The sequence below is a fragment of the Nocardia mexicana NBRC 108244 genome, assembly GCF_001613165.1.
GTDB classification, from domain to species: domain Bacteria; phylum Actinomycetota; class Actinomycetes; order Mycobacteriales; family Mycobacteriaceae; genus Nocardia; species Nocardia mexicana.
On record NZ_BDBV01000057.1, the window covers coordinates 57,672 to 98,340 of the forward strand.

At 68.2% G+C, this 40,669-nt stretch carries 43 protein-coding genes and 1 tRNA gene (1 of these 44 running past the window's edge); 28 read left to right on the forward strand and 16 right to left on the reverse strand.

What is annotated here, in order from left to right; genetic code table 11:
- Nucleotides 1–1,107 carry the final stretch of an FAD-binding and (Fe-S)-binding domain-containing protein gene (locus NM1_RS23645; protein ID WP_068023756.1) on the forward strand. The gene continues 1,866 nt to the left of window position 1, outside the view, so 1,107 of the gene's 2,973 nt are visible here — the last part of the coding sequence; the start codon falls outside the window, past its left edge; its stop codon occupies nucleotides 1,105–1,107.
- On the opposite strand, the gene NM1_RS23650 is transcribed toward NM1_RS23645, so the two are convergent.
- Both NM1_RS23650 and NM1_RS23655 read right to left on the reverse strand, forming a co-directional pair.
- Entirely contained in the window at nucleotides 1,070–1,621 is a 552-nt protein-coding gene (locus tag NM1_RS23650) for a dihydrofolate reductase family protein (RefSeq protein ID WP_068023757.1), read from the reverse strand. The genes NM1_RS23645 and NM1_RS23650 overlap by 38 nt on opposite strands.
- Before the next feature lie 29 nt (nucleotides 1,622–1,650).
- On the reverse strand, nucleotides 1,651–3,024 hold the full coding sequence (locus tag NM1_RS23655; protein WP_068023758.1) for an aminotransferase-like domain-containing protein: 1,374 nt from the start codon (nucleotides 3,022–3,024) through the stop codon (nucleotides 1,651–1,653).
- A gap of 111 nt (nucleotides 3,025–3,135) precedes the next feature.
- On the opposite strand from NM1_RS23655, the gene NM1_RS23660 reads away from it, so the two are divergent.
- The 9 genes from NM1_RS23660 to NM1_RS23700 all read left to right on the forward strand — a co-directional run bounded on the left by NM1_RS23660 (nucleotide 3,136) and on the right by NM1_RS23700 (nucleotide 12,936).
- The gene (locus tag NM1_RS23660; protein ID WP_068023760.1) at nucleotides 3,136–3,984 is read left to right on the forward strand and encodes a nitrilase-related carbon-nitrogen hydrolase; all 849 of its coding nucleotides are present in this window, start codon (nucleotides 3,136–3,138) and stop codon (nucleotides 3,982–3,984) included.
- 27 nt (nucleotides 3,985–4,011) lie between these two features.
- Nucleotides 4,012–5,433: a dihydropyrimidinase gene (gene hydA, locus NM1_RS23665; RefSeq protein ID WP_068023762.1), complete on the forward strand. Its 1,422-nt coding sequence runs from the start codon at nucleotides 4,012–4,014 to the stop codon at nucleotides 5,431–5,433.
- A 9-nt stretch (nucleotides 5,434–5,442) separates the two neighbouring features.
- Entirely contained in the window at nucleotides 5,443–6,468 is a 1,026-nt protein-coding gene (locus tag NM1_RS23670; RefSeq protein ID WP_068023764.1) for a TIGR03842 family LLM class F420-dependent oxidoreductase, read from the forward strand.
- Nucleotides 6,469–6,493: 25 nt separating this feature from the next.
- Nucleotides 6,494–7,804 carry an aspartate aminotransferase family protein gene (locus NM1_RS23675; protein ID WP_068023769.1) on the forward strand — a complete coding sequence of 437 codons (1,311 nt, stop codon included), beginning with the start codon at nucleotides 6,494–6,496 and terminating at the stop codon, nucleotides 7,802–7,804.
- A 32-nt stretch (nucleotides 7,805–7,836) separates the two neighbouring features.
- Nucleotides 7,837–9,342 (forward strand): CoA-acylating methylmalonate-semialdehyde dehydrogenase, encoded by a 1,506-nt coding sequence (locus tag NM1_RS23680; RefSeq protein ID WP_068023771.1) that lies wholly within the window; start codon nucleotides 7,837–7,839, stop codon nucleotides 9,340–9,342.
- Nucleotides 9,343–9,358: 16 nt separating this feature from the next.
- Entirely contained in the window at nucleotides 9,359–10,807 is a 1,449-nt protein-coding gene (locus tag NM1_RS23685; protein ID WP_068023774.1) for an NCS1 family nucleobase:cation symporter-1, read from the forward strand.
- Nucleotides 10,808–10,873: 66 nt separating this feature from the next.
- Complete coding sequence (locus NM1_RS23690) at nucleotides 10,874–11,839, forward strand: helix-turn-helix domain-containing protein (protein WP_068023780.1); 966 nt, start codon at nucleotides 10,874–10,876, stop codon at nucleotides 11,837–11,839.
- Between the two features lie 145 nt (nucleotides 11,840–11,984).
- Nucleotides 11,985–12,395 (forward strand): pyridoxamine 5'-phosphate oxidase family protein, encoded by a 411-nt coding sequence (locus NM1_RS23695; RefSeq protein WP_068023782.1) that lies wholly within the window; start codon nucleotides 11,985–11,987, stop codon nucleotides 12,393–12,395.
- Between the two features lie 193 nt (nucleotides 12,396–12,588).
- Nucleotides 12,589–12,936: a hypothetical protein gene (locus NM1_RS23700; protein ID WP_068023784.1), complete on the forward strand. Its 348-nt coding sequence runs from the start codon at nucleotides 12,589–12,591 to the stop codon at nucleotides 12,934–12,936.
- 18 nt (nucleotides 12,937–12,954) lie between these two features.
- Here NM1_RS23700 and NM1_RS23705 read toward each other — a convergent pair whose 3' ends face one another.
- Nucleotides 12,955–13,443, reverse strand: coding sequence for an SSI family serine proteinase inhibitor (locus NM1_RS23705; protein ID WP_169814319.1), 489 nt, complete (start codon nucleotides 13,441–13,443; stop codon nucleotides 12,955–12,957).
- 195 nt (nucleotides 13,444–13,638) lie between these two features.
- Here NM1_RS23705 and NM1_RS23710 point away from each other — a divergent pair, with 195 nt between their 5' ends.
- Entirely contained in the window at nucleotides 13,639–14,376 is a 738-nt protein-coding gene (locus NM1_RS23710; protein ID WP_084519960.1) for an SDR family oxidoreductase, read from the forward strand.
- A 6-nt stretch (nucleotides 14,377–14,382) separates the two neighbouring features.
- Here the strand turns inward: NM1_RS23710 and NM1_RS23715 are convergent, their stop codons facing one another.
- Entirely contained in the window at nucleotides 14,383–15,561 is a 1,179-nt protein-coding gene (locus tag NM1_RS23715; protein ID WP_068023786.1) for an epoxide hydrolase family protein, read from the reverse strand.
- A 102-nt stretch (nucleotides 15,562–15,663) separates the two neighbouring features.
- Between NM1_RS23715 and NM1_RS23720 the strand changes: the two genes are divergently transcribed.
- A complete protein-coding gene (locus NM1_RS23720; protein ID WP_068023790.1) occupies nucleotides 15,664–16,239 on the forward strand; it encodes a CGNR zinc finger domain-containing protein in 576 nt (191 codons plus the stop codon).
- 33 nt (nucleotides 16,240–16,272) lie between these two features.
- Here the strand turns inward: NM1_RS23720 and NM1_RS23725 are convergent, their stop codons facing one another.
- The 3 genes from NM1_RS23725 to NM1_RS23735 all read right to left on the reverse strand — a co-directional run bounded on the left by NM1_RS23725 (nucleotide 16,273) and on the right by NM1_RS23735 (nucleotide 18,478).
- Nucleotides 16,273–16,647 (reverse strand): hypothetical protein, encoded by a 375-nt coding sequence (locus tag NM1_RS23725; RefSeq protein WP_068023793.1) that lies wholly within the window; start codon nucleotides 16,645–16,647, stop codon nucleotides 16,273–16,275.
- Nucleotides 16,648–16,754: 107 nt separating this feature from the next.
- Nucleotides 16,755–17,495: a phosphotransferase family protein gene (locus tag NM1_RS23730; RefSeq protein ID WP_246010815.1), complete on the reverse strand. Its 741-nt coding sequence runs from the start codon at nucleotides 17,493–17,495 to the stop codon at nucleotides 16,755–16,757.
- Between the two features lie 59 nt (nucleotides 17,496–17,554).
- Nucleotides 17,555–18,478 carry an NmrA/HSCARG family protein gene (locus tag NM1_RS23735; protein WP_068023805.1) on the reverse strand — a complete coding sequence of 308 codons (924 nt, stop codon included), beginning with the start codon at nucleotides 18,476–18,478 and terminating at the stop codon, nucleotides 17,555–17,557.
- A 101-nt stretch (nucleotides 18,479–18,579) separates the two neighbouring features.
- Here NM1_RS23735 and NM1_RS23740 point away from each other — a divergent pair, with 101 nt between their 5' ends.
- Complete coding sequence (locus NM1_RS23740) at nucleotides 18,580–19,140, forward strand: TetR/AcrR family transcriptional regulator (RefSeq protein WP_068023811.1); 561 nt, start codon at nucleotides 18,580–18,582, stop codon at nucleotides 19,138–19,140.
- Nucleotides 19,141–19,144: 4 nt separating this feature from the next.
- Here the strand turns inward: NM1_RS23740 and NM1_RS23745 are convergent, their stop codons facing one another.
- Nucleotides 19,145–19,813, reverse strand: a complete 669-nt coding sequence (locus NM1_RS23745; protein WP_068023812.1) for a DNA alkylation repair protein — start codon at nucleotides 19,811–19,813, stop codon at nucleotides 19,145–19,147.
- A gap of 187 nt (nucleotides 19,814–20,000) precedes the next feature.
- Between NM1_RS23745 and NM1_RS23750 the strand changes: the two genes are divergently transcribed.
- The 3 genes from NM1_RS23750 to NM1_RS23760 all read left to right on the forward strand — a co-directional run bounded on the left by NM1_RS23750 (nucleotide 20,001) and on the right by NM1_RS23760 (nucleotide 22,782).
- The gene (locus NM1_RS23750) at nucleotides 20,001–20,810 is read left to right on the forward strand and encodes an alpha/beta fold hydrolase (RefSeq protein ID WP_068023815.1); all 810 of its coding nucleotides are present in this window, start codon (nucleotides 20,001–20,003) and stop codon (nucleotides 20,808–20,810) included.
- Between the two features lie 2 nt (nucleotides 20,811–20,812).
- A complete protein-coding gene (locus NM1_RS23755; protein WP_068023817.1) occupies nucleotides 20,813–21,586 on the forward strand; it encodes a MerR family transcriptional regulator in 774 nt (257 codons plus the stop codon).
- Between the two features lie 257 nt (nucleotides 21,587–21,843).
- On the forward strand, nucleotides 21,844–22,782 hold the full coding sequence (locus NM1_RS23760; RefSeq protein WP_068023820.1) for an SDR family NAD(P)-dependent oxidoreductase: 939 nt from the start codon (nucleotides 21,844–21,846) through the stop codon (nucleotides 22,780–22,782).
- Nucleotides 22,783–22,797: 15 nt separating this feature from the next.
- Here NM1_RS23760 and NM1_RS23765 read toward each other — a convergent pair whose 3' ends face one another.
- Entirely contained in the window at nucleotides 22,798–23,445 is a 648-nt protein-coding gene (locus NM1_RS23765; RefSeq protein WP_068023822.1) for a TetR/AcrR family transcriptional regulator, read from the reverse strand.
- Between the two features lie 142 nt (nucleotides 23,446–23,587).
- On the opposite strand from NM1_RS23765, the gene NM1_RS23770 reads away from it, so the two are divergent.
- Nucleotides 23,588–23,962, forward strand: a complete 375-nt coding sequence (locus NM1_RS23770; RefSeq protein WP_068023824.1) for a nitroreductase family deazaflavin-dependent oxidoreductase — start codon at nucleotides 23,588–23,590, stop codon at nucleotides 23,960–23,962.
- 170 nt (nucleotides 23,963–24,132) lie between these two features.
- Here NM1_RS23770 and NM1_RS23775 read toward each other — a convergent pair whose 3' ends face one another.
- The gene (locus NM1_RS23775) at nucleotides 24,133–24,867 is read right to left on the reverse strand and encodes an ankyrin repeat domain-containing protein (RefSeq protein WP_068023825.1); all 735 of its coding nucleotides are present in this window, start codon (nucleotides 24,865–24,867) and stop codon (nucleotides 24,133–24,135) included.
- A 169-nt stretch (nucleotides 24,868–25,036) separates the two neighbouring features.
- Nucleotides 25,037–25,597, reverse strand: coding sequence for a GlcG/HbpS family heme-binding protein (locus tag NM1_RS23780; RefSeq protein WP_068023885.1), 561 nt, complete (start codon nucleotides 25,595–25,597; stop codon nucleotides 25,037–25,039).
- Nucleotides 25,598–25,776: 179 nt separating this feature from the next.
- Here NM1_RS23780 and NM1_RS23785 point away from each other — a divergent pair, with 179 nt between their 5' ends.
- A complete protein-coding gene (locus tag NM1_RS23785) occupies nucleotides 25,777–26,979 on the forward strand; it encodes a sensor histidine kinase (protein ID WP_174556907.1) in 1,203 nt (400 codons plus the stop codon).
- Nucleotides 26,976–27,608 carry a response regulator gene (locus NM1_RS23790; RefSeq protein ID WP_068023828.1) on the forward strand — a complete coding sequence of 211 codons (633 nt, stop codon included), beginning with the start codon at nucleotides 26,976–26,978 and terminating at the stop codon, nucleotides 27,606–27,608. Before NM1_RS23785 ends, NM1_RS23790 begins: the two co-directional genes overlap by 4 nt.
- 12 nt (nucleotides 27,609–27,620) lie before the next feature.
- On the opposite strand, the gene arsM is transcribed toward NM1_RS23790, so the two are convergent.
- Nucleotides 27,621–28,460 carry an arsenite methyltransferase gene (gene arsM / locus NM1_RS23795; protein ID WP_068023831.1) on the reverse strand — a complete coding sequence of 280 codons (840 nt, stop codon included), beginning with the start codon at nucleotides 28,458–28,460 and terminating at the stop codon, nucleotides 27,621–27,623.
- Nucleotides 28,461–28,571: 111 nt separating this feature from the next.
- Between arsM and NM1_RS23800 the strand changes: the two genes are divergently transcribed.
- The 3 genes from NM1_RS23800 (at nucleotide 28,572) to NM1_RS23810 (ending at nucleotide 30,783) form a co-directional block, all read left to right on the forward strand.
- On the forward strand, nucleotides 28,572–28,943 hold the full coding sequence (locus tag NM1_RS23800; RefSeq protein WP_068023834.1) for an ArsR/SmtB family transcription factor: 372 nt from the start codon (nucleotides 28,572–28,574) through the stop codon (nucleotides 28,941–28,943).
- Nucleotides 28,944–29,123: 180 nt separating this feature from the next.
- The gene (locus tag NM1_RS23805) at nucleotides 29,124–30,164 is read left to right on the forward strand and encodes an NAD(P)-dependent alcohol dehydrogenase (protein ID WP_068023837.1); all 1,041 of its coding nucleotides are present in this window, start codon (nucleotides 29,124–29,126) and stop codon (nucleotides 30,162–30,164) included.
- Nucleotides 30,165–30,495: 331 nt separating this feature from the next.
- Nucleotides 30,496–30,783, forward strand: a complete 288-nt coding sequence (locus NM1_RS23810) for a hypothetical protein (protein WP_068023838.1) — start codon at nucleotides 30,496–30,498, stop codon at nucleotides 30,781–30,783.
- A 19-nt stretch (nucleotides 30,784–30,802) separates the two neighbouring features.
- Here NM1_RS23810 and NM1_RS23815 read toward each other — a convergent pair whose 3' ends face one another.
- Entirely contained in the window at nucleotides 30,803–32,035 is a 1,233-nt protein-coding gene (locus tag NM1_RS23815) for a cytochrome P450 family protein (RefSeq protein WP_068023841.1), read from the reverse strand.
- A 12-nt stretch (nucleotides 32,036–32,047) separates the two neighbouring features.
- Nucleotides 32,048–33,004, reverse strand: coding sequence for an AraC family transcriptional regulator (locus NM1_RS23820; RefSeq protein WP_084519961.1), 957 nt, complete (start codon nucleotides 33,002–33,004; stop codon nucleotides 32,048–32,050).
- A 257-nt stretch (nucleotides 33,005–33,261) separates the two neighbouring features.
- Here NM1_RS23820 and NM1_RS23825 point away from each other — a divergent pair, with 257 nt between their 5' ends.
- Nucleotides 33,262–33,798, forward strand: coding sequence for a hypothetical protein (locus NM1_RS23825; RefSeq protein ID WP_068023847.1), 537 nt, complete (start codon nucleotides 33,262–33,264; stop codon nucleotides 33,796–33,798).
- A gap of 39 nt (nucleotides 33,799–33,837) precedes the next feature.
- Here the strand turns inward: NM1_RS23825 and NM1_RS23830 are convergent, their stop codons facing one another.
- Nucleotides 33,838–34,536 (reverse strand): DUF8020 domain-containing protein, encoded by a 699-nt coding sequence (locus NM1_RS23830; protein ID WP_068023850.1) that lies wholly within the window; start codon nucleotides 34,534–34,536, stop codon nucleotides 33,838–33,840.
- A 154-nt stretch (nucleotides 34,537–34,690) separates the two neighbouring features.
- Between NM1_RS23830 and NM1_RS23835 the strand changes: the two genes are divergently transcribed.
- The 3 genes from NM1_RS23835 to NM1_RS23845 all read left to right on the forward strand — a co-directional run bounded on the left by NM1_RS23835 (nucleotide 34,691) and on the right by NM1_RS23845 (nucleotide 37,577).
- Entirely contained in the window at nucleotides 34,691–35,929 is a 1,239-nt protein-coding gene (locus NM1_RS23835) for an FAD-dependent monooxygenase (protein ID WP_068023853.1), read from the forward strand.
- A gap of 47 nt (nucleotides 35,930–35,976) precedes the next feature.
- A complete protein-coding gene (locus NM1_RS23840) occupies nucleotides 35,977–36,609 on the forward strand; it encodes a TetR/AcrR family transcriptional regulator (RefSeq protein ID WP_068023858.1) in 633 nt (210 codons plus the stop codon).
- Nucleotides 36,610–36,698: 89 nt separating this feature from the next.
- Nucleotides 36,699–37,577: an LLM class flavin-dependent oxidoreductase gene (locus NM1_RS23845; protein WP_068023861.1), complete on the forward strand. Its 879-nt coding sequence runs from the start codon at nucleotides 36,699–36,701 to the stop codon at nucleotides 37,575–37,577.
- Nucleotides 37,578–37,789: 212 nt separating this feature from the next.
- Here NM1_RS23845 and NM1_RS23850 read toward each other — a convergent pair.
- A tRNA-Arg gene (locus tag NM1_RS23850) sits at nucleotides 37,790–37,863 on the reverse strand.
- Between the two features lie 253 nt (nucleotides 37,864–38,116).
- Here NM1_RS23850 and NM1_RS23855 point away from each other — a divergent pair.
- Both NM1_RS23855 and NM1_RS23860 read left to right on the forward strand, forming a co-directional pair.
- Nucleotides 38,117–40,090 carry a bifunctional copper resistance protein CopD/cytochrome c oxidase assembly protein gene (locus tag NM1_RS23855; protein WP_246010840.1) on the forward strand — a complete coding sequence of 658 codons (1,974 nt, stop codon included), beginning with the start codon at nucleotides 38,117–38,119 and terminating at the stop codon, nucleotides 40,088–40,090.
- A partial coding sequence (locus NM1_RS23860; protein ID WP_157123996.1) for a pyridoxal-phosphate dependent enzyme occupies nucleotides 40,087–40,669 on the forward strand: 583 nt, incomplete at its 3' end. The genes NM1_RS23855 and NM1_RS23860, both read left to right, overlap by 4 nt.

The window sequence follows — 40,669 nt, forward strand, 5'->3', positions numbered from 1 at the left end:
CTGTGCCTGATGTGCAAGGCCTGCAAGAGCGAATGCCCGATGAGTGTGGACATGGCCTCACTCAAGGCCGAGACGCTCGCGCATCACCACGATATCCACGGAATTCCCTTGCGCTCCAGAGTTTTCGGCTCGATCCGGCTACTCAACCGGATCGGCTCCGCGACCGCGCCGCTGTCGAATCTGCCCGGACGGATCGGTGTGCTGCGCCGGTTCGGGGAGCGCGTCGGAGGCATCACCGCCGCCCGCCCGCTGCCGGAGTTTCGGCGGGGCAACCTGATTCGCTGGTTCCGCCGCCGACCGGTGACAGCCTCGGCAACACCGCAGGGTGGGCTCGTCTGGCTCGCCGATTCGTTCACCACGTATACGGAGCCGCATATCGGGCGGGCGGCGATCGAACTGCTGGAGCGGTCCGGATGGCAGGTGGAACTCTCGGGCGGCGGCTGCTGCGGCCGGTCGAGCATGTCCAAGGGACTACTCGACGACGCACAGCAGAAGGCCCGGCGACTGGTCGATGTGCTTGCCGCCCAAGGTGATCCGGAATCGCCGATCGTCGGCTGCGAGCCCTCGTGCCTGTTCATGCTGCGCGACGAGTACACCGCACTGCTGCCGGAGTCGTCTGCGGTGCACACGGTCGCGGGACGCGTCCGGCAACCGGAGGAACTGCTCGTCGAGGCCATCGACACCGGCCGCCTCACCCTGCGCGCGGATTCGTGGCTTGCGGGACAAAGGATCGTATTCCACGGCCACTGCCATCAGAAAGCCGAGGTGGGCACCGCCGCGACAATGGCTCTGCTGCGGCGCATTCCGGGCGCCGAGGTGGTCGAGATCGATGCGGGCTGCTGCGGGATGGCGGGCTCGTTCGGCTTCGAATCCGAGCATTACGAGACGTCCATGGCGGTCGGCGGCGACCGTCTCTTCCCGGCCCTCGCCGCCGAACCGCCCGACACCGTCGTGGCGGCCACGGGCGTCTCCTGCCGCCAGCAGATCTTTCACGGTGCGGGCCGAACCGCCTGGCACCCGATCGAACTCGTGCGTGAGGCGCTGTCGACCCGCGACGCTCGAACGGACCTCAGTCGACGAGATAGCGCTGCATCACGGCCGTGTTGAACTGCCTCGTCTCGGCCAGCCGGACGTGAATGCGCTTGTCCAGCAACGGGAACATCGGTGTGCCGCCGCCGAGTATCACGGGGCAGATGAACATCTGGTACTCGTCGATGAGTCCGTGCGGGATCAACGAGGCCGCGAGGTTCGCGCCACCGACCTCCATGACGCCGTCGCCCCCGGCCTTGAGCCTGCGCACCTCCTCGACCGCGTTCTCGCTGACCAGCGTGCTGTTCCAGTGGACCTCGGTGAGCGTCCGGGAGAAGACGTACTTCGTTTTCTCCGTCCAGAGCCCGCCGAACTCACGCTCGATGGGCGGCGCATCGGCGGCTACGTGCGGCCAGTACTCGGCCATCAGCTCGTACATGCGACGGCCGTGCAGCGAGATCTCGATCTCGCGGAAGCGGTCGTTGTGGAACTGGTGCAGTTCATCGTCCGGGTCGGTCCAGTCGATATTGCCGTCGCGGTCGTTGACATACCCGTCCAGGGACACGCCGAACGTATAGATCAGTTTCCTCATAATCGGTAGACCTCCCACACTGTCGAAATTCATCGGTCCGGGCCGTTGAGCGAAAAGTAGTCCGATTGACGCGACTGTGTGGTCGCGGCCAGGATCCGGGCCACCTCGTCGCTGCCGTCGGCGAGCGGCGCCACCGTCACCCGTACCGCCTGGGGGTGCCTGCCGCGGGTATCGGTGCAGAACGGGCCGCCGGGCGCGACGCGAATTCCGTTGGCCGCCAGGTGGACCAGCGTCGTCCGCTCGTCGGTGACCGGGACCCAGACGTTGAGCCCCTCGCCGTCGCCGACCGGTGCGCCGTGGCGGCGGAGGGCGTCGACGAAGGTCCGGCGGCGGATGCGGTACTGCTCCCGGGCATTGTCGACCGCGCGGGTGGCGGTGTCGTCGCGCAGCAGTTCGTAGAGCAGTCGCTGCAGAATCCGCGGCGTCCAACCCGGCCCCAGCATGCGCGTGGCGACGACCCGGTCGATCACCTCCTCGGGCCCGGACAGCGCCGCGATCCGCAGGTCGGGACCGTGCGATTTGGAATAGCTGCGCACATGCAGCACCTGATCCGGCAGCCACCGGCCGATGCTCAGATCCGCGGTCGGCACGATGCGCCCCGAGTGGTCGTCCTCGACGATCATGCAGCGGTGTTCGCTGCGGCGCAGGATGTCCGCCAGCTCCCGGATCCGCTCGGCGGTCATCGAGGCGCCGGTCGGATTCTGCGCCCGGGGCTGGATGATCGCGGCGGCCGGGGCCAGGTCGAGCGCCCGCTCGAACTCGTCCGGCAGCACGCCCTGCTCGTCCATGCCTACCGGAACAGGTTGCGCACCAATGGATTCCAGATAGTCCAGGAAGTGGGGAAAGGTCGGGTTCTCCACGATCACCCGATCGCCGTAGCGGACCACGGCCCGCAGTCCCCGCGCCACGGCGTCCATCGCCCCGTCGACCACGGTGAGCCCGCCCGAGCCGGTCGGCCAGTCGGCCTGCAGCAGCCGCCCGAGTTCGGGGACCACGGGAGCCTGGTGATAGTCGGTGGGTTCGGCGCTCAGCGCGACGTGCGCGAGCAGTGGCCCCAGCTCGGGCAGCAGCGCCGGATCCGGCGTGCCCAGCGACAGGTCCAGCCGGGCGTCCCCGGTGTCGGTGACCATCCGCGCGGTGCGCGCCGGGGCGGGGCGATGCTCGGAGGTGTCGGGCTCGGCGACGAAAGTGCCACTGCGACCGCGAGATACGACCAGCCCGGCCTGCGCGAGCGCCTTCCAGCCGTGACTCACCGTCGCCGGGCTCACGCCCAGCTGTCCCGACAGCTCCCGCACCGTCGGCAGCCGGTCGCCGGGGCGCAGTTCGCCGCTGCGGATCATCCGGGCGATGGCGCCGGCGATACCGGCCGGGCTCGGGTCATCGATCTGTATCGGTCTGCTCATTTCCGCCTCGGGGATCGGTGTAGCAGGTTTACACTTCCGGCACTCGCTGAAATATTCACGAAATGTTCACCATCAAGAATAACAAAATCGAGCGAGGCAGGAGATTCACTGGTGACCACGATCAAGGCAGCCATCACCCAGGCCACATGGACCGGCGACAAGGAGTCCATGCTGGCCAAGCATGAGAAGTTCGTCGAGACAGCCGCCGCCGCGGGCGTGCAGGTGATCTGCTTCCAGGAGCTGTTCTACGGGCCGTACTTCGGAAATGTTCAGGACCAGAAGTACTACGAGTACGCCGAATCCGTCCCCGGGCCGACCACCGCCCGCTTCGCCGAGCTGGCGCGCCGGCACAACATGGTGATCGTGCTGCCGGTGTACGAGGAGGAGCAGCCCGGGGTGCTGTACAACACCGCCGCGGTGATCGACGCCGACGGCAGCTATCTGGGCAAATACCGCAAGCACCACATCCCGCACCTGCCGAGCTTCTGGGAGAAGTTCTACTTCCGGCCCGGCAATCTCGGCTATCCGGTCTTCGACACCGCGGTCGGCAAGGTCGGCGTCTACATCTGCTACGACCGGCACTTCCCGGAGGGCTGGCGCGCCCTGGGACTCGGCGGCGCGGAGCTGGTGTTCAACCCGTCGGCGACGAAACCCGGCCTGTCCAACCGGCTCTGGGAGCTGGAGCAGCCCGCCGCCGCGGCGGCCAACCAGTACTTCATCGCCGCCAACAACCGAATCGGCACCGAGAGCGACGAATTCGGCGACGCGGCCGTCACCTTCTACGGCAGTTCGTATTTCGTGGATCCGCGCGGCAACTACGTCGGCGAGGTCGCCTCCACCGACACCGAGGAGCTGGTCGTCCGCGAGATCGACCTGGGCGTGGTCCGCGAGGTGCGCGGCGACTGGCAGTTCTATCGCGATCGGCGTCCGGACTCCTACGACTCCATCGTCGCCCCCTGAATCCCGCCGGAGAAGGAAATACGCAGTATGGCAACAACTTTGATCACCGGTGGCACGGTCGTCTCGGCGACCGGCAGGGGTGCCGCCGACATCCTGATCGACGGTGAGCGAATCGTCGCGCTGCTGGAGCCCGGCTCCACCGTGCTCGGCGCGAACCTGGCGGCCACGGCCGATACGGTCATCGACGCCACCGGCAAATATGTCGTCCCGGGCGGTATCGACGCGCACACCCACATGTCGATGCCGTTCGGAGGCACCACGGCCGCCGACGATTTCGAGACCGGCACCCGGGCCGCGGCCTGGGGCGGCACCACGACGATCATCGACTTCGCGGTGCAGAAGTTCGGCGAGCGCCTGCAGGACAGCCTGCAGACCTGGCACGAGATGGCCGCCGGGCAGTGCGCGATCGACTACGGCTTCCACCAGATCGTGGGCGATGTCGACAAGGCCTCGCTGCAGGCGCTGCGGGACCTGCCCGGCGAGGGCATCACCAGCTTCAAGCTGTTCATGGCCTATCCGGGCGTGTTCTACAGCGACGACGCGCAGATCCTGCGGGCCATGCAGGTCGGCGCGGACACCGGCCTGATGACGATGATGCACGCCGAGAACGGGCCCGCCATCGACGTTCTGGTGAGCCAGCTGCTCGAGCAGGGCAAGACCGATCCGTACTACCACGGCATCGCGCGGGCCTGGCAGCTCGAGGAGGAGGCGACGCACCGGGCGATCATGCTCGCCGACCTGACCGGCGCGCCACTGTATGTCGTGCACGTCTCCGCGAAACAGGCGGTGGCGCAGCTCGCTTCGGCGCGCGACCGCGGGCGCAACGTGTTCGGCGAGACCTGCCCGCAGTACCTGTACCTGTCGCTGGAGGATCAGCTCGGCGCGCCGGGTTTCGAGGGCGCAAAGTGGGTGTGCTCGACGCCGCTGCGATCCAAGCACGAGCACCACCAGGACCACATGTGGCAGGCGTTGCGCACCAACGACGTTCAGATGGTCGCCACCGACCACTGCCCCTTCTGCATGAAGGGGCAGAAGGATATGGGCGTCGGCGACTTCTCCAAGATCCCCAACGGCATCGGCTCGGTGGAACACCGCATGGACCTGATGTACCAGGGCGTGGTGGACGGCAAGATCACCCTGGAGCGCTGGGTCGAGATCACCTCCACGACTCCGGCGCGGATGTTCGGGCTGTACGGCCGCAAGGGCGTGCTCGCGCCCGGCGCCGACGCCGACGTCGTCGTCTACGACCCGGCCGGGCACACGTCCATCGGCCTGGGCAAGACCCACCACATGAACATGGACCACTCCGCCTGGGAGGGCTACGAGATCGACGGCCGCGTCGACACGGTGCTCTCGCGGGGGAAGGTCGTCGTCGGCGGGGGAGAGTATCGCGGCCGCAAGGGCGACGGGCGGTTCGTCCGCCGCGATCCCTGCCAGTACCTCATCTAGGAGACACGCATGCAATTCGGAGCGGTGCTGCAGTGCGACGCGCCCTCGGCGCGCACGGTACATCTGGCGAAACTCGCTGAGGCACACGGCTTCAGCCACGTGTGGACCTTCGACTCGCACATCCTGTGGCAGGAGCCGTATGTGCTCTACAGCCGAATCCTGAACGAGACCAAGCGGATCACGGTCGGGCCGATGGTGACCAATCCCGCGACGCGGGACTGGGCGGTGACCGCCTCCACCTACGCGACCCTGAACGAGGCGTACGGCAACCGCACCATCTGCGGGATCGGCCGGGGCGATTCGGCGGTGCGTGTCGGCGGCGGCCGGCCGACGACGCTGGCGACGCTGCGCGAATCCGTCAGGGTCATCAAGGAATTGGCCAACTCGCGGCCGGTGGAAGTCGACGGCCGCGTCCTGCAGTTCCCCTGGAGCGTCGGTTCGGCACTCGACGTCTGGGTGGCCGCCTACGGTCCGAAAGCCTTGGCACTCACCGGCGAAGTGGCGGACGGGTTCATCCTGCAGCTGGCCGATCTCGATATCGCCGAGTGGATGATCCGCACGGTCCGGGATGCGGCGGCCGCGGCGGGGCGCGATCCGAAGGCGGTGAAAATCTGTGTCGCGGCACCGATGTACGTCGGCACGGACCTGAAGCACATGCGCGACCAGTGCCGGTGGTTCGGCGGCATGGTCGGCAACCACGTCGCCGACATCGTCGCCCGCTACGGCACCGCGGGCACTATCCCGCAGGCGCTGACCGACTACATTGCCGACCGCGAGGGCTACGACTACAACCAGCACGGCCGGGCGGGAAACACCCACGCCGACTTCGTCTCCGACGACATCGTCGACCGCTTCTGCCTCCTCGGCACCCCCGAAGACCACATCGCCAAGCTCCGCCGCCTCGCCGACCTCGGCGTAGACCAGTTCGCGGGCTACCTCCAGCACGACAACAAGGAAGAGACGATGCGTGTCTACGGCGACACGATCATTCCGCAGCTCGCCGACGTCATCACCGCGACCAGGGCGACGGCATGAGTACACGCGCTCGGAGAGGAGCAGCATGACTAGCACACAGATCGATCTGGATGCGCGCGCCTATGAGCTGGACCGCGCGCATGTGTTTCATTCCTGGTCGGCGCAGGGGGCGTTGGATCCGCTGGTGATCGCGGGCGGCAGCGGGACCCGGGTGTGGGACCATGCCGGGCGCGAGTACCTGGACTTCGCCAGTCAGATGGTGAATGTCAATGTCGGACACCAGCATCCGGCTGTGACCGCGGCGATAGCGGCCCAGGCCGCGCAGCTGACCACGATCGCCCCGGCCACCGCGAACCTGGCGCGGGGCGAGGCCGCGCAGCGGATCACGGCGCTGGCGCCGGACGGTTTCGACAAGGTGTTCTTCACCAACGGCGGCGCCGACGCCAACGAGAACGCCATCCGGATGGCACGCCTGCACACCGGCCGCGACAAGGTGCTTTCGACCTACCGCTCCTACCACGGCAATACGGGCGCCGCGGTGGTCGCGACCGGCGACTGGCGCCGCATGCCGAACGAGTACGCGCGCGGGCACGTCCATTTCTTCGGGCCATACCTCTATCGCAGCGAGTTCTGGTCGGAATCGCCCGAGCAGGAGTGCGAGCGCGCCCTGCACCACCTGGAACGCGTCGTGCAATGCGAAGGGCCGCAACGGATCGCGGCGATCCTGCTGGAGAGTGTGCCGGGCACCGCGGGCATCCTGGTGCCGCCGCCGGGCTATCTTGCCGGTGTCCGCGAGATCGCCGACCGCTACGGCATCGTGCTGATCCTCGACGAGGTCATGTGCGGATTCGGGCGCACCGGCCGCTGGTTCGCCTTCGAGGGCCATGACGTCGTCCCCGACCTCATCACCTTCGCCAAGGGCGTCAACTCGGGTTATGTGCCGGTCGGCGGCGTCATCGTATCCAACTCCGTGGCAAAGACTTTCGACGACACGGTATTCCCCGGCGGCCTCACCTACAGCGGACACCCGCTGGCGTGCGCGTCGATCGTGGCCGCGCTCGACGCGATGGCGGAGGAACGTATCGTCGAGAACGCCGAGCGCATCGGGCGGGAGTCGATCGCCCCGGCGCTCACCGCCCTGGCGCGGGACTACCCGGTGATCGGCGACGTGCGCGGCGAAGGGGTGTTCTGGGCCCTCGAGCTGGTCGCCGACCGCGAGACCCGCGAACCCGTCCCGGCGGCCACGATGGCGCGAATCAAATCCGGGCTGGTGGCCCGCGGCGTGCTGCCGTTCGGGGCCGACAACCGCATTCACGTGGTGCCGCCGTGCGTGGTCACCGCCGACGAGGTGGACACCGCGATGCGCGCATTCCGCGACGTACTGACCGCACTGTGATCGAAGATGCTGTGAAGGAGAGTGAGACGACGATGACGTCGACAACCACCGACATTCTGGACCACTGGGTCGACGGCAAGCCGTGGGCGGGCGAATCCGACCGTGTCGCACCGGTTTTCGACCCTGCACTGGGCACGCAGCAGCGCGCGGTGCGCATGGCGAGCGCGGCCGATGTCGGCTCGGCGGTGGCCTCGGCCACCGCCGCCCTGCCCGCCTGGCGCGATGCCTCGGTCGCCACCCGCAGCCGCTTCCTGCTGACCTTCCGGGAACTGCTCAATGCCCGCAAGGACGAGCTGGCGCAGATCCTCACCGCCGAGCACGGCAAGGTGCTCAGCGACGCGGCCGGTGAGATCGCCCGCGGCCTCGAGGTGGTCGAATTCGCCCTGTCCATGCCGCATCTGACCAAGGGCGAGTTCAGCCAGAACGCCTCCACCGGCGTGGACGTGTATTCGGTGCGGGAACCGGTCGGGGTGGTCGGGATCATCACCCCGTTCAACTTCCCGGCGATGGTGCCGCTGTGGTTCTTCCCGATCGCGATCGCGGCCGGAAACACCGTGGTGCTCAAGCCGAGCGAGAAAGATCCGTCGGCCTCGAATTGGCTTGCGGCCCTTGCCATCGAGGCGGGGCTCCCGGCCGGTGTGCTGAATGTGGTGCACGGCGACAAGGAGGCGGTCGACGCCCTGCTGGTGCACCCGGACGTGGCCGCGATCTCGTTCGTCGGCTCGACCCCGATCGCGCGCTACGTCTACCAGACCGCCGCCGCGCACGACAAGCGCGTGCAGGCGCTGGGCGGCGCGAAGAACCACATGCTGGTGCTGCCCGACGCCGATCTGGACCTGGCCGCCGATGCGGCCGTGAACGCCGGGTTCGGCTCGGCGGGGGAGCGGTGCATGGCGGTCAGCGTGGTGCTGGCGGTCGACTCCGTCGCCGACGAACTGGTCGCGAAGATCGCCGAACGCATGGGCGGCCTGCGCACCGGCGACGGCCGCCGGGGCTGCGACATGGGTCCGCTGATCACCCGCGCGCACCGCGACACGGTGGCCGGATACCTCGACGTGGCCGCCCGCGACGGCGCCGACATCGTGGTCGACGGGCGCGCCGTGCGGCCGGATGGTGCCGCGGACGGATTCTGGCTGGGCCCCACCCTGATCGACAACGTCCCGACCGGCTCGCAGGTGTACCGCGACGAGATCTTCGGCCCCGTGCTGTCGGTGGTGCGGGTCGGCGGTTTCGAGCAGGGCGTGGAATTGATCAATGCGTCACCGTACGGCAACGGCGTCGCCATCTTCACCAATGACGGTGGCGCTGCACGACGGTTCCAACGGCAGGTGACCGTCGGGATGATCGGCGTCAACGTGCCCATTCCGGTTCCGGTGGCCTATCACAGTTTCGGCGGATGGAAGGCGTCGATCTTCGGCGATGCCAAGGCCTACGGGCCGGCGGGCTTCGCATTCTTCACCCGCGAGAAGGCCGTGACGTCGCGCTGGCTGGATCCCAGCCACGGCGGCATCAACCTCGGATTCCCGCAGAACAGTTAGAGAACAAGGAAATTCGATGACAGAAACCCAGGTCCGGGAGCCCGCGGGCACACCCGAGAATTCGGTGCTGGTCAACAACGATCTGTTGCCCACCACCAAGGAAACCGCAGTCTGGCGCACTTGGGACCTCTTCTGTCTCTGGATGACCTCGGCGCACAGCATCGGCAGTTACGGTTTCGCCGTCGGCATGCTCGCACTGGGCATGACCGGCTGGCAGACCATGTTGGCGCTGTTCGCCGGGGTGCTGCTGCTCTGGCTGGGCAGCAACCTGATCGGCGTCGCGGGACAGCGTGTGGGCGTGCCGTTCCCGGTCTTCGCCCGCGGCGCCTTCGGGGTGTTCGGCGCCAATATCCCGGCGCTGCTGCGGGCACTGGTGGCGGTGTTCTGGTACGGCATCCAAACCTACCTGGCCTCCACCGCGCTCATCGTCCTGCTGCTGCGGGTCGCGCCCGGGCTGGAGTCGTGGACGACCCCGAGCTTCCTGGGATTGTCTGCGCTGGGCTGGATTTCGTTCCTGGTGCTGTGGACGGTACAGCTGCTGATCATCAGCTACGGCATGGATATCGTGCGCCGGGCCTCGGACTTCGCGGGGCCGGTGGTGTGGATCGGCATGATCGCCCTGGCCGTCTGGATCCTCGGAAAGGCCGACTGGAGTATCGATTTCGGTGCGCGCAGCGGTGCGGCGCTGAGCGGCGGGCAGACGGTCTCGGCGTTCATCGGGGTGGCGTTCCTGATGGTGGCGTTCATGGCCGGGCCGCTCGTCAACTACGCCGACTTCGCCCGGTTCTCGCCGAGTAAGCAGGCGATCCTGCGGGGCAATGCGTGGGGAATCCCGTTCAATGAGACTGCGTTCGTGGTGATTTCGATCGTCATCTCGCTGGCGACGCTGAAGGTGTACGGCAAGATCCTGTCGGATCCGGTCGAACTGGTCGCGCACGTCGAGAGCAATACGATCGTCATCATCGCCGCGGCGCTGTTCGCGATCGCCACCGTCGGCATCAACGTGGTGCTGAACTTCGTGTCGCCGTCCTACGACATCTCCAATACCGCACCGAAATACATCTCCTTCCGCACCGGCGGCATCATCACGGCCGTCCTGTCGATCCTCGTGATGCCGTGGAAGCTGTGGGCGAACCAGGATTTCATCGTCTACTTCCTCGGCGGCGTCGGCGCGCTCATGGGCCCGGTGTTCGGCATCCTCGTCGTCGACTACTACCTGGTGCGGCGCCGGCGCACGGCGGTGTCCGAACTGTATTCCGATGTGCCGCAAGGCAGTTACTACTACAGTCGCGGATTCAATCCCCGCGCGCTGATCGCCCTGCTGATCTCGGGCGTGGTGGGTGTGGCGGTCGCACTGGTCCCGGATTCGCAGTCGGTGACCGCCCTGTCCTGGCCCGCGGGCGCCCTGCTCGGCGCGGGGATCATGTACGCCCTGAGCGCGGGCAGCCGCGAACCGGTGCGGTAACCGGGCCTACGGATAGGCGGCTGGATTTCGCGCTTCGTCCCGCGAGGCCGGTGGGAGAATCGCTGCGTGGACGGCACCCCGTCGAATACGGTCGTGGAGATCCGGTCGACACCGGAGCTTGCGCCCAAGCAGGTGTTCGAACAGTGGGAGGACGTTCTCTCCCGGTCCTACGCGCCGGTCGCGGTGGCTCGCCCGCAGCTGGATCGGTTCCACGGCCGAATCAGGCTCGCCACCTACGACGCCGTGAACGTCTCGTCGCTGTCGGCCACCGCCCAGCAGATATACCGGTCGCAACGCATGCTCGGCGCACCGGCCGACCCGGTCCTGTGGGCGGTGTTCTCCACCAACGGATTCGGACGGCTGGAGCACGCCGGGCGGACGGCCGAATACGCGCCGGGCGGACTGCTCTTCTACGACACGGTCCGGCCGCTGCGCGCACATTTCGAAGGCTCCTGGAGTATCGCCCCGGTGCAACTCCCGCTGTCCGCCGTACTGGAGCGGACCGGGCTGTCCCTCGGCCGACTGCCCACCGCCGTGCGGATACCCAGCACCGGCGCGATCGGAATCGTCGAACGGTTCTGCCGCGGGCTGCTCGAGATGCAGGATTCCGACCCGGCGGCGGCGACGATGCTGGGTGAGCATGCCATCGACCTGGTGTCCTCGGCGGTGCTGCTGGCGGCCGGGGTGAAGATGACCGAGCAGCCGGCGCAGGCGCTGGCGAGGCAGCAGGTGCTGGCATTCGTCAAGCGCCACTACACCGATCCGGACCTCGGCGTGGAGCAGATCGCGCGCGCCTGCGCGGTCTCGCGCCGCACCCTGTACCGATTGTTCGACACCGTCGACGGCGGTGTGAGCGCGGTGATCCGGCGCCGCCGCATCGCCCGTGCCCAGGCGATGCTGTGCGCGGATCCCGCGCGTTCGACCGCCTCGATCGCGGCCGCGTGCGGCTTTGCCTCCGAACGGAACTTCTACCGCCTCTTCAAGCAGGAGACCGGGACGACGCCCGGCGAGTACCGGATGGCGCACCGGTGAGATCGCCTGCGGCCGTGGCACGTTTCGTCAGCGGTTCGGCACGATCCGGCAGTGCCGTGCGGCGTCTCCGCGGCGACAGTTGAGGGGCCCCGAAGGCACCCTGCCGCGCGGCAAGGGGGACATACTCGAAAGGGGCAGCGACATCATGCCCAATCTGTCCGTCCCCCATACCCTGTCGACCGGCGAATCGCTGCGCCGGCTGGCCGATGTCGAGTTCGGTCGGCTGCTGTACACGAGGCACGCGCTGCTCACGTTGTACCCGGTGAACCACCTCGTCGATGGCGGCGTGATCGTTGTCCACGCCCATCCGGCGGTGCTCACCATCACCAGCGACCGTCAGGCCGTCGCCTACCAGGCCGACACCATCGACCACGAAACCCACGCGGGCTGGTGCGTCACCGTCCACGGGATGGCCGACGATATCGACCCCGACCGGCGCGTCCGATACCAGCACCTGCTGGGCAACTTCGGCAGCGAAATCCGCCTCCTGCTCATCGAACCCGACATCATCACCGGTATCGAATACCGAAGGCAGCCAACGGCACTGTGCGGCTGACCGTTCGCACGATCCGATCGGCGCGAACAGCGATACCCGGCCGAGTCCACCCCCGCTGACGTGGGCCCCTGGACCGCAGCCGAATCCTGTAGTGTCCTAGCTCGAAGGGCTTCGCCGCCTCCACCCACAGAATCGGACCGACCGGGTGGACCACGAAGTGATCAGAGGTCAACCAGCACAAGGCGATTCGTCGATGTCCCACAATTCGACATCTGGCAACGGCTACTTCACTCGCCCCGACGCGGAGGCACCGGGACCGCCGATACCCGGCTGGTCGGCGGACAATGTCAACGAGTTCGTGAATGCGTGTGATCGTTTGGTGCGCCACCTGTTCGACGCCGGTCTGCGGCTGCACAAACACCGCGCATATCCCGGTCCCGATCGAGCCCCGCGTGATCCCGCGCGGCCCGGCGACGCGGAGCTGTCCGCGGCGCTGGACGATCTGGACGTTCTCATCCGCGATTCCGGGGGGGCGATACTCGCCCTGGTGCGGATGTTCGGCGCCGACGAGATCGCGCACCGCGGACGGCGCCGCTGGTGAGCGCGGCACCCGGCCCGATCAGACGTCGAACACGGACTTGGTGGTCGCCCGCATGACGCACCGGTTGGAGAAGGTGCCGTAGTCGGCGAGGGGCGCGCCGTGCCAGGTGCCGCTGATGGTGGCGACGAGCGGGTCGAAGTTCTGCGGGCAGATGGCGGGATCGGGGACATCGGTCAGCGCCCGGAGATTCCCGTCCGCCGCCTCCAGCTCCGCACAGGCGAGTTGCGCCCGGGGATGGTTGCCGCCGACCTCGGGCCCACAGGTCAATGTCGCCACCCGGACACCGAGATGCGTTGCGTCCGGCGCGATCTCACGCACGGTGAGCACCAGCGCCGAGGGCACGGTCGAGTCGGTGTAAGCATGTGCCGGTGCCGCCGTCAGCGCCGATCCCACCGCGGCGATCGCGATGAACGCCGCCCTACCCGGCGATGCCCGGGCGAGCGTGTTCCGCAGGGCGCTCTTCCACATGGCGCGACGGTAGCCCGCGGAACGCGGCGTGGTCCACATGCCTCGACGGTACGGTGCGTGTCGCGGCGATTGCCAGGCGCGGCAAGGCTCACGCAGCCCGGGCGGAGGGCAGGGGGACCGATCGCTTGACTTCGAGTGCGCTCCAGATTGAAGACTGTGCTCCATGATCTCGATCGACGCACCACCCACCGCCGGGGTAACCGGAAATATGTCCACGCCGGGCGGAGGATCGTCATGATCCACGGCAAGGTTGTCGCCGTCACCGGCGCCAGCAGCGGCATCGGCGAAGCCACAGCGCGCCACCTCGCCTCCCTGGGGGCGGCCGTCGTGCTCGGTGCCCGCCGCACCGACCGGCTGGACCGGCTGGTCGCCGAGGTCGAGGCCGCCGGGGGCGAAGCGGCTGCCCTTCGCGTCGACGTCACCGATCCCGACGACCTCCGGGCGCTCGTCGCGCTGGCCGTCGAACGCTTCGGCCGCCTGGACGTCCTGGTGGGCAATGCCGGGGTCGGCAGGATCGGCCCCGTCGCCGATCTGGATGTCGACGGCTGGTCGGCAATGGTCGATGTGAACCTCAAGGGCGTTCTGCACGGGATCGCCGCGGCCCTGCCGGTATTCCGCAGCCAAGGCAGCGGCCACCTCGTCACCGTCGTCTCCACCTCGGGCCTGAAAATCGTTCCTACACAAGCGGTTTACGCCGGGACGAAGAACGCGGTGCGCACCCTCCTGGAGGGCCTGCGGCAGGAGAGCACCGACGGGATGCTGCGGACCACGTCGATCTCCCCGGGCTACGTTCGCACCGAACTCATCGACCATGCCGTAGACGATCCGGCCGCGCGCGAGCAGGCGAGACGGAACATGGCCGATCTCGGTATCGATCCCGCGGCCGTGGCCCGGGCGATCGCCTTCGTCATCGACCAACCCGACGATGTGGAAATCGGCGACCTGACAATCCGCCCGACTCGCCAGGGCTGAGCCCGTTCACCGATGAGCGGCCAGCACGGCCGCGAGACCTTCCCGCACGTCCTCGACGAAATACTCGGGGACCTCCAGCGACGGGAAATGTCCACCGGTTTCGGGAGTCCGCCATGTGACGATCTGCCGGAACCGTTCCTGGGCCCAGGGGCGCGGGCATTTCTCGATATCGTGGGGATACACACTCAGTGCCGACGGGACGTCGACCCGGAGTTCGGGGTCGAGCGAGTTGTGGCTTTCGTAGTAGATGCGGGCCGCCGATGCGCCGGTCCCCGTCAGCCAATACAGGGTGACATTGTCGAGAAGCCTGTCCCTGGAGACGGTTTCGAACGGGCTGTCTTCGGTATCCGTCCACGCGGCGAACTTGTCGAGGATCCAGGCGAGCAGCCCGACCGGTGAGTCGACGAGCGAGTAGCCGATGGTCTGCGGCCGGGCCGCCTGCTGCTTCGCGAATGCCGCGTGCAGCCCACCGGCCCAGAAATCGCTGGTTTCCTCGGTCCATGTGCGTTCGGCCGCGGTCAGCCCGTCCGTCGACAATCCGGGCGGCGCCTGCGGGGTCAAATTGTGAACGCCGAGAACGTGATCCGGGAACCTGCCGCCGAGGATCGTGGTGATCACACCTCCCCAGTCGCCGCCGTGGGCCGCGAACTTGTCGTAGCCGAGCCTGCCCATCAGTTCCACCCAGGCGGCCGCGATCTTTTCGATTCCCCATCCGGTGGTGGTCGGCTTATCGCTGTATCCGAAGCCCGGTAGCGACGGGGCCACGACGTGGAACGCCGGTGCGGCCGCATCTTTCGGATCTGCCAGCTCGTCGATTACATCGATGAATTCGGCGACGCTGCCCGGCCAGCCGTGCGTCATGAGCAGGGGAGTGGCATCCGCGCGTGCGGATCGGCGGTGCAGGAAGTGGATTCCCAGACCATCGATGGTCGTGCGGAACTGACCGATCTGATCGAGGCGCTTTTCGAACGCTCGCCAGTCGTATTCGGTGCGCCAGTAGTTCACGAGATCGACGAGATCGGCGAGCGGAACGCCCTGATCCCATCGGCGCGGGTCGGGCGCGGCGCGATAGACCGTCTCGACTTCCGGCAGCCGTGCCGCGGCCAGTCGCGCGCGCAGATCGTCGAGGTCGGCGTCGGTTGCGTGGGCTTCGAAAGCTTGCACGTCGCTCATGGGACGAGGCATGAGATCTCCTGGTCGTCGTGGAACCGGCTCAGACCGATGTGAACCGGCTAAGACGGTTCTAACATGTTCCATGCCCGACTGGCAACCAGCTAAGGTGGTTCCATGCGTGCTGAGTTTCCTGGCTTCCGCCTCGGCGCCGTGCTGGCGACGAGCTTCACGGGGACCCTGTCGGAGCGTCGCGGCAACCCCGTCGAGCGCATTCCCACGCCGCAGCGACTCGTCGACTGGCTGGCGGTGAACGGCCTCGCCGTGGACTCCTGCACTCCCGCCCAGCTCGAACTCGCCCGGAAACTGCGGGAGGCGATTCACGCCGCCGCGACGGCGGCCGCGGTCGGGGACCCGCTCCCCGAGTCCGCCGTCCAGATCATCAACGACCGCAGCATTCAGGGTCGGGCCGCAGCGGTCCTGACGCCCGAGGGCGATCGGCGATGGCGGCTCGGCTCGACGTCCTCCGTCGAAGACGCTCTCGGCGTTATCGCCGCAGACGCGGTCGACATCATCGCGGGCGAGCGAGACGGAAAACTGGCCCTGTGCGCCTCGGAAACCTGCCGGGCCGCCTTCTTCGACACCAGCCAGAGCCGCACCCGCAAATGGTGCGAGATGAACACGTGCGGAAACCGCCAGAAGAAGGCCCGCTTCAACGCCGGCCAGCGCAAGAACCCCAGCTCGGGAAAGTGATCCGCGATCGTCATTCGTCGAGCCGGGACTGTCTCACACCCGCCAGAATGCGACGTATTCGTCCGTGTTCATATACGGATAGGAGCCCCGGCACACGGCGGCGGAGGTGTCGTCCGGAGCATCCGCACGTCCTCCCCAGATGAATTCGCTGTCCGACGATAAGCTGCTCGTTTTGTAGCAGAGGTTACGGATCTGAAACTTGCCGCTGCCCTTGCATTTTCCACTGATCGAGCCGTTCTTACCGTAACGTTTGCTCGTCACGTGACAGTCGTGGGGCTTTCTGGCGTCGTCGACCTGGGAGTTGTCGATTTCGACCGGTTCCGCTTGTGCCTCGGCGCTTATCGGGAAGACGGCTACGGCCAAAGCGTATCCCGTCAGAGTCACCGCGATCTTTGTCCATTTACGCATTGCATTTCCCCCCGTTCGGTGTGTTCCTTCGGTATCCGCCGAGTCTGAGACCCGGGAGAGAACTCGGAAAGCCCCGAAAGTCTTTGCCTGCGGATTCAGGGGTCGCCTCACAGTTGGGATTTCAGCACGTCGACCTCGCCGCCCGGTGTTGTCGGGTCGAACCCGTGCTCGATGAGCCAGCGCACGCCCAGCAGGCTTCGCAGCGACCACCATGCCCGGATCACGTCGAGATCGACATCGGCGCCGTAGCCGGCGACGACGTCGGCGAGGTGCTCCTGGTGCCCGAGCGTCAAGGTGGCGAGGTCGCGCAGGCCGTCGCCCCGGCCCGCCTCGGACCAGTCGAGCACGCCGGTGACCTCGTCGCCGTCGATGAATACGTGGCCGACCTGCAGGTCACCGTGGGTGAACACCGGTGTCCACGGCCGCAGCGCGGCCTCGGCGATCCGGCGGTTGCGCGCGACCACATCGGCGGGGAGAACGCCGTTGGCCACGATCCATGCACATTCACCGTCGAGCTCCGCCGCGCTCTCCTCGGGATTCCGGCCGGGCCACGGCGGCAGCGGCGCATCGTGCAGCACCCGCACGGCGGCACCCGCCGCGGCCCACGCCGCCGCCGACGCGGTCGACGGCTCACAGAGGCGCCCGAGCGCCGCCCCCGGAAGTGTGGCGAGCGCCAGCACAGGTGGCTTGTGCCACAACACTTCCGGAGTCGGAATCGGCGCCAAAGTCATCGCCTCCACCTCGACGGCGGCACGCTCCTGATCGGCATCGACCTTCAGGAACACATCACCGACCCGCAATGTCGCGCGCTCATGATGAGCGACAACGACTTCGACTTCCTCCTCCACGCCGATCATTGTCGCGCTCCGGCCGTCACCGCTGCCACGGGTTTTCGCCCGCGCCGAGCTCAGGCGTTGGGGCCCATGTACTTTCGCGCCCAGTCCTCGAAGCTGGTCAAGGGGATGCCGAGGTCGGTGGCGTACTGGGGACGGCCGGGCTGTCCTGCCACGTTCAGCCATTCGAGCGCCACGCCCATGGCCGGCATGCCGGCAGCGAAGGCCTGTTCCTCTGTCATATCCGGTGCGGGCAGGTGCGTTCCGAGCGTGCGGGAGAGGACCTCGGCGATCTCGGTCATCGACAGGTAGTCGCTCGCCAGCTCCAGCTCGACCCCGTCGAATCGCTCGGGCGCGGTGATGGCCGCGGCGGCCGCGCGACCGATGTCGTCCACCGCGACCAGCGACAGCCGGGTCTCGGGATTGATGACACTCACCAGGCCGCCGTCGATGCCGCGCGGGAACATGTACGCCATCGACGGCAGGAAGTTCTCCATGAACGTGCCCGGCTTGAGCAGCGTCCAGTGGGGGAATCCGGCGGCGCGGACGCGGTCCTGGATCGCTGCCTTGGCACCCATGGACGCCGCCAGCGAAGCCCAGCGCCCCTCGTCCCAGCCCGGTGTTTCGGTGTGCTGACCGGCGCCGCTCACGGAGGTGTGCACGAACTGCGGCACCCCCGCGGCCTTCGCGCCCTCGACGAGATTGGTGCCCTGGGTTACCTCGCTATCGAAATCCACTCCCGCCGAGGTGAATTCGGGCATCTGCACGGAGAACACCGCGCGGGCGCCCGCGGCCGCTCGAATCACCGAATCGCGGTCTCGTAGATCCCCGGTGACCAGTTCGGCGCCGAGTGCCTCGACGGCATTGGCCCGGGTGGTCGCCGGGTCGCGCACCAGGGCCCGGACCGGAACCCCCGCCGCGAGTAGTGCGCGGGCCGTGGCACCGCCCTGCCGGCCGGTGGCGCCGGTGACCAGAACTGGTGCGGAAGGTGCGGACATGATGCTCCTCGAGTGCTCGACACGTAAACGGCGGGACCCGCCATTTATCCTCCGCTACGATATGGCGGGGCCCGCCGTTTAGCAACCCTGGAGGTGATGCCGTGCCCGAGCGTCAGCGTGCCGACGCCCGCCGCAACTACGCGCGGGTACTCGCCGTAGCGGAGGAGGAGGTTGCCGCCCACGGCGCCGCCGCGTCCCTGGAGCAGATCGCGCGCGTCGCGGGGGTCGGCTCGGCGACCGTGCGTCGCCACTTTCCGACCCGCCGCGCGCTGCTGGAAGCGGTGTCCCACAAGCGGATCGACGCACTGTGCAGTCGCGCCCGCGACCTCACCGGCGCCGAGGACAGCCGGGCCGCACTGCTGGATTGGTTGAGCGATGTCGTCGCGTACTGCGTCAGTGCCCGAGGACTGGCGGTGGCGCTGTCCTACGACAGCGCCGGGGCGGACCCGGCGCACGACAACGCTTGCTCCTCGGCCTTGGAGGAAGCGGGAAATCCCTTGCTGCACCGCGCAGTACGAGAGGGAAAGGTATCGACGAGCGCCACGGTTTCCGACTTGATCATGCTGATCGTAGGCATCACCTTCGCCACCGAGCACGCCCCGGACCCCGCCGACCATGCGGACCGGCTCTTCCAGCTGGCAGTGGCGGGACTGGGGCAGTAGGTCGTTACTTGCCCTGTCGCCGCACCATCTCTGCGATCCAGGTAGGGGCGTACGGGGAGGTGCAGCCGGGCGAGGTCGGGTAGTCCTCGAGGACCTGCAGGCGCTCGCCGATATCGATTGCGCGGGAACGGTATTCGGCGTGTTCGATGCCGATCTGTGCGAGACAGGTGTTCATCGCCCACTGCAGGCGATCCGGGGCGCCCTGCATCTCCGCCTCGATGGTGTCCAGCAGGCCCGCGAGGTCGAGACCCTCGGGCTGCTTCGCCACGCGGTCGGCGGTCAGGGCCCAGCCCGCACTCGCGACCACGGGATCCGGATCGGCGAACCAGGTGAGGCGCAGCTCTTCGGCGTGCGGGTTCTTCTTCACCACGTAGCTCAGCAGCCAGTCGTGCACCTTGGGCGTGCGCGCCTCGCGCAACATGACATCCAGCTCGTCGCGCTCGAACGCCTTCGGGCGGCAGATCAGCAGCGCCAGCAGCCGCGCGGCGGTGTCGTCGGTCGCCCAGAGTTCCCGTGCGAGGTCCTGCTGCGTCTTCAACCGCTTCGCGACCGCCCGCAGCTTGCCGAGATTCACCCCGTGATCGTCGCCGTGCTTCTCGTTCACGGCGCGTGCCTTCGGATCCTCGAGCGCGGCCAACTCGGCCAGCACCTCGCCCACCGTCGCCTGAACCACCTCAGCCTCCTGCCGTCGTATGCGAGATCCTCAGCAGACCCTATCGGGGTACAGGAGGTTCCCACCTCGACCGATCGCCCTACTCACGATGTCGCAACTCTCGCGCCGCCGTCCTTGCGACAACGCTCCAAGAAAGTTCTGGAATCGGGTTGACCCTGCCCCTAGGGCAGGTTTTTAGCGTTGAGGCATGCGAAATTCACGAAACAAACAACAGTCCTGGACCGGATACGTGTCGGTGGACGACACTCGCTTGGCCGTCACCGACACCGGTGGCGAAGGCCCCGCGGTGGTGTATCTCAACGGCGCGTACTCGAGCCAGCCGGCCTGGCGACACGTGATCACCGAATTGGGCCCCGGGTGGCGGCATATCACCTTCGACGAGCGGGCGCGCGGCCGCTCGAAGAAGTCGGCCGACTACTCCTTCGAGGGCACCATCCGAGACCTGGACGCGGTGCTGACCGCTCGGGGTGTCGAACGGGTTTTGCTGGTGGGCTGGTCCTTCGGTGCGGCGGTCGCGGTTCACTGGGCGGTGCGAAACCCGGACCGGGCGCGCGGCCTGGTCCTGGTCGACGGCGGCTATCCCTACGACTGGGTCGACGAGGCCGCCGAGGCGCAGATCCGGCAGCAGTTCCGCCGGATGCGGCTGTTCATCCCGCTGCTGGCCCGCGTCGGCATGGCCGCGCACATGACCGCCGACCAGCACGCCGAGGTCAACATAGAGATCAACCGGGTCTTCGGCGCACTCGGCAACTGCTACGACCGCCTGACGGCGCCGGTGCGGTTCGTGGTCGCCTCCGGCGCCAGTATGGGAGGCACCGAATCCGAGCTGGCCAGGATGCGCGCCACCCTGGACCCGGTACTCGACAGACGGCCGAACATCCAGGTCAGCGCGACCGCGACCGGCAACCATGTCACCATCCTGCGCAAGGACTACCGTGCCGTGGCCGACGCGGTGCGCCAAGCCGCGGACGTCGCCACGCGAACCGAAACGAGCTAGGAATGCACATCGGACTCACCACCGGTCAAGCCGCCGCCTTCGCCGACGTCACCGTGAAAACCGTCCGGCACTACCACCGTCTCGGCCTGGTGGACGAGCCCGAACGCGACGCCTCCGGATATCGCAGATACGGCTCGCAGCAACTGCTGCAACTGGTCCGAGTCCGCACCTTGGCCCGTGCCGGGGTCCCGCTCGCCGAGATCCCGGCCCTGCTGGAAGCCGACCCGGACCAGTTCGCCACCGCGATCGTCGACATCGACCAGCGACTCAGCCAGCACATCGCCGAACTCACCGCCCGCCGTGTCACCCTGCACCGGTTGGAGAACGGCGACCGGGCCCTGCTGCCCGATCGCGCCTGCGCTCTCCTGGACCGACTACGCGAACTCGACCTCGGCCCCAAGATCGTCGACGCCTACCGCGACAGCCTCATCCTGGCCAAGGCCCTTTTCCCCGACCACTTCGACGACTACCTCACCGATTTCGAAACCGCCATGGCCGACAGCGTCTACGCCGAATTGATCCGGCAATGCTGGGAGGCCGACGATTGGCACACCGACGACCCGCGGATTCCGGAACTGGCAGAACAGGTAGCCGACCACCTGCTGCGCCACCCCGAACTGACCCAATTCACCGGCAACCTCGCCGCCCCCGACGGCGCCACCCGGTACGGAGTGATCAACCACCACGGCCAGCAGCAGCCCTCCACCTCGGCCCGGCTGACTGCCCTCATCGAACAGCGTCTACGCGCCGGCGGCGTCGACATCCCCCGGCAATGAAACCCCAAGGCCCACAACTGCCGAACATTTGTCAGCACTTGGGACGTACTTCTACCCGTCCAACGTGGTTGGTGTTGCCCGTGTGATGTCAGTCAGGAGCTATCGTCGGCGACTGCGCTGGCGCTGGCGGCCATGCCAGCTCCGACCCGGTCTGCCAGTTCGCCGACCTCCGCCTCGGCAAGCACGAGATACCCGGCCTTGTCGCGTGCAAGTGGGGTGTGAGGTTGGTGCAAGGGTCGTCCTCGACCATCGAAGGCATGACATGGAATGCGGGGCGTTCGGGTGTGGGGAAGACGGTTCTGGTTACCGGGGCCGGCGCCGGGATCGGGTACTTCGTCGCCGAGCGAGTAGCGGCGAGCGGTGCGACCGTCGTGCTGGGCTGCCGCGATACCGCCAAGGCCGACCTCGCGGTGAGTGCGATCGGCGCACGGGTTCCGGGTGCTCGAGCTCGGTGGGTGCGCCTGGATCTCGCGGATCTGTCCATGCTGCCGACGGCGGTGACCGACCTCGGCGTCGATCGCCTCGACGCGGTCGTGCTCAATGCAGGGGTGCTGCTGTCCGATGCCGATCGCCGCTTCAGTCGCCAGGGCCACGAATTGATGTTCGCGACAAACCATCTCGGGCATTTCGCGCTGGTCCATCACCTGTCGCCGCTGCTGACCGCCGCCGACGGCCGCGTGATCACCGTCGGCAGCTTCGCCGCCCGGTCGGAACGGCTGGACCTGGCCGACCTGCAGTCCGTCCACGACTACCGGCCCAAACGCACCTACGCACGATCGAAGTTGGCGCAGATGCAGTTCGGTTTCGAGCTGGACCGCCGCCTGCGCGCACACGGCGCCGACACCGCGAGCGTCGTCGTCCACCCCGGCGGCGCCTTGGACGCGCTGACCCCCTCGCGTCCGCCGCTTTTCACCCGCACCACCGCGCATCGCCTGCGCGGGCTCACCGCCGGTCTTCTGCTGCACGGCAAGCAATCCGGCGCGGAATCCGCCGTCCGAGCGGTACTCGACTACGGCATAACGAGCGGACAACTCTGGGGCCCAAGGGTTTTCGGACTGCGCGGACAGCCACACCGGGAATCACCGCATACCCACATGACCGACCCTGAGACCGCGGCCGAACTGTGGTCTGCCAGTGTGGAACTCACCGGCGCCGACCCCTTCGGCCGACAATCGCCGTCCGCGCCGCGCGGATAGCCAACCGGCGGCGAGTCAACCCCGGCGGGCTTCGAGCGCGTCGAGTATCAGATCCAGGCCGTAGTCGAATTCCTCCGTGTGGTCGTAACCCGGTCGCAGGGCATGATCGACGATCATCTCCCGGAGGTGCGGGAAGCGATCCGGCGGCAGTTCTTCGAGGAGGGGGCCCGCCACGTCCTCGACGTCGGCGGGCGTCGTCATCGGCAGGTTCGCCTCCTGGAGGACGTAACCGCCGATATAGCTGTCGATGAGCGAGACGGCGTGCGCGGCCATCGGCAGCGTGAACCCGGCCTTCCGGAGCGTTCCCAGGACGGCATCGTGGTGGCGCAGCGTGGCGGGCCCGGGGTTGCGGCGAGAGTCCACGAGGCCGAGCGCCCATCGGTGCCGGGACAGGACTTTCCGCGCGGAGCAGGCGCGCGCACGGATCGCGCCGCGCCAGTCCTGCTCGCCGCCGGGTAGCTCGATGGCCGCGAACACGACATCGACCACGCCGTCGAGGATCGCGTCCTTGTTCGGCACGTGGTGGTAGAGCGACATCGCCTCCACGCCCAGCTCCTGCGCCACCCGCCGCATCGTGATCGCTTCCGCGCCACCGCGATCCGCGACCCGGACGGCGGCTTCCAGCACGCGATCTCTGCTGAGCGGTAACGGTCGTCGTGGCACTGCGACTCCTGGGCGCGAGGGTGTTGACAGGTCGGCTGAAGCCAGCCTACCTTACACATGTAAGTCAACCTTACAGTCGTAAGTCACACCGCGCTGGATCGGCGGAAACCTCCGACCAGCCGGGCGAGAGAAGGAGACCGCGATGCCGATGCCGAGATGGTGGGGGCACGTGAACAAGCGGGTGTTCAACCCGCGCGCCGTCGCGAGCGGGAAGTGGCCGGTGCTGATACACGTCGGCCGCCGATCGGGCGCGACGTACCGCACGCCGATGGACGCGCACCCCGTCGACGGTGGTTATCTGTTCGTCCCGGTGTACGGCCCGGGCGCGGACTGGGTGCAGAACGTCCTCGCGGCCGGTTCCGCGCGCCTCCGGATCGACGGCGAGGAACTGGAACTCACCGCACCCCGCCTGCTCGGGAAAACCGAAGCGCTTCAAGCCCTTTCCGACGACACCCCCCGCCCGCCCAAGCTGCTCCACATCACCCAGTACCTCCGCATGGACCGCGTGTCCGGATAGCTACCGAGCGCGAGCCGCGGCAGCATCGCCGTCACTTCGAAATCGCGCCCCATGCGAGGGTCGTCCTCGACGGCACTCTGACCGAATGCTGGTCGTGACCGAAACGCTTCCGGCGCAACGACTTCGCGACAACTCTGCCGCCGCCGTGTCCGCACCGGGAACGTCGCGAACTACCGGTCGCGGAGTAGGGCCGCTATCTCGGATTGCCCGCGCTGGACGGCGTTGTCCAGCGCGGTGGCGCCGGAGTTGTCGCGCTGGGTGGTGTCGGCGCCCGCCTGAAGCAGGGCCGCGACGACCTGCTGATAACGCTGGGAGCCGTCCCCGTAGATGACCGCCTCCTGCAGGGCGGTCAGGCCGAGGTCGTTGACGTGGTCGACATCGACCCCCGCCGTGATCAGGCGCTGCACCGTGCTCAGCGCACCGTGTTCGCTCGCCGGGATCAGCGCGGTACCGCCGTAGCGGTTGACGCTGCGGAGGTCGGCGCCGAATTGCAGTGTCAGGTCGAGGATTTCGTCCAGGCCCTCGGCCCCGGCATACAGGTATGCGGAATCCTGCAGATCGTCTTTCGCATTGACGTCCGCTCCGGCCTGCACGAGAATGCGGGCCGCCTCGGTGGCGCGGTTCTTGGTGGCGGCCACCAGCGGTGTGCGCTCATGGTCTCCGCGCGCCTCGAGATCGGCACCGCGGTCGATCAGATCCTGCACCCTGCCAACGTCATTGGCCGCCGCGGCCGCCACCAGTTGTCGTCCCAGTACAGGATCCGCAACCGGCGATGAAGCTGAAGTAGCGTCCGCCGCGGTTGTGGTGGGCGGCGGTGCCGGTTCGCTCGCGCCGGTACTGCACGCGGCCAAGGCGATTGCGGCGGCGATCAGTCCGATCGCACCGACGGGCTTCCGAAATCTCATGTACGAACCTTCTATAGGTGGGGCATGCCCCAACGGTGTTGGTGTCAGTGGCGGGCCGGGTTGCAGGCTCGCAGGTTCAGGCCGAGCCAACCGTCAACCTGTGCGCCTGCACGGTTGAGACCTGTTGTCCCGCAGCGAATCACCGGCCAGGGCGGGACCGCGGTCCGCATTACCGGCCGAGCGCGTCGACACCCGCCTTCGCGAAGGCCTCGTCCTGGTCGCCGCTCGGTGCGCCCGCGACGCCGACGCCCGCGATCGGCGCACCCTGCGCGGTGATCGGCGCGCCTCCGGCCAGGAACAGCGTGCCGGGGATGTCGGCGAGGCGGGGAGTCTTATCCAGCCGCGTGGACAGCTGCGAGGTCGGGGCGTTCCAGGAGACGGCGGTATAGGCCTTCTGCTCGGCGGATTCGAACGACTGCGGCCCGGCGCCGTCGCCGCGCAGCTGCACGATGACGTTGCCGTCGCGGTCGACCACCGCGACCGATACGCGCTGTCCGGCCTTGGTCGCGGCGTCCATGGCGCTCTGTGCCGCCTTGGTCGCGGCACCGACGGTGAGGCGCGTGGTCGACTGCAGATTCCCGTCGGCGGCCTCGACCGCGGCGGGGGCCTGGGCGGCCGGTTGCGGGGCCTGGGCCTGCACGGTCATCACACCGGCCGCGCCCGCGGCGACCACCCCGGCCCCGGCGACGCCGATCAGGGCACGCTTGCGGATGCTGAACGTCGAAGTCATGGGATTGCTCCTGTCGCTGATCAATTGCTGGAGCGGCGGTCTGCCGCGATCCATCTGCACTCCATGCTGCTGCCGCAACGGGCCCGGGCCATCGGCGCTCCGGGTCGAGCGGGCGGGAGAAGTGGTGGACGCGCGGGTCATCCGATCGGTTGACCCGCGCACGGTGCGCGGCGGGCAGAATGACGGCAAAGCCGGGGCGCACGGAGGAGGTGGTAACGGTGCTGTCGCTCGGGACTCGCGACGACGACGCTCGCCTGCTGGGCATGATCATGCACACGGCGTTCTACGTGCTGCTGTCCGCTTCGCTGCTGCGGTTCCTCATCCGCCACCACGACAAGCCGGACACACCGTGGGTCGTCGCCCTCGCCCTGGTCGTCGCGGTGCTGTACGTGGCGAGCGAGGTGCGCAGCCCCCGGCGCCTGCTGTGGTTCGCGCTGCTGGTCGCGGCGTGGGCGGTGCTCGTCGTGCTGGCGCCCAGCTTCGCCTGGTCGGCGGTGCCGCTGCTGTATACCGGCCTGCGCATTCTCTCGGTGCGGGTGGCGCTCGCGCTGGTCGTGATGCTGACCGTGCTGGTCGTGGTCACGCAGGTGCGGCTTGCGGGCTGGGCCGATCCCAATCTGGTGCTCGGCCCGCCCGCGGTCGCGGCGGTGACCGCGGCGCTGTTCGTCGGGATGCGCCGCCAGTCCGAGCGGCAGTCCGCGCTCATCGACGACCTGGTCCGTACCCGGCAGGACCTGGCGGCGACGGAGCGGCGCGAGGGCACGCTCGCGGAGCGGCAGCGGCTGGCCATGGAGATTCACGACACCCTCGCGCAGGGCCTGTCCAGTCAGCAGATGCTGCTGCAGGCCGCCGACCGGGTCTGGGGGAGCGACCCCGAGCTGGCGCGCTCGCACCTGCACTCGGCGGCCGATATCGCGGAACGGAATCTGGCGGAGGCCCGCCGATTCGTGCACGACCTGGCGCCCGCCGAACTGGCCGACGGCGGATCGCTGCCCGCGGCGCTGGCCACCCTCGCGGAACGGGAGAGCTCGCCCGACCTCGCCGTCCGGGCTCATGTGGAGGGCGCCGCCGCGGCGCTCCCGAACCGGGTGGAGGCCACCCTGCTTCGCGTCGCCCAGGGCGCCCTGGCGAACATCCGCGAGCACGCGCATGCCGCCGCGGCCACCATCACCCTGACCTACCTCGACGATCAGGTCCTGCTCGATATCGCCGACGACGGAACGGGTTTCGACCCCGACGCGATCGAGCCCGGCGCGCAGCGCGGTCACGGTCTGCCCGCGATCCGGGCCCGGGCGCGGCAACTCGGCGGGGTCTGCACGATCGAGTCCGCGCCCGGCGAGGGCACCGTCGTCTCGGTCGCGATCCCCCTGGAGGTGCGGTGAACCCTGTTGTGCGACTGCTGATTTGCGATGACCACGCGGTGGTCCGGGCGGGCCTGCTGGCGCTGCTGTCCAGCGCATCCGATATCGAGATAGTCGGGGAGGCGGCCGACGGCGAGGCCGCGGCCACCCTCGCCGCCCGGCTGCACCCCGACGTGGTGCTGATGGATCTGCAACTCGGCCCGGGCATGGACGGAGTCGAGGCGACCCGGCGCATCGCCGCCCTGCCCGCGCCGACGCCCCGGGTCCTCGTGCTCACCACCTACGACACCGACGCCGACATCACCCGCGCCATCGAGGCCGGTGCCACCGGCTATCTGCTCAAAGCCGAACGGCCGGAGGAACTTTTCACCGCCATCCACGCCGCGGCGGCCGGGCGCACCGCGCTGTCCGCCCCGGTCGCCGACCAGGTGCTGGCACACCTGCGCAACCCGACGCCCACCCTCACGGCCCGCGAGCACGACATCCTCGTCCAGCTCGCGCAGGGCCTGGGCAACCGGCAGATCGCCCGCGCCCTGCACATCAGCGAGGCGACGGTGAAGACCCACCTGGGCCGCATCTACGACAAGCTCGGCGTCGACACCCGCACGGCCGCGGTCGCCGTCGCGAAGGAGAAGCGCCTGATCACCTGAGGTGGCGGCGGCTCAGCGCTCGCCCGCGCAGCAGTCGCTCCCGCAGCACGCGTCATCCGCGACCTCGGTTGATGGCTGCCCGGAAGGCTTGACCGCCTTGATGATCGCCGAGTGCATGCCGTCGGCCACCGAGTGGGTCGCGGTGATGTCGATATCGGTGAACCCGGCCGCCTTCAGCTGCTCGCGGTACTCGGTGAACGACATCGCTCCGGCGATGCAGCCCACATAGTCGCCGCGTTCCGCCCGCTCGGCCGGGCCGAGGGCGTCGTCGGAGACGACGTCGGCGATGCCGATGCGGCCACCGGGCGCCAGGACGCGCGCCATCTCCGCGAATACCGCGGGCTTGTCGACCGACAGATTGATGACGCAGTTGGAGATCACCACGTCGATAGTGCTGGCGGGCAACGGAATCGCTTCGATCGTCCCCTTCAGGAACTCCACGTTCGACACCCCGGCCGCGGCCGCGTTCTGTCCGGCCAGGGCCAGCATCTCGTCGGTCATATCCACCCCGAACGCCTTGCCGGACGCGCCGACGCGGCGCGCGGACAGGATCACGTCGATGCCGCCGCCGGAGCCGAGGTCCAGCACCCGTTCACCCTCGCGCAGTTCCGCGACGGCGGTCGGGTTGCCGCAGCCCAGCGAGGCCGCCACGGCCTGGATCGGCAACCCGCCGCGGTCGTCCGCGCCGTACAGGCTCGCGCCGAAGGTCGGGTCGATGTCGACCGAACCTGTTGCGCTGCAGTCTGTTCCGCAACAATCCTCGGCCACTCCACCGGCCGTCACCGTCTCGGCGGCGGCCGCATACCGCGCGCGGACGGTCTCTCTCAGGTCGATCTGCTGCTGGTCGGACATTTGACCTCACACTCCTTGGCGAGCGATCCCCGGCAGAAGAGGCACCGGGCTTATATTGATGAGTATCGATGCAAGCTTGCGCCTTGATTAGGTGGATGTCAATATAGATGTGTGTCGAAACAGAATCCGCCGGTGCCGGTGTCCTCGGACTGCTGCACGACCCTCCTGTCCGCGCCGCTGGAGGCCGATGCGGCGGCCGATCTGGCGAGGATGTTCAAGGCCCTCGCGGACCCGGTCCGACTGCGGGTGCTGTCGCTGATCGCGGCCCGCGCGGGCGGGGAGGTCTGTGTCTGCGAGCTGACCCCGGCGTTCGAGCTGTCCCAGCCGACGATCTCCCACCACCTGAAAGTGCTGCGCGAGGCCGGGCTCATCGAGAGCCAGCGGCGCGGCACCTGGGTGTACTACTGGGTGATACCCGAAGCGCTGCAACGCCTTTCCCTCGCGCTGTCACCCGCAGTCCTGCAGGGTGCCGCCGCCGAGTGAAGGGGTGCGGTCGAGGCTCTACTCCCCGCTCTGGACACCTGCGGTAGCCTGAAGTTTGCTTGTCTCGGTATCGGGTTCTACGCCCGTCCCACCGTCGAGGAGGCCTCGAATGAGCAGCGCGAACGCCACTGTGGAGCAAGACTTTTCGGCATTCGGTATCCGGGGCGGGGGTGAGGTCCAGTGAAAGCCGTGCAGTATCGGGAGGTGGGGGCGGCTCCCGAGGTCGTCACCGTGCCCGACCCCGAACCGGGCCCCGGGCAGGTGCTGCTGCAGGTCACGGCGGCCGGGGTGTGTCACTCGGATATCGCGGTGATGAGCCTCCCGGCGGAGGCGATCGGATTCCCGCTGCCGCTGACCCTGGGACACGAGGGTGCGGGGACCGTGGCGGCGCTGGGATCGGGCGTCGTGGGGGTGACCGTCGGCGACGCGGTGGCGGTCTACGGCCCGTGGGGATGCGGTGTGTGCATCAAATGCGCTGAGGGCAAAGAGAATTACTGCCTGCGTGCCAAGGAGCTGAAGATCTTCCCGCCGGGCCTGGGCGCGCCGGGCGCGATGGCCCAGTACATGATCGTCGACGACGCCCGGCACCTGGTCCCGCTGGGCGGTCTCGACCCGGTGGCAAACGTCCCGCTCACCGATGCCGGGCTCACGCCGTACCACGCCATCAAGCACTCGCTGCCCAAACTGGTTCCCGGGAGCACCGCGGTGGTCATCGGGTCGGGCGGCCTCGGTCACGTCGCCATCCAGCTCCTGCGGAAGATGACCGCCGCGCGCGTGATCGCGCTCGACGTGTCGGAGGACAAGCTGAACCTGGCCCGCCAGGTCGGCGCGCACGAAGCAGTCCTGTCGGACGACCAAGCGCCGCAGCGGATCCGGGCGCTGACCGACGGCCGCGGCGCCGAGGTCGTGCTCGATTTCGTCGGCGCACCCCCGACGACGTCGATCGCGGGAGCCGCCGCCGCGATCGAGGCGGATATCACCGTGGTCGGGCTCGGCGGTGGCGCCGTCTCCGTCGGTTTCGGGACCCTGCCCTACGAGACGGCCGTGACGTCGCCGTACTGGGGCACGCGCGCCGAGCTGATCGAGGTGTTGGAGATCGCCCGCGCCGGCGGCGTCGAGGTGCATACCGAGACCTACACGATCGACGAGGCGCCACTGGCCTACGAGCGGCTACATCAGGGCAAGGTCAACGGGCGCGCGGTCATCCTGCCGAATTCGTGAGTCGCCCGCTCGCGCGTGACAGTGCACGGTGACAGACAGAGATGCGGCCCGAGGGACGGGCTGACGTCCCTCGGGCCGCACCGGACTGCGTACAGCGGGCGATCCGCGGCTTGGGCTACCGCCGATCACCGTTGAGGTGTCCCCAGGGGCACCCGGGAACGAACATGACCCTACGACAACCGAACTGGACGGCCAGACATTTCCGTCCGGCAGCAACCGATCCGTTACTTCAAACCAAACGGTCTCTAGCTGAGTAGGGGGTGTACGAAATTCGTGTTTGTTTGTCCCCATTCATGACAGTCGCCACCGGATGGCACTACCGTGAGCTCGCATGTCGACCAGGGATATCACGGTGACCGTGACCGTGGACGAAGCCGAATGGCTCAGTTTGAACGACGCCGCCGAATGCGCCGGGATGGGCATGCGCGCCTATATCGCCTGGGGCGTGCGGCTGCTCGCGGCGGAGACCCGCCCCGGCCGGACACGCGCATCCAGTGAGCTGCGCGGCCTGCAGTCCGCACGACGCAAGCCGGAAATCGACGACGAGCCCGAATCGGTCGCGTGGGCGGAAACCTTCGCCGAGCGGCTGTCCCACCGCACCGAACCGTTCCGCGACTAGCCCGCGCTCATCAATCGCGTCACGCAAAGGTGACCGGCAGCGCGGCAAGCGACCGGTGGAACGGTCCGGGACGCCACGCGGGTTTCCCGTCGGCGAGCGCGAGGCTCATATCGGGCAGCGCGTCCAGGAGCTGGTCGATGGCGTCCTGGGCGATCAGGTAGGCCAGCGAACGGGCGGGGCAGGCGTGCTGGCCGATGCCGAACGCCAGGTGCGAGCGGTTTCCGGTGCGGTCGTCGGCGCGGATCGAGGGATCGTTGTTGCAGGCGGCCATGCTGATCAGGACCGGCTGGTCGGCGGGTAGCCAGACGTCGTCGATGAGGATCGGCTGCCTGGGGTAGGTGATGCAGAAGTTGGCCAGCGGCGGGTCGTTGAACAGCACCTCGTCGAGGGCGTCGCGGGTCGACAGGTTGCCGCCGAGCACGCTGCCGCCGAAGCGGTCGTCGGCGAGGATCAGCAGCAACGTATTGGCGATCAGGTTGACCTGCAGCTCGATTCCCGCGCCGTAGAAGGCCACCAGCTGGTGGACCATCTCCTCGTCGTCGAGCCGGGCGGAGTGCCGCAGCAGCAGCGACGTGACATCGTTCCCCGGTTCGGCCTTCTTCAGGGCCACGAGTTCGCGCAGCGCGTCGTTGACCATCTGATTGCCCTTGTCGGCGTCGACCCCGTCGAACATCGCGGCCATCCCGGCGGCGACCTGGTGGCCGATCTCCGGCGGACACCCGACCATGGCGCAGCAGACCTGAAAGGTCAGCGGAAATGCGTACTGGCTCAACAGATCTGCCGTCCCCTCGGCGCGGAAGCCGTCGATCAGCGGCGCCGCCGTCTGCTCCACGACGGCGTGCAGGCCGTACAGGTCGACCCCGTCGAGACTCGAGGTGGTCGCCCCGCGATAACGCGTGAAATCGGTTCCCGCGCTGCGGCTTCCGCTGGGCCGCCACTCCATCATCGGCAGTATCGGGCAGTCGGAGGGGATATTTCGCTGCCAGCGCCGCGGGTCGGCCGGAAAGTGTTCGGGATCGTTGAGCACCTGCAGCGCGGTGCGGTAGCCGACGACCAGCGTGGCGGGCACGCCCGGCGCCAGCTCGACCGGCACCATCGACCCGAACCGTTCGCGGATCTCACGGTAGACCCGGTGCGGATCCCGGGCGAATTCCGGTGAATGCAGCGCTACGCGCGGCCCCTCGGTGTCGGTCGGCGAACCGTGGACCACGGGGCAGGCCGATGCGTATGGCGTGAATTCGGGCGTGCTCAAGCGGATTTCCGTTCATTCGTGTGCTGATCTCTCCGGTACGGCATCGCGAGCCTCGGCGTGCCGCCGCTGCCGGAACTCCCGCGGGGTCTCGCCGTAGCGAGCCTTGAACGCCGCGGAGAACCAGGTCGGCGTGAAACCCGTACGCGCGGCGATCTCGGTGATGGTCATCGCGCCCGCGCCGCCGCTGTCCAGCAGGTCCCGCGCGGCGCGCAGCGCCTCTTCCCGGCGCACGTCCCGATAGGTGGTGCCGGCCTGCTGCAGCGCGACCCGCAGTTGCCGCGGCGACCAGTTGAGTGCGTGGGCGACCGCGGGCAATCGCAGATCGGCGACCCCGATGGAGTCGCGCACGTACCGCCGCACCGCCTCCACTGTCTCGTCGAGATGTCCCTGCTGGGGGCTCGTATCGCCCAGCGCCAGCATGCACAGCAGTTCGCTGATGCGGTCGCACACGGCATTGAATTCGCGGTCGCTCAGATTCGACCGCTCGGCGCGCACACTGTGGATCATGGTCGCGACGACACGGCCGAGTCCGGAATCCATATCCAGCATGGAGCAGCGCGGGCCGTCGACCGGCACCGCGTTGTCGATCTCGGTACGGGGGAGTTGCAGTGCCAGCGCCGAGGGCCCGGGCCGCAACCGGCACACCTGATCGAGTCCCATCAGGACGGCGCGCCCGTGGGGTGCGTGCAGCACGCTGTCGTCGCGGCCGACGGTGTAGGTGCTGTGCTGCGGGACCACGAACCAGTAGAAGCTGTCGGCGGGATTGCGACGAACATGTCCGGGGGTGCGATAACACGTTCGCCCGGCCGGTTCGTCCCAGCGCAGCAGGCTGTACGCGGTGCTCTGCTGCACGATCAGGCTGGAGGTCCACTGGTCGGCGTGCTGGATCCGGTGACCCATCGGGACGAAGCTGTTGGTGAGTTCGGTCCACTGCTGGGCGTCGTTCACAGTGAACTGGTCGTACCTCATGACTACCTTTCAGCTCCGCGCTGACTGATCATCCTGCCCTGCAAGCGGTTCCGGGCACTTCCCAGCCCGGGACCGAGTGGAAAAACCTTATCCGTGCTTCGCCTGCGCCGTCGCCTCGCGCGAGCGACTTACGTCCTGCGCGCCCGGACTTGCGGTTCCGGGCAGGGATGCCGGTGCGGCTACCGCGCTGCCGGGGGTTCGTACACACTCCTCGAAGCGGGAAGCGCCGGTGCGATTTTCGAACGCGAGGTCTGCCGATGAGGATCTTCAGTAATCACTGCCGCAGGTTCGAGTACCGGGTCACCGCCGCGAGCCCGTGCGCCGTGACCCTCGCGCCGTCCGACATCGGGGTCACCCGGTCGTTCTTCGACTGCCTGCTGTTGACGGTCGCGGTGCAGCCCGGCGATCTCGCGCTCACCGGTGACGCGGTCGGCATCGTCAAACGCATTGCGGCGCGCACGGGTTCGGCCTACATCGTGATCGACGGATTCACGCAGTGGGCCGAGGCCCTCGACCGGCGCGGGCCGGCCGCCGATTTCGACGTGCTGACCGGGCTCGCCGACGCCCTGGACGTGCTGGCCGACCTGACCGAGCGGCTGGAGGAACGCGGCGAGCGGGTACACCTGATGCCGTTCGGCTGGAACAAGATCCAGCACGCCGAGGTCACCGACGGCCGCTGGGCCCGATATGTCACCGACGTCCGGCACGACACCCACCGCATCCCGTCCCGCACCCCGGCCTGGAGCCTCACCCCGCGCGTACGCATGCCCTGCGCCCGAACCCACCAGCTGTAGCTCGCCCGTGGACGGCTTCACTCCCGCCGACCGACAGGATCACTTCACCGAGAAAGGCGAAGTGACGGTCGTGAAGTATTGCGCCGCGGCCAGAATCGCCACCGGGGCGGTGACGAGTAGCTGGCCCGCGAGGGTGCCCAGGGCGCCGATGGCGATGATGCCGCCGAGGCAGCCGACCACCGCGGCGGGGACGAACGGGCCGAACATGCCGACGATGGTGGCCGCGGCGACGGTCGCACCCGCGATGCCGCCGAGCACGCACCCCACGGCACCGCCGGTGATCCCGCCGACCAGGGTGCCGATGGTGGCTCCCACGCCGATAGTGCTGGTCAGCCGGTTCCAGGCGGCCAGTTCACGGTCGTAGGGCGTCTTGAACGGGGCCTGATCCTCGTACGGCAGCGCCACGGGCTTGTAGGTGGCGTGACCGAGGTCGAACTGCGGGGTCAGGGTCGCCGTGCGGTCGTGGATCTCCGCGGCGATCGGGAATACGAAATCATCCACACGGAACGACAATTCGGCGCCGGCGAGGACCGTCCCGTCACCTGCTTCGACCTCGAGCACGCCGTGGTCGGCCACCAGTGAACCTGTGTCGGTTGTGATGATCGCGGATTTTTCCGTCGTCGAGGCCGTGTAGTGGACAACGGCGTCGTCGGCGGCGGGGGCTGCGGCTGACACACCGGATGACAACGACAGCGCCGCAGTGACCGCGGCCGCGCACACGAAGCTTCTACGTCTCATTGTCCTGGCTTTCTTTCTTCGAGTACGGAGATCACCGGATGACCAGGGAGCGGCCTCCGCCGCGCCCGCTACATATACTTGGTTAACTTACTGAGTAAGCTTATCGAGTAAGCTGTGCTGGTGGCAAGCAAACCGAGAGATGGGAAGTAGTGCAATGGCGTCTGGAACGCGCTCCTTGAAGGTCCTCGTGTGCGGCGGTGGCATCGCCGGGCAGGCGCTGGCCTACTGGCTGGTGCGAGGTGGCCACGACGTGGTCGTCGTCGAGCGTTTCCCGGAGTTGCGGGCCACGGGCGCCCAGGTCGATCTCCGAGGTCAGGGCATCGAGGCGATCGGGGCCATGGGGCTTCTGGATGCCGTGCGGGGCAAGCTCGTGGACGAGGCCGGCGTGGCTTTCGTGGATGCTCGGGGCAGGGCGAGGGCGACCATCATGGCCAACACGTCCGGTCGGGGCCGGCAGACGCTGACGTCCGAGTACGAGATCATGCGCGGAGATCTTGTGCGAATTCTGCACGACGCGACGAAGAACGATGTCGAATACGTCTTCGGGACCAGCGTGGACCGCTTCGTCCAGGCGGAGGAGAAGGTCGTCGCCTACTTCTCCGACGGCTCGTCCGGCGAGTTCGACCTGCTGGTCGGTGCCGATGGGCAAGGCTCGCGTATCCGTCGATCCATCCTGCCGGCCGACGCCGCCGAGTCGTACCGGCGGGTGGGAATCCACATGTCGTATTGGTTCGTTCCCCGCATCGCGTCGGACACCAATATCCGCGACACCTATAACGCCCCCGGCGGGCGGATGATCATGCGCAGGAGCCACAATCCGGACGAGACCCAGGTGTATTTCGTGCTGCGGGAGACATCGGAGGAAGCCTCTGCCATCCATCGAGCGCCGGTCGAGCGCCAGAAGGAATTCTGGGCCGAACGGTTTCGTGATGCAGGGTGGCAGACCGACCGGTTCCTCCGGGGCATGGAGGCAACCCCGAGCTTCTACTCCCAGGAAGTCGTGCAGGTCCGCACGAACATCTGGTCCCGGGGACGCGTGGCCCTCGTCGGAGACGCCGCCCACTGCTCCTCCCCGTACAGCGGCATGGGAGTCTCGGGCGCTCTGGTCGGCGCCTACGTCCTGGCCGGTGAGATCAACCGGCACCCCACCGACCTGTCTCGGGCGCTGGCCGACTACGACACGGCATTGCGGCCGTTCGTCGATCAGATCCAGGCCACGGTGAAACCGCGCCTGCTGCGCCTCGGTATGCCGATGAATCAGTGGGGAATCGATGCCTTGCACACCGTCTCGGGACTGGCCGCTTTCCTGCGCATCCCGGACCTGGTCGCAAGACTGTCGAAGGAGGATCGGGGTGGCACTTGGCAGCTCCCGGAAAGTCCGCAACTTACCTGATAAGTTTACTAAGTAAAGTCCACGTGTAGCGAGGGAGTGCCTGACACATGCCGAATCGAGGGGACCGCGGCGGGTCGAAGACGCGAGCGCGTATCGCCGAGGTTGCGCAGGAACTGTTCGTGGAGCGTGGCTTCGACAATGTCACGATCGCCGAGGTCGCCGCGGCCGCGGGCGTGTCCAAGGTGACGGTGTTCACGCATTTCGAACGGAAGGAAGACCTCCTGTTCGATCGCCTTCCGGACGTTGTCGAAATCGTCCGCAACGCGATCCGCGGGCGGGTCGCCGGCACCGGCGCCGTCGAGGCGCTGCGTCGGGCCGCCCTCGCGCTTGCCGAGGAGCGGCACGTGCTCTCCGGCCTCGGCGGGGAGATCGAACCGATGATGCGGACCATCACGGAGTCGCCCGCCCTGATCGCGCGGCTGCGCGCGTTCGCCGCCGAGATCGAGTCGGCGCTGACCGCCGAACTCGACGCGGACCCGGCGTTCTCCGGTGACGGCACGCTGGCCGCGGCTCTGCTCGTCGCCGCATATCGGACGGTCGCCGTCGAGACGGTACGGCGCCGGCTCGGCGGAGAGGGCCTCGCCGACCTCGCCACGACGCACTGTCGGCGCCTGAACCGGGCGTTCGATGCGGTCGAGCACGGCATCTCCGGCGATCATCGCGCCACGTCATCCGCCTGAGTGCACGAGGGCTGCGCCGCGCCCACATTGCCACGGTCAACTTACTGAGTAAGCTTATTGGGTAAGTTTACCTGGCTTCGGGAGGTTCCATGTCACAGCCACCAGCACCGGTCAGTTTCGGAATCCTGACCGCCCCGCAGTACGTCTCGTACGACGAGATCCTGGACATCTGGCTCGCCGCCGATGCGATACCCCGGATCGAGCACGCCTGGCTGTCGGATCATCTGATGACGCCAACGGGGGAGGGGCCCACCTACGAGAGCTGGACGCTGCTGTCGGCGTTGGCCGCCCAGACACACCGGCTGCAATTGGGGGTTCTGGTTACCAGCAACCGCTTCCGGCCGCCGGCCGTGCTGGCCAAGATCGCCGCGACTGTCGACATCATCTCCCGGGGGCGGCTGATTCTCGGTATCGGTGTCGGATCGCGGCCGGGTCATCCCCTGGCCGGACGTGAGTACGAAGCGCACGGTCTCGCATTCCACGACTCCCGGGATGCCGTGGACGCCCTCTCCGAAGGGCTGACTGTCATCCGTCGACTGTGGACGGAGACCGAGCCGTTCGACTTCGACGGCGCCCACATACATCTCACCGGAGCGCTGGGTGATCCCAAACCGCTGCAGCGGCCCCATCTGCCGGTCCTCGTCGGCGGACGCTCGGCCCCGGTGCTGCGCCTCGCGGCACGACACGCCGACCTGTGGAACATCGTCGGCGACGATATGGAGGTCGCGGCCGCTCGTAGCGCCTCGTTGAGCGACGCCTGCACCGAAATCGGCCGCGACCCCGCCACCATCACCCGATCGATGCTCGTCCCGCTGGGCTCCTACGACAAACCCGAGATCACGCGCGATGCGATCGGCCGGGCCATCGACGCCGGGTTCAACCACATAGTCCTCGCACTGCCGAACCCGTACCCGAAGGGTGCTGCCCAATGGGTGGCAGACGAACTCATCGCGGCCCATACAGAATGACCCGAGGCGCCAACCGGGTGGGTCGTGTTCCTGTGTGTTGAAGCAGGGCCACGCATCCATGTCGCCATCCGCAGCGCCGATCGTCAGAATGCGCCCGCGACGCCAGGGCGTGAACACACCGCCGCACTCGCCAGAGTTCCTCTGTGTTTGAGCGTCGTGCAGGCTGGGTATCTCTGAACCCGGACAGCTACGCCCAGGTCAGAGACCCTAAGTGCCCCCGGCAGGAATCGAACCTGCGACCTAGGGATTAGAAGGCCCTTGCTCTATCCAACTGAGCTACGGAGGCATTGCAGGCACCACACACCATGCCGCGTTCGCCGCACGGTGTCCAGCGAGTTCAGTATAGCGAGCGTCCAGGAGGGGTCCCGGCGGCCGACGGGCAAATCGCGGGCATGTCAGCAGCGTCACAGTGGGCGGTGTGGGGGTCGGGGCGGGGCGGTCGGGGGTTGGGGAATCGAACTAGGCTTGGCCGCATGTCGTCACCGCTGGACCCGTCCGTCGAACCTGATTCCCAGGCCGTGCGGTCGGAATCGGCGGCGATGCTCCCGGTGCTGACCACCGTCGCCATGGCGCTGGCGGCGCTCGTCGCGCCGCTGGTGGTGAGCCTGTCCGCAGCTCAGGCGCTGACGTTGCTCGGCATTCCCGATCCCGGTCCGCTGACCACCTACGGTCTGCCGGTGGTCCGCGCGATCGCCGATCTGAGCGCGGCGGTGGCGATCGGGTCGCTGCTGTTCGCGGCATTCCTCACGCCGCCGCAGCGTAGTGGACTGCTGGACGTGGGCGGGTACCGGGCGCTGCATCGGGCCGGGATCGCGGCGCTGGCGTGGGCGGGCGCGGCGCTGCTGCTGGTGCCGCTGACACTGTCGGACACCACCGGGCAACCCGTGCGCACGGTGCTGCGGCCGGAGCAGGTCTGGCATTCCATCTCTCAGGTCGAGGTCGCGGGATCCTGGCGGGCAACGGCTTTCATGGCGGTGGCGCTCGCGGTCGGATGCCGTCTCGCGCTGCGCTGGGGCTGGACGCCGCTGCTGTTCGGCTGGGCGGTGCTGTGCCTGCTGCCGGTCGCGCTGACCGGACATTCCTCGTCCGGCGGCTCCCACGACGTCGCCACCAACAGCCTGATCCTGCATCTGGTGGCGATGTCGCTGTGGGTGGGCGGGCTGTTCGCGGTGCTCGCGTACGCCGTGCGCGGCGGTGCCCACACGGGTCTGGCCGCGCGGCGGTTTTCGCTGGTCGCGACGGGCGCGTTCGCCGTCGTCGCGGTGAGCGGCGTGATCAACGCGTGGGTGCGGGTGCCGTGGGGCGACCTGTTCACCACCACCTACGGGCAGCTGGTGATCGCCAAGACCGTCGCGCTGTGCGCGCTCGGCGTGATCGGGTTCTTCCAGCGCCGCATCGCGATCCCGGCGCTGCGGGCCGATCCGCGCGATCGCGCCGCGCTGATCCGCTACGCCGGGGTGGAGGCGCTGGTCTTCGCGGCCACCGTCGGGCTCGCCGTCGGCCTGGGCCGCACGCCGCCGCCGGATCTGAAACAGATTCCGTCGCCCGCCGAGGTGGAGCTCGGATACAACCTGGCCGGGCCGCCGACGGCCGCGCGGATCCTGTTCGACTGGCGCTTCGACCTGATCTTCGGGACCCTGGCCATCGTGCTTGCTGTGCTTTATCTCGCCGGGGTGCGGCGGTTGCGCGCCCGCGGTGACACCTGGCCGGTCGGCCGGACCGCCGCGTGGCTGTGCGGTTGCGCGACACTGCTTTTCGCCACCAGTTCGGGGGTGGGCCGGTACGCGCCGGCGATGTTCAGCGTGCATATGGCCCAGCACATGCTGCTGTCGATGCTGGCGCCGATCCTGTTCGCCCTCGGCGGCCCGATCCTGCTGGCGCTGCGGGCACTGCCCGTGGCCGGGCGTGACGGCGCGCCCGGGCCGCGCGAATGGATCCTGGCCGCCGTGCACAATCCGGTGTCGCGGTTCATGACCCAGCCCGCGGTGGCGACGGCGTTCTTCGTCGTCGGCTTCTACGCGCTGTATCTGGGCGGCATCTTCGGCGCGGTGGTCGATTCGCACGGCGCGCATCTGGCGATGAACGTGCACTTCCTGCTGTCGGGCTACCTGTTCTACTGGGTGGTGCTCGGCATCGATCCCAAGCCGCGGCAGGTGCAGCCGCTGACCAAGGTCGGCATGGTGTTCGGTTCGCTGCCGTTCCACGCGTTCTTCGGTGTCGCGCTGATGAGCATGACGACCGTGCTCGGCGCCTGGTTCTACCGCTCGCTCGGCCTGAACTGGAACACCGACCTGCTCGGCGATCAGCGCACCGGCGGCGGCCTGGCCTGGGCCAGCGGCGAGATTCCGCTGGTGCTGGTGATGCTGGCGCTGCTGATCCAGTGGTCGCGCAGCGACGACCGGATGGCCAAGCGGCTGGACCGGGCCGCCGAGCGCGATCACGACGCCGATCTCGCCGCGCACAACGCCATGTACGCCGAGCTCGCGCGGCGGGACCGGGAGGTCAAGCCGTGACGGAGGCGTCCCCAACGCGAAAAGTGAAGCGGCTGTACCGGTCCGACGTGCGGACCGCCCGGCTGCGCCTGGGCCGCCGGGTCCGCGTCACGCCCGTGTTCCACACCGAGGTCACCGGTCCGCACGGACCGGTGAAGGTGACGTTCAAGCTCGAGTACCTGCAGCACGGCGGCACCTTCAAGGTGCGGGGCAGCCTGAACGCGCTGCTGGACGTCCCCGACGACGAGCGCGGCGTCGTCATCGCCTCCGGCGGGAACGCCGGTATCGCCGCGGCGCTGGCGTGCGCGGTGCAGGGGCGCGCGTGCACGGTGGTGGTGCCCGAGTCGGCGCCGCACACCAAGGTGGCCGCGATGTGGGCCTACGGCGCCGAAGTGCTGTGGCACGGAACGACTTACGCCGACGCGAAGGGATTCGCCGACGCCCTGGTAGCCGAGCGCGGGGCGCTGCAACTGCACGCCTACGACCTGCCCGCCGTGGTGGCCGGGGCCGGTGTGGTCGGGCTGGAGATCGAGCGGCAGGTGCGCGGGCGGCCGCCGGTGCTGGTCGCCGTCGGCGGCGGCGGGCTGGCCGCCGGTATCG

What these genes read in the sequence shown, in the direction of transcription:
- NM1_RS23650 (WP_068023757.1), bottom strand. Translation starts at nt 1,621, where the DNA reads ATGAGGAAACTGATCTATACGTTCGGCGTGTCCCTGGACGGGTATGTC.
- NM1_RS23655 (WP_068023758.1), bottom strand. Translation starts at nt 3,024, where the DNA reads ATGAGCAGACCGATACAGATCGATGACCCGAGCCCGGCCGGTATCGCC.
- hydA (WP_068023762.1), top strand. Translation starts at nt 4,012, where the DNA reads ATGGCAACAACTTTGATCACCGGTGGCACGGTCGTCTCGGCGACCGGC.
- NM1_RS23670 (WP_068023764.1), top strand. Translation starts at nt 5,443, where the DNA reads ATGCAATTCGGAGCGGTGCTGCAGTGCGACGCGCCCTCGGCGCGCACG.
- NM1_RS23675 (WP_068023769.1), top strand. Translation starts at nt 6,494, where the DNA reads ATGACTAGCACACAGATCGATCTGGATGCGCGCGCCTATGAGCTGGAC.
- NM1_RS23680 (WP_068023771.1), top strand. Translation starts at nt 7,837, where the DNA reads ATGACGTCGACAACCACCGACATTCTGGACCACTGGGTCGACGGCAAG.
- NM1_RS23685 (WP_068023774.1), top strand. Translation starts at nt 9,359, where the DNA reads ATGACAGAAACCCAGGTCCGGGAGCCCGCGGGCACACCCGAGAATTCG.
- NM1_RS23695 (WP_068023782.1), top strand. Translation starts at nt 11,985, where the DNA reads ATGCCCAATCTGTCCGTCCCCCATACCCTGTCGACCGGCGAATCGCTG.
- NM1_RS23700 (WP_068023784.1), top strand. Translation starts at nt 12,589, where the DNA reads ATGTCCCACAATTCGACATCTGGCAACGGCTACTTCACTCGCCCCGAC.
- NM1_RS23705 (WP_169814319.1), bottom strand. Translation starts at nt 13,443, where the DNA reads ATGTGGACCACGCCGCGTTCCGCGGGCTACCGTCGCGCCATGTGGAAG.
- NM1_RS23710 (WP_084519960.1), top strand. Translation starts at nt 13,639, where the DNA reads ATGATCCACGGCAAGGTTGTCGCCGTCACCGGCGCCAGCAGCGGCATC.
- NM1_RS23715 (WP_068023786.1), bottom strand. Translation starts at nt 15,561, where the DNA reads ATGCCTCGTCCCATGAGCGACGTGCAAGCTTTCGAAGCCCACGCAACC.
- NM1_RS23720 (WP_068023790.1), top strand. Translation starts at nt 15,664, where the DNA reads ATGCGTGCTGAGTTTCCTGGCTTCCGCCTCGGCGCCGTGCTGGCGACG.
- NM1_RS23725 (WP_068023793.1), bottom strand. Translation starts at nt 16,647, where the DNA reads ATGCGTAAATGGACAAAGATCGCGGTGACTCTGACGGGATACGCTTTG.
- NM1_RS23735 (WP_068023805.1), bottom strand. Translation starts at nt 18,478, where the DNA reads ATGTCCGCACCTTCCGCACCAGTTCTGGTCACCGGCGCCACCGGCCGG.
- NM1_RS23750 (WP_068023815.1), top strand. Translation starts at nt 20,001, where the DNA reads ATGCGAAATTCACGAAACAAACAACAGTCCTGGACCGGATACGTGTCG.
- NM1_RS23755 (WP_068023817.1), top strand. Translation starts at nt 20,813, where the DNA reads ATGCACATCGGACTCACCACCGGTCAAGCCGCCGCCTTCGCCGACGTC.
- NM1_RS23760 (WP_068023820.1), top strand. Translation starts at nt 21,844, where the DNA reads ATGACATGGAATGCGGGGCGTTCGGGTGTGGGGAAGACGGTTCTGGTT.
- NM1_RS23770 (WP_068023824.1), top strand. Translation starts at nt 23,588, where the DNA reads ATGCCGATGCCGAGATGGTGGGGGCACGTGAACAAGCGGGTGTTCAAC.
- NM1_RS23775 (WP_068023825.1), bottom strand. Translation starts at nt 24,867, where the DNA reads ATGAGATTTCGGAAGCCCGTCGGTGCGATCGGACTGATCGCCGCCGCA.
- NM1_RS23780 (WP_068023885.1), bottom strand. Translation starts at nt 25,597, where the DNA reads ATGACTTCGACGTTCAGCATCCGCAAGCGTGCCCTGATCGGCGTCGCC.
- NM1_RS23785 (WP_174556907.1), top strand. Translation starts at nt 25,777, where the DNA reads ATGACGGCAAAGCCGGGGCGCACGGAGGAGGTGGTAACGGTGCTGTCG.
- arsM (WP_068023831.1), bottom strand. Translation starts at nt 28,460, where the DNA reads ATGTCCGACCAGCAGCAGATCGACCTGAGAGAGACCGTCCGCGCGCGG.
- NM1_RS23810 (WP_068023838.1), top strand. Translation starts at nt 30,496, where the DNA reads ATGTCGACCAGGGATATCACGGTGACCGTGACCGTGGACGAAGCCGAA.
- NM1_RS23820 (WP_084519961.1), bottom strand. Translation starts at nt 33,004, where the DNA reads ATGAGGTACGACCAGTTCACTGTGAACGACGCCCAGCAGTGGACCGAA.
- NM1_RS23825 (WP_068023847.1), top strand. Translation starts at nt 33,262, where the DNA reads ATGAGGATCTTCAGTAATCACTGCCGCAGGTTCGAGTACCGGGTCACC.
- NM1_RS23830 (WP_068023850.1), bottom strand. Translation starts at nt 34,536, where the DNA reads ATGAGACGTAGAAGCTTCGTGTGCGCGGCCGCGGTCACTGCGGCGCTG.
- NM1_RS23835 (WP_068023853.1), top strand. Translation starts at nt 34,691, where the DNA reads ATGGCGTCTGGAACGCGCTCCTTGAAGGTCCTCGTGTGCGGCGGTGGC.
- NM1_RS23840 (WP_068023858.1), top strand. Translation starts at nt 35,977, where the DNA reads ATGCCGAATCGAGGGGACCGCGGCGGGTCGAAGACGCGAGCGCGTATC.
- NM1_RS23845 (WP_068023861.1), top strand. Translation starts at nt 36,699, where the DNA reads ATGTCACAGCCACCAGCACCGGTCAGTTTCGGAATCCTGACCGCCCCG.
- NM1_RS23855 (WP_246010840.1), top strand. Translation starts at nt 38,117, where the DNA reads ATGCTCCCGGTGCTGACCACCGTCGCCATGGCGCTGGCGGCGCTCGTC.